Here is a 57267-nt window from a genome sequence, read left to right on the forward strand (position 1 = left end):
AAGATGGAATCGATCCCTGCATCGCTTCTTCAAAGCTCTGCCTGTCAGAAACAGGCTGCCTGCTGAAAAAATAATAGCATCTGACTGCATCTGCAGAGGGGGGAAAAGGAGGTCCGCCGTCCCCGTATAAATAGTGAAGCCATTTGAGAGAGCGCTCACTGTGCTCGCCAAGACCAGGATCATAGGGGGTATAAAGTGTCGTAAGCAGATTTTTTTCTTCCTCCGTTACAGCTTCGCTTAAAATGCCGAAAATCTGGCCTTCATCTGTTTTATACCACTTGTAGCCTTTCTTTTCATGCGAATAGGCAAGAGAAAAGGCATCTTTATAATGGGCTGCTAATTTTTCGATCATAGGCTGTCTTGTCTCCTTTCTCTGCCGGTTGTGTGCTCTCCTTATTATATAAAAAAGAGAGAGCAGGCGATAGCCTAGCTCTCTCTTTTTGCCGGCGGCTCCTCCTGCTCGAGGTCACGGGCTTCTTCAATATTTGCGGAGTGATATCTGCTGTGGACAGAACCGCCTGACAAACCTTCATTAATCATCCGGTCGATATCCAGATAGGCTTTGTCCCGGCCCTCATACTCCGTATCTTTCTGTTCCTCTTTCATGGCTTCGCCTCCTTTTCCCCTATTTTGCGGAGGTGAAGCGTAAATTAACCGTCATAGACATGAAAGAGCATAAGTTCATGAATCTGAGACCTTATCGCCTCTTCATCTTCTGCTGCGGGTGAAGCCTTTTCCCATTCAATTTCCCCGTTTTTATGATAGACCGCATCATAACGGATGCCTTTAAAATAAAAAGAAACCCTCCATCCAGGCAGATTTGCCTGTTTGAAAAGAGGCTTCCATTGGAAGTGTGTAATCATCAGCCATCGCCCCCTTGTACATTTATCTTAATGGAATTCGGGGAGATTGGAAAGCGGTTCCTTTGCTGAGTTCAAAAAAGAGTGCAAGAAGCTGGTCCAGCCTTTTTTTCTGAATAGCTGCTTCATCAAAGGACATCGGTTTGCTGTTCAGTTCGTAGATGACCGGACCTTTCTCTGTCAAACCGATATCGGCAGAAAATTCCCCGATCAGTCCGAAGCTTCTGGAAAGCTCGTTTCCCGCTGTGCTCAAGATGGCCTGCAAGTGATTCAAATCAGCCTTTTCGCTGACAGATTCAAATGGTAGAAGAGTTCCTCCGTATTTCACATGCGTCGTCGGGTGGCTTGGCCCTCCGGATGCACGTACACCAATGCCGGTTATTTCATATTCACCGCGGCTTAAATGAACAAGTGCCCTTAAATCGTATTTTCTGCCCAGGACAGTATCTGAATGAGCTTCTTCCTGGATCAGATACCCTGTTAAAAAGGGATGGCAGGCAGACTTTAAATCTTTATAGCAGCTGTCAGACCCGTCTGCCGACGTGAGCTTATACCCGGATGAATCTTTGCGGATCCGAAATATTCCCTGGCCATGGCTGCTGTCCACCGGCTTTAAATAGGCAGAAGGATAATTGTTCATAAAGGTAAGAATGTCATCAAAAGCTGTTATCTTATAAGTAAGGGGAAGGGATGAAGTAAGTTTCTGCTTCAAAAGACAATAGACATCCCATTTATTGAAGAAAAACGGGTTAAAGACCGGAATCCTTTCAGCTTTCATCCGTGCCATAAACAGACGATATCCAGTCGTCTCCTCTGCTGCACGGTCCGGCAGCCGGTTATAGATGACTCGCGGCAAAGGCAGCTCAACTTTTGCCCACTGCTGGTGCCTGCGGCTGTAGACAAAGCCGCTGACACCCGATTCATGAAAGGAGCTCAATGTCATCACACAGCATAATTCCCCGGCTTTTTGCACTTCATACTGCAGACTTTTAAAGTAGGCACCGTCTCCGTGAAAGACCGCACCGTCTATACCATCTCCTGCAAGAATACCGACAAGCGGCCGCCGTGCTGTCATGTAAATAAAGTCTCCGGCTCCATAATCGCCTTCCGCGTCAAATACTTCGCGTATTGAAGCGACAGCTCAGTTGAAATCCTGTCTGCTTCTCTGAGGTCAGGATGTGAAAAAATCGATCTTCCGGGCTTCGAATTTGCTTCAAACATCCAGACCGCACCGTCAGTATCAATGCCTAGGTCAAATCCGATTTCCCCTATGTGGCCGGAGGTGCCTTTATCAATCTCCACACTTAAATTGAGTGCCGCGTTCTTAAGTGACCGGAAGGCATAGTTCCGTTCAGCTTCAGTCTGGAAAAGCTCTTGGAGCGTCCTGACTGCTCCTCCGTTTTCAAGATGAGTTGTGGCACTTCCTTTGCCTGCTACTTTCGCGGCGATGGCTGTTACTTGAAAACGGCCGCTGCCGTCTTTATTGGTGTGGACACGGAAATCCATTTTCTGCTTGCCTGACTTCAGCAGTTTGATGCGCTGCTGGATGACATACTCGTCAGGATTCCGGTCACCGAAGGAATGGGTAAAAAAGGCATCAAGAGACTGGTATTTCCTCAACATGTTCCTGTCAGTGCCTGAGCGGTACCTGCTGTAGTACTCCTTTTTTTCCGGGTCATAAATAAGCTGAAAGATGCCGCGGCCGAGACTGCCGTTTTTCGGCTTCAAAAAAACACTGCCGCAGCGGACAAGCATAGTGTGAATGTCCGACACGTCCGCACCCGGCAAAGTTTCAGGCAAATAGGCTGATGCCTCGGGACTCGCAACCAGGAGCTTGTGAATGGTCCATTTGTCAAAAAAACCGGGATTAAACCAGGGAATCCCATACTCTAAACTCAGGCGTTTTTTGATCTCCTGTATTGCCCGGTGGTCTTCAATCTGCCTGTTCGGCAGCCGGTCATACACCGCATTCGGCAGGGGAAGCGTTGTCCGCCTCCATCCATCGTCATCAAAGACACAGGCGCTGACTGTGCCCGAAAGCCAGTCAATGGAGTGGCTGCCAAATACATACGCTGCCACGCCTGCAGCCCTTTGTGCAGTCAGAAATTTCGCAAACAGAAGAGAGCGGCTGCCGACCGGCCTTAGGATGGACTCCGTAAAACCAGCTGTGAAAATACCGATAAGAGGACCGAAATAAACAGATTCACCGTGCACAAAAACCTGTGTTTTCTGAAGGGGAAGATGAAGGTGATCAAACAAATCCTTTGATAGTCTGATTTCATGTTTATCATGAAAATCAACCTTGCAGCCGCGTACGGAAGAACCAAATACGGCCTGCTTGATTTCGTCTGCTGCTTCATGCCTGAAAGAAGATGGAAGAGTCAGCATCAAGGAGTCAGTAAAGCTCAGGCTGATCGGGTAACTCATAAAACACCTCCGGATTCATCTTTTTCTCTCCCGGTTTGGCAAAGGAAAAGAGAGTAATCAATAATGGCGCGGGCCGACGGTCTCGGACCGGCTGCCGTCCTGTCATCCTGATGTTTAGAAGGTTTCGTGTTCACTTCAATAATCCAGGGACGTCCTTCCAAATCCACGGCAAGATCAACGCCGAATTCACCGAACAGCCCGCCCGCATACATGCTGAGTGCTTTGGAAATTTCAATGGACAGTTCATTTAACAGCTTGCGGATGTGAAAAGCGTCATCTGAAGCAAATGACTCTTCAAGGATTCGTTTAATCGGGTGCTGCGACCCTCCCCTTGCAAGGTTGGCAACAAACTGATTTTCAGCAGAAACACGGGCGACCGCCGAAGTCACCGCCCACTCCGCCATGTTCCGTTTATGGCAAAGAATCCTGAAATCAAGCGGTCTGTCTTGAAAGGTCAGAAGGCTGATGCCTTCCTGAATGATAAAAGCTTCTTCTTTTATTCTCGGATATAGGCTTTTAAAAAGCTCATCAGCAGATACATAGTGCCTGAGCAGGTGGCCTGAGAAGGTCGAATAATCAAGCTCATAGCCGTCATCGGTCTGTGAAATCCGGAAGATCCTTCTGCCCAGGCTTCCGCTTGCAGGCTTTAAAAAAACGACGGGGAAGAGCCTCACCAGCATTTCAAAAATCCCTTTTGAAGCAAGCAGTTCTGTTCTTGGCAGATGCGGTGCGAGTTCCCCGGCCTGACTTAGAATCTGATGGACTTCCCATTTGTTTAAAAACCGGTCATTGAAATAAGGAACTCTTTCCCGGATGAAATGGGAAGACATCTCCATAAAAACGTCTGACTGCTCAAGAGCGCGCGAGTGAAGGCGGTTGTGAACAGCATCGGGGAAAGGAACGGAGCTTTCCAGCCATTTATCCTGAAAAAGTGTATACCCGCGCATTTCGGATTCTTCAAAGCCTGATAGATCAAACACATAAAAAAGAACACCTTTTTCAAGGCTGCAGGAAGCAAGCTCTCTGCAAAAGCCATCCATTTTACCAAGTGACTGAGGCAGTCCTGCTTTTTCACATTCTGTCAGCACTGCAATGACAGGTCCAAGCTTGACGGTTTTCACTCTGGGGTCATACGTCATGCTGCAGGCAAACGGGTGCATCGGCAGGGCAAGTGCATTCAAAAGCTCCGGATGCACGGAGACGAGGGAATGTTCTTCCCTTATACTTACGAACTGCGCAAAAAGACTATTCCTCCCGCACATCACCCGGACTCTTGCCCCGGAAGGAATGTTCAGCGCTTCGCGTAAAGACCGGCTGATATAAATGCATCTGCCCGGCTGTTCCTTGCGTGCGGCCCTAATCTGAATTTTTTCGGTTATCATACAGAACCCTCATTTGCTCACTTTTCTAACAAGCTCTATAATATTCTTATAGGCAGAAGCTGATAGAAGCATCTTATGAAAAATTACTCAAACGGTGAGATTTTGGAAGGTAGATGAAGATGACAGTATTTGTAACAATTGCATTAATGATCGTGATCGGAGCGGCAATCGGCGGGGTGACGAATCATCTCGCCATCAAAATGCTTTTTAAGCCGCATGAAGCAAAGTACATCTTTGGGAAAAAGGTTCCATTTACTCCAGGTCTCATTCCTAAACGGCGTGATGAGCTGGCAGATCAAATGGGGAAAATGGTTGTGGGGCACCTTCTCACTCCGGACGGCATCAAGCGGAAGATTGCCAATGAAGAGTTTCACCAGACAGTGACGTCATGGACAGCCAAAGAAGCGGAAAAGCTCATTTCCAGCAGCAAAACCGTGACTGAGCTTGCAGCCGATTTTGGCATAAAGGAGCTGGATGACAAGGCGGAAAGACGGCTTAAGGATCTGCTGGGAAAAAAAATAGCAGAAAAAACAGCTCATTATAAAGGTCTTTCCATCAAGGAAGCTCTCCCGGAAACACTTCTTGAGAAAATTCAGCACTCTATTCCGCAGGCCGCTGATTTTATTCTGAAAAAAGGCAGTGATTATTTCCAGAGCGAAGAAGGAAAACAGCGCCTGAGACGGATGATTGATGATTTTCTGGCAGAAAGGGGCATGCTCGGCGGCATGGTCCAGATGTTCCTCGGAAACACAAGTGTATTTGACAAAGTGCAGCCGGAAGTCCTGAAATTTCTCCGCAACGGGGAAACAAAGCGGCTGATTACATCTGTCCTTGAAAAAGAATGGGGAAACATACAGAATTTGAATGTTGGCGAAGCTGCAGAAAAATTCAGGCTCGAAGATCTTGCTGAGGCGGCACATCAGGCCATCCTCAAAGAAATCGGCATTAAAGAGAGGCTGAATGCACCGGTTTCACAATATTTGATGCCTTACTCTGATTGGATACACGAGGACCTGATTCCGAAAATGACGGCAAAAGCCGTTGAGTATCTGCATAACAACCTGGATCACATGCTCGGACAAATGCACCTTCAGGAGATTGTCAGGGAGCAGGTTCAATCCTTTTCAGTTTCAAGGCTTGAAGAAATGGTGCTTGGCATTTCAAGACGCGAATTTACGATGATCACCTATCTTGGCGCACTGCTCGGCGGTCTGATCGGAGCACTTCAGGGAATAATCGTCATGCTGATAAACTAGCGCAATGGGCACGAAATGAAATTCCGGGAATAGTCTGTTATAGTGGTAGGAGCCTGCGTAAAAGGCGAAAAGATGTTAGGAGGACTTTTTATGTCTGCAAATGTATATGATTTAGGCTACAGCCTTGAGAAAGCACTTCGCGAAAGCGATGACTTTAAAACATTAAAAAACCTTTATGATGAAGTGAACTCAGACAGCTCGGCACGCACGCTGTTTGAAAGCTTCAGAGACGTTCAGCTGAACCTTCAGCAAAAGCAAATGTCCGGCCAGGAAATCACACAGGATGAAATCGAACAGGCTCAAAAATCAGTCGCCCTCGTTCAGCAGCACGACAAGATCTCGAAGCTCATGGAAGCAGAGCAGCGCATGAGCATGACGATTGCAGAACTAAACAAAATCATCATGAAGCCGCTTGAAGAGCTTTATGGGAGTCTTGAGCAGTAACAAAAAGAAGATGTGACATACTTATTTAAGTCATTGAAAAAGTCCGAACTGGAGTATAAATAGTTCGGACTTTTTTATGTTAAAGAACTGATATAGCTGGGGAAAAATTATGGCGTCATTCCGCGTAGTGCTGCCACTTTTGCCGGAGAAGGGTTCTTGATTGTGGCGTCATTCCGCGAAGTGCTGCCACTTTTGCCAGTGAAGGGTTCTTGTTTGTGGCGTCATTCCGCGAAGTGCTGCCACTTCTGCCGGAGAAGGGATCTCGATTGTGGCGTCATTCCGCGAAGTGCTGCCACTTTTGCCAGTGAAGGGTTCTTGTTTGTGGCGTCATTCCGCGTAGTGCTGCCACTTTTGCCGGAGAAGGGTTCTTCTTTGTGGCGTCATTCTGTGGCCCAGCCCCATACACGCTTTGAAATTCGAGTTTTCGAAATAAAAGAACTATTTAACCGCTTACATTTTTTCTCGAAAAGCTCTTGTCAAAACGGAAAAAACTTGTAATAATAAATGTAAGCGTTTTTATTATACCTATTCTTTGGTCTGCGGTTATGGGGATGACCAGCAGTGCCGTTTTGCGTTCAGATCCTGCGGGTAACAGGACCTGAAACAATGGGAGAAAATCAAATATCGGGGTTTTAACTTATAGAACAGCTCTGAGGCACATGTCTCAGAGCTGTTTGCGTTTGGGCGACTACGTGGCTCTTTCCTTTTCTGTTATGGCCTATCTGCTTTTCTATCGTTCTATTTCAGTTCTAAAGGACATATTCCTATATTAGAAATCAGACATCAGCTGAAGGGGGATTCACTGTGATCTACCGACTACTGGCATTAAATATTGACGGAACCCTGCTCCGTTCAAACGGCCGTCTTGAACCTTCAACAAGGGAAGCGGTCCAATATGTTCAAAACAAGGGAGTGTATGTGACTCTCGTGACAAGCCGCCATTTTCAGATGGCAAAAAAACTTGCAAAGGTACTGAAGATAAATAACCTGCTGGTCACTCACAGCGGTGCGTTTGTTTCTGATAAAGTGGACAGATCGCTCTATGAAAACAGGATCTCAGAGGAAAAGACCTTTAACCTCGTTCAGGTGCTGGAAACGTTCGACTGCAACGTGCGCATCGTGCACGAACGGTTTTCGCTTGGCAACCGGAAAAAGGTATCTTCTTCTATTTTGGGGAAAACACTGCTGAGTCCGAAAGATCCGCTTTTTTATCCTGTTCAATTCGTCGAATCGCTTGGTGAAAATTTAAGGGATGAACCGCTCGCTGCGCCGAAGCTTGATGTTTATTTCTCAGAGGCGGAGTCATGCCTTGAGGCGGAGAATGTTCTAACCAATGCGTTTGAAGGGATTACAGTAAAAGTGAAGAACCCTTCCATGCTTGAGATAACAGCAAAAGGAGTCTCAAAGGAAAATGGTTTGAGGCTGCTGGGCCAGCATCTCGGCATTGCACAGGAGGAAATGGTTGCAATCGGTGATGCAGAGGACGATATTAACATGATTGAACTGGCAGGTTTGGGCGTCGCGATGGGAAATGCGCCGAATGCCGTTAAGAAAGCAGCGGACTGGATAACAAGAAGCAACGATGACCAGGGAGTTGCCTATATGGTCAAAGAGCATTTCAGAAAACAGCACCGCATTGAATTTTTGGATAAACTGAAGGTGGACCGCTAGGAAACCGCAGCCGGGGAGCTGCGGTTTTTCATTTTTTCCTCCAAAAGCATTTGTAAATTCTATGTTAATCTGTATCCCTTTCAAAAGGATTTTTATAGATTAATAAGAAATACGTAAGAATGCTGAAAAAGGAGGCTCATCATGATAAACAAAGCAGCAGTCCGCAAACCGTTTCTGATGAAAATGTGGGAGCATTACCCGAAGCTCTGGAAAGGGCTGATTGATGCAGGAATCCTGCTGAAATACAAAACGCTTGATATCAGGAAGCTTCCTGATAAAGTGGTCATGCCCTCATCAAACGTTCTGTACGTGGATGCAAAGGAAAACCGGGGAAGAGCCCTATTGATCAGCGGCGGAGTCACGCAAAAAAGACTTCTGTCTTTCTGGGAAGACGCCGTAACAAACATGCAGCCGGATACCGTCATAGACATTGGCGTCAACTACGGAGAATGCATCTTTTCCGTTCCTTATCCAAAGCATGCCAAGATTTACGGGATAGAAGCAAACCGCAATTTGCTTACATATATCCAGAAGTCAAGGGATGCTCATCCAAATTCAGCTCAGATCAGGATCATTCATGCGTTTGCATCAGATAAAGACGGGGAGGAAAAGGAATTTTTCGTTGATAACCACTGGTCTGGAACGTCTTCGGCTTCTTATAAACCTTCCCACAGTATGATTGACCAGGTCTCAGTAAAGGCCATCACGGTTGATTCGCTGTTTAAAAATGACTTGAAAAACAAGACGGTTCTTTTCAAAATTGACGTAGAAGGATACGAAGCGTTTGTGCTGAAAGGCATGAAGCGTCTTTTTGAACAAAGCCGGTGTGTTCTCGGGTTTATTGAGTTCAACAGTGAATACTTCGGGAAATCAGGCGTGGACGTGAAGGAGTTTTTCGCCTATTTGAACCGGTATTTTACAATCTACGTCTATCAGGATAATGATACTTTAGTAAAAATGAAGAATCTCACAATCGATGACTTGTACAGCATGTTTGATTCCCGGTATGTTCATACGGATCTATTGCTTGCAACCAATGAAGAGCTGGCAGATTCCCTTATTTGAGAAAGGGGGCTGCATACAGCTCTTTTCATTTTTTGAGAAGGGATTTCGCGTTATGTTTAGAAATAATAAAGAACCATTATTTTTATTTTAAGCTTAAGTCTCTCGGTCAATTACATCGTTTTGAATGACTAACTAAAGAAAGAAGGGAAAGAGATGAAAGGGGATTTCTTTTCAAACTATGAAAAATTCATTATCGTGCCTCTGGAAGAACAAAATGCAAAGCAGGAATTCACTCCTTCCGACTATCCGTCTCATTATATTCTAACCCTGTCGCTCTATGATGCACTTATTGAAAACTGGAATGAAGCTGCCAAATTTGAAATAGACATTAAAGCCGGTCTTGAGAAGGTATTGGAAGAGTTCAACCGGAAGCATGGAGATCATTATCATCTGCAGGTGCTTGAGCTCGATACTGATAAACCATACTTTGTTCTCGCTTTTTCAAGCAAAATGAAAATCGAGAGCGAAGAAGCAGACAGCAGAATTGCCTATGTGCTTGAAATTCTATTATCCAATCATCTTTATGTGGGCCAAAGCTGGTACAGGCTGATCGGCGACAAAGGAAGAATCAAGCGCCAGCTGTTCAGCTACTCGTTTAAAGAATACTATGTCATGGAATCAGCAGGCGTATAGGACCATTCTTTTGGTGAATCCTCATGGACATGATATTATGTAGTGAGCTGAAAAGGTATAGGAGGATTCACAAAATGGATATTAAATTAATCGCACTGGACATGGACGGCACCCTTCTGAATGAGAAAAAAGAGATTTCAGAAGCAAACCGCAGCGCTATAAAAGCAGCAGAAGAAAAAGGGCTGCACGTCGTGATCAGCACCGGAAGAAGCATGGCGACACTAAGAGACCTTGCTAAATCTCTAAGTCTGAAATCATACCTTGTTACTGTAAACGGAAGCGAAATCTGGGATGAGCACGGTGAACTTGTTCACAGAAGCATTGTGGAAAACGATGCGATCACATGGATGTATGATCTTTCCAAAACACACAAAACCGGATACTGGGCAACAAGCACAGAGCGGGTTTTCTTTAATGAGATGCCAGAAGATCTGACTGCCTACCAGTGGCTGAAGTTCGGCTTTGAGATTGAAGACGACAAAGCCCGCGAGACCATCCTGAAAGAACTTCAGAACAGAGGAGAGTTTGAAATCACAAATTCAAGCCTGACAAATCTCGAAGTCAACACGATGGGCGTGAACAAAGCGCGCGGCATTGAAAAAGTGTGCGGCCTTCTCGGCATCACAATGGAAAATGTCATGGCATGCGGAGACAGCATGAATGACATGGCCATGATTAAAGAGGCGGGACTTGGCATCGCCATGGGCAATGCACAGGATACCGTCAAAGAGGCTGCCGACTGGGTAACATTGTCGAATGATGAAGACGGAGTCGCTGAAGCGATTAAAAAATATGTGCTTTAAAATGGACAGACGGTTTAGCGGCCGTCTGTTTTTCTTTGTTAAGAATCTGATCAAGGCGCTTGCGCTTTTGTTAATAAAATTGACCGCACGCGTCATGTTTTGTACACTAAAAGGAGTTTTGAATCCAATAAAGATAAGGTGAGAGTCTTGCGTTTTTATATAAATGGCATAGAAGATGAACGTCTTCACCGGCCGCTGCAGTTAATATCAAACTTGTTTTACGAAGAAACCGAGCTGTTCTTCGAAGAGGAAGAAGCCGATATCCGTATTGGCTACGAAGTGGAACAGAAAAACGGAAGCGTTTCTGTAAAAGGCGTGCTTTCAGGCCAGGACGGATACAACGGGGAAGCCCGGCATGAAAAAGAACTGTCCGGACAGCTGACGGAAAAAGAGATTTTCAAACAAATCAAGCATACCCTCGTATACGTGCATCTGAATCTTCTTCAGGATTACACAGGAATCATTCAGCAATGGGGAATTCTGACTGGAATCAGGCCGACGAAGCTGCTTCACAAAAAGCTGCGCGAAGGCATGTCAAAAGAAGAAGCACACCGCATGCTGAAAGAAGAATATTTAATTTCGGATGAAAAGATTGCGCTCATGCAGAGGATTGTCGACAGACAGCTGAGTGTTGTTCCCGATCTCTACGACTTATCCAGGGAAGTCAGCATCTACATCGGCATTCCGTTCTGCCCGACGAAATGTGCCTACTGTACGTTTCCAGCCTACGCGATCAACGGAAGACAGGGTTCTGTTGATTCCTTCCTTGGCGGACTGCACTACGAAATCCGCGAAATGGGCAGATGGCTGAAAGAAAAAGGCATTAAAATCACGACTGTTTATTACGGAGGTGGCACTCCGACAAGCATTACCGCAGAAGAAATGGACATGCTTTACGAAGAAATGTACGCCGCATTCCCCGGTGTCGAAAACATACGGGAACTTACCGTTGAAGCGGGCCGTCCGGATACGATAACAGAAGAAAAGCTGGATGTGCTCAACAAATGGAACATCAGCCGCATCAGCATTAATCCCCAGTCCTACATTGATGAAACGCTGAAAGCGATCGGTCGCCATCATACCGTTCAGGAAACCATTGATAAGTTCCATTTAGCAAGAGAAATGGGCATGGACAACATCAACATGGATCTGATAATCGGACTCCCTGGTGAAGGAGTGAAGGAATTTGATTATACTCTTTCAGAAACTGAAAAGCTTATGCCTGAATCACTGACGGTTCACACACTTTCTTTTAAACGGGCCTCAGAAATGACGCGCAACAAACAAAGGTACAAAGTGGCAGACCGCGGAGAAATCGAAGAAATGATGAACCGCGCTGTGCAGTGGACAGATGCTCACGGCTACACGCCATATTACTTGTACCGCCAGAAAAATATCCTGGGCAACCTCGAAAACGTCGGATATGCGCTCGAAGGCCAGGACAGCATCTACAACATCATGATCATGGAAGAACAGCAGACCATTATTGGAATCGGCTGCGGTGCTGCGAGCAAATTCATCCACCCTGAAACAGGCAAAATCACGCAATTTGCGAATCCGAAAGATCCGAAGTCCTACAATGACAGCTTCAAGCATTACACAGAAGAAAAAATCAGGCTTCTTGAAGAAATGTTTGAGTCATGAGACTTTTTGATTTTAAAGGAAATCCTTAAATCACAGCTCCGAATCTAATTAAAATAAGTACACGAATTCACACCGCATTTAGCGGTGTGTGTTTTTTTGCAGCATAATTACTGGAATGTGTTCTGCTTAATACTCAATTACAATCTCTCCTTCGTCCTTTGGAACTTCGAAACTATTCAGGAAACCAGTTAGTATATCCTCTGTTATTGGGAAGGCGGCATTTGCGTCAAAACGGTTGCTTCTCACCTCTAGACGATTAAGTAAATCAGCATGACTCACTTTCAAATAAATCATACACCGTTTACCTCCGGCAGCTTCAATTAGCTGCTTATATTCAACCCTTTCAGCCTTTCTCCAAAAACTGGAGTCAACTACTACTTGTTCCTTATTGTGAATCAGTCTTACTAATTTATTCCGTAACCTTAAATGAGCCTTATTCAGATATTCTCTATATTTTTCAATTGGATAATCAATTCCGTACCGGCCATTGGCAGACCAGACTTCTTCATCTATAGAAAGGCGTACAAAACCCTTATTATCCATTTTTTGAGAGAAGGTCGTTTTTCCAGAACCGGCTAGTCCGCACATTATTACTACTAAAGGGGTAACATGATCTCTCTCACGATAAAGGTAATCTAATGCAGATTTCTCGAACACCTGAAAGCCCCCTTTTTTCATCAGATTCATTAAAATTTTTAAGGTATTCTGTGCTGTATGATTATATTCCTTCTTTCATCGAACTGCCCTTAAACGTGTTATTTACAGGTTTACATCACAGACAGGACGCCAATAAGATTCAGTATCTAAAAAATTTTCAGCTCATCCCCCTAACATCAGACATCTCCTGCCTGAATAGCTTTAAGGAGTGAGAGGAGGCAGGAGATGATTAAACGATTGGGCGGATGTATGCTGATGTTTGCGTTTATGCTAGCCGGGTGTTCGGCCGATCCTGTTCAGGAAGAATTGCTGACGTATGTAAATGATGTGCTTCCTGAGGTCACCGAAAAAGAAGTGTCTGCCATTACAGCCTATGACAGTGTGTCAGGAGATAATTACACAAGTGATGATGTCATGTATTCCGTGATGGTGGATGAAGTATCACCCGTTTACAATTCCTTCATTGCCGACCTGGAAGAAGTAGAAATTGAATCAAAAGAGCTGAAAGTGCTTCATGAGCACTATATCGAAGCAGCCAATATTCAGCATGCAGGATTTATCCTGATAATCGCAGGCCTTGAACAGCAGGATCGCGGAAAAATCATTGAAGCAAACGAAAAACTTGCAGCTGCGCGTAAAATGCTCAGAGAGTACACCGCAGACCTCGAGGCGCTTGCTGAAAAACATGATGTGACGCTTGAGGAAGAGTATTAAAGAAAGCCAAGTTGTTGGTAACGAAGTCGGTTTTTGAGTGCAAAACTAAAAATTACACATCTAAAGGAGAGCCAAATCGTCTTGATTTTGTAACTCCTTTTTCTTGATTTCTCGGCGTTTTTGCCGATAAATCTTCATAATTTGTCATACAAAATGTACCCTAAAATAGATGACAGAACTTTCTGTTCCTCAAATTATGTCATGCGATTTCATATACACTTTAAGGCACTCAATAAAGAAACTGACGTCAGTAGTATGTATGATAAAATGGAAATACCAGTTATTCCGTTAAAGGGCAGGATTGTGGAAGAGTGAGTATTTGTTTCTTTGCAACAATCGGGCCAGATTGTTGAAGATCGCTTAGTAATAAGTTAATAGTTAATATATAGATGTATATATTTCACTTGAACTAAGCCGATCTCATTGTGAACAATGCCGAGAAGAAATGCTTCATGAATATTATAAAGGAATACATGGGAAGATGTATCGACTACAGTCCCTAATAATTAGGGTAGAAGAAAAATGGACCGGGCGTACTTTGTTCGGTTTTTTTTATATTTTTGTAAGATATTTGAGTTTATCGCGTCTTATATGTAAGGAGGTGAGTTGGTGACACAGCTTGAGGATATTTATAATACATACTTTAAAGATGTATTTTTATATGTGTATAGTTTATCTGGTGATAAGCATATCGCTGAAGATATCACTTCGGAAACTTTTATAAAGGCATTAACATCGCTAGACAGTTTCAAAGGGAATAGTGATATCCGTGTTTGGTTATGCCAAATTGCCAAGAACAGTTATTACTCTTATTTGCGTAAGAATAAAAGCTCGGTGGATCTTGAGTCGGTTTCAGAATCAGCTAGTGGAGACAATGTAGAACAAGAAATAGCCATTTCAGAAGCGTCTATGAAGGTACATGAAGTTATCCAGAATTTGAAAGAGCCATACAAAAAGGTCTTTACTCTCCGTGTATTTGGAGAACTGTCATTTAAGCAAATTGGCAAATTGTTTGGAAAAAGTGAAAACTGGGCTTGTGTTACTTATCACCGTGCTAGAGAAAAAATTAAAGCGCGATCGGAGGATTATCGATGAAAATTAGCTGTAATATGATTAGGGATATACTGCCGTTATATGTCGAGGATATGGCAAGTCAAGATACTAGAGATCTAGTTGAAGAACATATAGCTTCTTGTGAGAACTGTAAAAAACGACTTGAAGAAATGAGGACTTTTGAAGAACCGCCAGTAGATACCGATATAGCTCCCTTAAGAAACATACAAAATACATTGCGAAAGAAAAAGCTGCAAACTATTATTCTTTCAGTCATGGTAACATTGGTTTTTGCAGTGGTTACAATCGCTTATCTGACAACCCCAGCATACATCTCTTATAATGAAAATGCGGTTTCAATTATTGAAAAGGATGACGGAACTGTACTTTTGAATTTTAGTGAAGAAGTCTCTGGATTTAATGTAAATCACTATCCAGCAGCAGACAATTCAGGTTATGTCTATGATATAACAACATGGGAAACGATTTGGCAACAGAAAATAAACAAAAACAACCTGGAAAATACGGTCTTAAACCCGAATGGGGAAACGGTCGCTTCGATCTACTATTACAATACCGATGGAAGTGAAAATACTTTAATTTATGGAGATCCAATAACGGATGGTTCTGTCATGACGTTACCTCGGCTTGTTTTAAGCTACTATGTGTTGTTGGCTATAGGATTTTTACTTATTTGTGGAATTGGATTGGTCATATTCCGTAAGAACGAAAAAATAAGAAATGGACTAGAAAAAATGATTCTATTGCCTATCTCGTACCTGTTTGCTCACTTACTTATAAAAGGTCTTCACTCTGCCACTTACCTTGCTGGACGAGACCTTTATGTAATATTACTTGTCACAATTTCTTTATATGTTGCGTTGTTAGCTGGAAGGAACATATTTAAAAAAATACCATTTAAGAAGCCGAAAAGCACTTCATAATAGTAATAGGCTCACCAATCAGCGATTTTTTTCTTGATTTCAGTTCTATATTAATTAATACTTAAAGGTCTCTTGATTGATTCAGATTTCAAAAACATGGCCAAAAGTACTCTTTAAATTGGCCAAAAACTCAAAATTTTACTGACCAGAGGCAAGGATTGGGGTGCTCTTCTGTTCCAGCAATCCTTCTCATCGGTACAATAATATTAAATGCAATCACTGAATAGTAAGATGTTTATTTTCATTTGGAAGATAGATTGTGAAAGGTACATTAAGTAAAGATGAATGTTTGGAAGAAGCAGATACGCCTTTCACTATTTAGTCGAATAGTTAAAGAACCAGAAATAGAAAGATAAGTGACTTTTGGGGGCATTTTATGGGAGAGCAAGAGAAATTAAAGATCTTTGATGATAATAAGAATCTAATAGGTGTAGCTACTCGGAGTGATGTTCACAGGATTGGATATTGGCACGAAGCGTTTCATTGTTGGTTTGTTAGTAATGAACAAGGAATAGATTATATTTATTTACAGCTTCGTAGTAATAATAAAAAAGACTACCCTAACCTATTAGATATAACTGCTGCTGGACATCTACTAGCTGATGAAACATTTGAGGACGGAGTAAGGGAAATTAAAGAAGAAATTGGTATAGATTTAGCTTTTAAGGAGTTAATAAGGTTAGGTGTAATTGATTATTGTGTTGTGCAAGAAGGTTTCATTGATAAAGAATTAGCAAACGTTTTTTTATACAAGTGCGGAAATATCTTTGATGACTTCACACTTCAAGTGGACGAGGTTTCAGGAATAGTAAAAACCAAATTTATTGATTTCGCTCAACTTTGGTCTGGAGAAAAAGGTGAAATCGAAATCAGTGGATTTAAAATAAATGATGTAGGACAAAAGCAAATAATTAAAGAAAGTGTAAACAGAGATAAATTCGTCCCACATCAAGTTATTTTTTACAGAGAAGTTATACAAAAGATTCAGGAACAAATTAGATAAAAACAATATTTTTTCAATTAAAGGGCGCTTATCTGTAATAGGGTAAGTGTCATTTTAAATTAATTAATGTTGAGTTAAACACTAACTTTTGAAATTATTGGTATTGAACATTTAGGCAATTTAATTGAATTAGCTAAAGTGTTTGATAGTAAAGGAATAAAAAAAGTGAGGATCTTATTGTTATGTCTAAAGAGATGTATATAAAAGTTTGTGATTTATTAATGTTTGCTAACTTGTTGGGAGCAAAAAAAGATAAACCAACCGTTGTTATGGATGCTGGGTATGGGGATTATTCAAAAGGGTGAATGCCATAATTTCCGAAATTTCTTTGCTAACAGAAGTTATTGTGAATGATAGAGCAGGTTTATGTAAAAGCGAATCAAGTTCTAATCCTAGGAATAGCAAAGAGATGGTAAAGGAACTGAAAGAACTTTTAGATAAATTAAATATAATTCCTCTATATATACTAGTAGGACACTCTTTCGCCGATGAGCAGTATATTAATTAAACAGTTCATAAAAAATGGTTCGTTTCTTATTGAACGGAGAGAACCATATTGGAGGGGAAAATGAGCACATTTGTTTATATGGTGAGACACGGTGACTCACCAAGGGAAGGCAATGAAAGAACAAGAGGTTTAACCGAAAAAGGGCTTTTGGATGCTCAACGATTGTATGACAAATTGAAAAATATGAAAATTGATGCAGTTATTTCAAGCCCTTACATTCGTTCAATTTTAACTGTCGAAAAATTAGCAAAACAATTAGGACAAGAAGTTTTAATATTTGAAGATTTAAAAGAGAGGATTTTTTCTTCTGAAGACGATCGAATATCTGATAATGAATTGGTTCCACTGTTGGAGAGGTCTTTTTTAGACTCAAATTTCGCTCTAGTCGGAGGAGAATCAAATGTTGATTGTCAAAAAAGGGCTATAAAGGTTTTAAAAAATATATTAGATGTTTTTAGAGATAAAAGAGTAGTAATAGGTTCTCACGGGGCTGTGATGACTTTAATGATGGGATATTTCGATAGTAATTTTGACTTGGATTTTTTACATAGTACATCAAAACCTGATATATATAGAATTGAATTTAATAATCAGGAACTAGTGGGTGTTAAAAGAATATGGAGTTAACGTACTTGTTTTGGCCACTAAGTAACTCTGATAATATTGCTGAAATTTTGTAGCGGTCTCAATAATTACTTGAATGAATCTTTTACAATCGGGGGCGATTGCTGCACATCGTCGCACCGCCGTTTTTAAAATTTCTTTTTTTAAAAGGAATAAAAAGGAGTATAGCAAAGATGCCAATATACAATCAAATAGGAAAGACATATAACACCACCAGAAAAGCGGACCCACGTATTACAGAAATATTGTTGCAAGAACTAGACGTAAAACCATTCTCAACCATATTAGATATAGGTGCAGGTACCGGAAATTACAGCTATGAATTAGCTGGTAAGGGATATGATGTCATCGCTCTTGAGCCATCTGAAATGATGAGGGCTCAGGCTAAAACACATAGGAATTTAAGATGGAAAGAAGGTTTTGCTGAGAATATTCCGTTAGAAGACAACTCAGTGGATGGTATTGTATGTACTCTTGCATCTCATCATTTTCAAGATCTATCACTATCTTTTAGAGAAATGAAAAGGGTAATAAAGGGTGACGGGAAGATTGTCATTTTTACCTTAGACCCTAGATTGTGTCATTCATACTGTTGGTTGTTTGATTACTTTAAGCCTATTTTGGAATCAGCATATCTAATTCATCCTTCTTTGAATAAATTATCTCAATTGCTTGAGCAACAACTGGAACGTCCAGTTAAAATTGTAGATTATCCGCTGCCCTTCGATTTGAAAGATCACTTTTTCTTTAGTGCTTGGAGGAAACCTGAATTATATTTAGATAGAGACTTTCAAAAAGGAACTTCTCCACTTGCCAAAGGTGAAGATGTTAAGGTGTGTTTGGATAAATTAAAAACAGATTTAGAGTGCGGCAGTTGGTATGAGAAATATAAGCACATCTTGGAATTGAAGGAATATGATTGCGGTCATTTCTTTTTAGTAGTTTGAAAAATACCTATGAATACTCTTTTTTATAATTATTTCGCTTTTTTTCTGTATGTAGTAACAATAGAGATATATTATATTGCTATATCAATGCACTATAGCTATACACTCAACAATCGGGGGCGATTGCAGCACAGTGGATCGCCTTTTTTATTAACAAATTAAGCATATCAGGAATTAATCTGTTGATAACATTAGATGGTGCAGTATGTACAAAAATGGGGGTAAAAATGAATATCCGAATAGTGAAAGGTTCAGATTATTATACCTTAGCGCCACTTATAAATGAGTGGTGGGGTGGAAGGAATATGTCTGATATGTTACCAAAATTATTTTTTGACCATTTTAAAAATACAAGTTTTATTGCAGAAAAGAATGGGGAAATTGTAGGCTTTTTAATAGGGTTTCTATCCCAATCTCAACCTAAGGAGTCCTATATTCACTTTGTAGGAGTTCATCCTGAATTTAGAAAACACAATATTGGAACTAAACTATATAATCAATTCTTTAATGTAGTAAAACAAAATGGACGTAACATTGTCCGCTGTGTAACATCTCCTGTTAACAAAGTTTCGATTGCTTATCACACTAAGATGGGATTCGAAATTGAAGAAGGCGATAAAGAAATTGATGGTGTCTACGTTAACACTAATTACGATGGAATAAATCAAGACAGAGTATTATTTATAAAACATCTGGAATAATTATGATTTCTTATTCAACTATTGGGGGCGTTAATTCAAGAATAAACTCATTTTTCATTGAATTCATTAAAAAATGTAGCAGGTTCGTGGAAGAAAGTAATTAAAAACCGCAACGGTAAGAACGGTTTGAGTATAATTTGGCACTTATTTATCACTAATATAGTATTCCATTAAAAAATCTCAGACTGGCAAAAGCCTGAGATTTTTAATAATGGCCTCTTGCAGCATTGAATCCATTATGGTTTGTTTCTAATTACTTTGCGGATCATGAATCAAGGAAACTGTCTCTTTAGCTTTTCGCCTTCTATATATGCTTAGAATCAGTCCTGCTGATATCATTTCCAGCAATAAATGTGAACCTCCATAACTCATGAATGGGACGGAAACACCGGTGAGTGGAGATAAACCGAGATTCGTCAGCAGGCTTAGTATAAACTGAGCTGAAAAGACTGCTGTTAATCCTGTAATAAGCAATTTTCCATAAGGTGAATTCACACTTTTGGCGGTAATCGATATTCTCCAAATGAAAAATATAACCAGGGTTATAGCGGTAATTGCGGCTAACCACCCGAACGAATAGATGATGTACGCCAAGATAAAATCTGTATGGACCTCAGAAATGAAACTTGGGATCACCTTAAGGGCACGTCCTATAAAATAAGCCTCACCTATATTAAGATCTGAATAGGAGCTTACCATGGGGGATATCTGAGAAAGAGACACCACATTCCAGACGGGCCAAATAGAAGCAACAACTGCGAATGTTATCGCTTGCTTAAGGCTGGACCTTGACGTACGCATGATTGCAGCGCATACAATGATGCTTATAATAGTAGCTGCGAAGGCTCCTGTAGTCGCCATTAATGAGATTGGTATTGACATCATACCTATTCCAAGCCAAGACTTTCGATAATCATTCCAATCCCAGGAATGAAAGATTCCAGCAAAGGCAATGACCAAAAGGAATGGAGTGATTTCGGTGAAATTAATAGTGGCAAAGCCTACATTTAAAAATGGCACATCATTAACTCTAACTCCAATGAGAACGGTCAATAAAAGGATGAGGATTGTTGCCGCATAGAAGTGCTTGGAGTATTTCATCAATCTTCTGTAATCAAACATAAAGATGCTTAGCATGAGCACGACACCCAACAAGTAGAAGCCAAGACTTTTATTAAAAACTTTCAGTTCTTGAAGCTCTGTAAAAGCCGAATGGAATTGCAAATAATACATAACCAGCAGCCCGAATAGGGAAGCTGTCAGCACTGGCAGCAAGATTTTCACATCCATTGGGGCTTTATGTGTTTTGTTAAGCTGCTTTCCCAAAACATCTGCACCTCCCATACGTGCCAATGCTTGGTCTATAGCCTCCTCTTCTGAAAGTCCTGTACTCATGGCCTCCTCTTTAAGCGTATGAAGGTGATCGTTAATTTCCAGTTTTATATGGGCATGTACATCCTTATTTTTTATCCTTTTACACAGCTCTCTAATATACATTTCAAACTTAGTATCTAGTCCCATGTGATTTTCTCCCCGCTTAAAACTTCGTCCACAGCATTCTTGAAAACGGACCACTCTTCTTTTTTTTCTTGAATCAATTCTTTGCCCTGGTTATTAATCTTGTAATATTTCCTCTTTCTTTTTCCGGTCCCTTCGCCCCAGTAAGATACAATTAACTCTTTTTCCTCAAGGCTGTGAAGGATGGGATAAATCGTGCCTTCCTTAAAACTAAAAATCCCATTAGACTTCGATTCCAGTTCTTTGATAATTTCATAGCCGTACATAGGTTTAGAATTAAGCAAACTTAAAATAAGAGTAGTGGTACTACCTTTTAACAATTCTTTGCTTATCTTCATAAACAGTCCTCCTCCCAAATACATAGTAAATCTATGTATAGTTATTCTATGTATAATTTATGGTATAAATGAATTCCTGTCAATATACCTTTAAAGAAAAACGTCATGATTTATATAACAAAGATTTCTTAAATAATTGCGCTCAGGCTCCTCTGTCAGAACAAAATCCCTCAAAAAGTCAAACCCGGACTTTTCGAGTGATTTCTTATCTGACTGCCGGAGCAAAACGGGCGCTTCCGCTTTTCTAGGGGATGAAGAGGGCACGGAAGATCCCGCAAGCGAAGCGAGGAAGCTTCAGACACTCCTCGCGGAAAGCAAGTTCCTGGAGCGAAAGGGAACGGGTACAAGGTGCTTTTTCAAATAGTAAGTTAAAGAAGGTGTTACCCAAAACTTACAATCCATTGAAGGAATTTTCAGAAAAGAGAGGAATGTTATTAAAGGGCATACATAGAAGTCACACTTATTTTGAAAACGCTTTCTATTATAAGGAGGAGTTTCCATGTATTCAACGATCGGCCGAGTGTTTGATTTAACTGCTGAAAAGTACCCTTCAAAAGAAGCCATTTACGATGTCCGCAGAGGCATCAGATGGAGCTATTCGGAATGGCAGAAGGAAGTAAACAAGCTTGCCAATGCATTCCTTGATGCCGGCGTAAAAAAAGGAGACAGAATTTCAACCTATCTTTTCAATACAATCGAGCTTGCCACGGCTTACTTTGCAAGTGCGAAGATCGGCGCTGTCATCAATCCGATCAACTTCAGGCTGAAGTCACAGGAAGTCGCCTATATTCTGAATGATGCCAAGCCTGCAATCGTTCTGTTTGAGCGTGCGCTGCAGCCGCAGATTGATGAGATTCATTCGCAGTTCAGCGAAATCTCCTTCTGGTTTACCGACAATGAAGCACCAACTTACGCGGTAAGTTATCACGAACAGGTAAAACACGGGGACAGCCGGCTTGAAGACATGCAGATTACTGAAAATGATCTGTATGCGATCATGTACACAAGCGGGACGACTGGCCGTCCAAAAGGCGTGCTTCACAGACATCGGGATATGATCGAGCAGAACCACGTGTGCATTGCCACCAAAAGACTGACAAAGGACGACAGAGGCCTTGTCGCAGCCCCTATGTTTCACTGTGCTGAGCTGCATTGCTGTTTTCTTCCGAGGGTCCAGGTTGGAGGAAGCAACGTGATTCTTCACCATTTTGAACCGGAGCTTGTGCTGCAGCTCATGGAAGAGGAGAAAATCACCGTTTTCTTCGGTGCGCCGACAATGTGGAATATGATGCTTCAGGAGAAAATCGAAAACTACGACTTGTCTTCACTGAGACTTGGGCTTTACGGTGCAGCCCCTATGGCTCCCGCTCTTGTTAAACTCTGCAAGGAAAAGCTTGGAACAGATCTCATTCAGGCTTACGGTATGACGGAAATGGGACCTGCTGTCACCTTCCTTTCAGAGGATGAGCAGCTGACAAAGGTCGGGTCCGCGGGGAAAGTGTGCTTTGGCCATGAGCTTCGGATTGTAAAGCCAAATGAATCCGGCCCGTCAGAACCCGATGACATTCTGCCTCCAGGCGAGGTCGGCGAAATTATCGTCAAAGGACCGTGCGTGATGGCGGGGTATTTTAATATGCCTGAGGCGACCGAAAAGGCTCTTTATAAAGGCTGGTATCATTCTGGGGATCTCGGATTCCTCGATGGGGACGGTTTTCTTTTTGTAGCCGACAGGGTGGATGACATGATCATCAGCGGCGGTGAAAATGTGTATCCTCGGGAAGTCGAGGATGTTCTGTTCGAACATAAAGGAGTGCTCGATGCAGCTGTTTTAGGTGAACCGCACGAAAAATGGGGCGAGTGCGTGACGGCCTTCATTGTGAGAAAAGAAGCCGGATTAACAGAAGAGGAGCTTGATGAGTTCTGCAGAACAAGCGACAAGCTTGCGCCATATAAACGGCCGCGGAAGTATCATTTTGTGGATGCATTGCCGAGAAACGCAAGCGGAAAAATCCAGAAATTTTTATTAAGGGAAAAACTTGCTGAACAGCCAAGCGCATAAAACAGGGGGATGAACGAAATGGCAGCTTCGTATTTGCAGAAAGAACACCATATTTTCAGGGAATCGCTGAGAAAATTTTTACAGAAAGAAGCGGTCCCGTACTATGATGAGTGGGAAAAAGTGGGGATGATCTCAAGAGAATTATGGATCAAAATGGGGGAGCAGGGATTCCTGTGTCCATGGGCAGATGAAAAATACGGCGGGTCAGGCGTTGATTTTTCCTATTCCGTCATTATTAACGAAGAGCTTGAAAAAGTGGGGTCAAGCTTTATCGGAGTGAGTCTTCACAATGACATTACCGTTCCATACTTCGAGTCGTACGGCTCGGAAGAACTTAAAGACAGGTTCATGCCAACGTGCGTGACTGGAGAGACAATCACAGCCATCGCCATGACAGAGCCGGGGGCGGGGTCTGATCTGTCTGCGGTAAAAACAACCGCTATTAAACACGGAGACTATTATCTTTTAAACGGCGAAAAGACCTTTATTACCAACGGCATTTCATCTGACCTTGTGATTGTCGTCTGCAAGACAGATCCTAAGGCAGTGCCTGCACATAAAGGGATCAGCCTGATTGTAGTGGAGAGGGACACTCCCGGCTTTAAAAGAGGGAGGAAGCTTGAAAAAGTCGGGCTGCATGCCCAGGACACAGCTGAACTTATTTTTGAAGACTGCAAAGTGCCTGCTGCGAATCTATTGGGTGAGGAAGGAATGGGCTTTTACTACTTAATGGAAAAGCTCCAGCAGGAACGCTTGCTTGTGGCAATCGGTGCGCAGACTTCAGCAGAAAGAATGCTCAGCATCGCAAAAGACTACACAAAACAAAGAAAAGCGTTCGGCAAATCAATCAGCGATTTTCAGACCGTGCAGTTCAGGCTCGCTGAAATGGCGACAGAAATTGAAATCGGCCGGACATTTCTTGATTCGGTGATTGAAGATCATCTTGCAGGCAAAAATGCAGTCACGCGCGTTTCCATGGCCAAGTACTGGATTACCGACATGGCCAAAAAGACAGCCGCTGAAGTGATGCAGCTGCACGGGGGCTACGGCTACATGGAAGAGTACGAGATTGCAAGAAGGTTTAGGGACATACCTGTTTCTGCGATTTATGCAGGAACAAATGAAATTATGAAAACCATCATCGTTAAAAATATGGATCTTGCTTAAAAGGCAGAGGAGGAAGCTTCTATGAGCATACAAAAAATTGCCGTCATCGGCTCCGGTCTGATGGGAAGCGGGATTGCCCAGGCATTTGCAGCAGCAGGTAAAACCGTTTATTTGTACGATCTTTCAGAGCAAGTGCTGGGAAAAGCACTTGCCGGCATTGAAAAGAGTCTCTCCCGTTTTGTGAAAGCAGGACACCTGACGGATGATGGGAAATCGCAGGCTCTGGCAAACATTGAAACGTATACGGTGCTTGCAGATGCCGTTAAACAGGCAGAACTTGTTGTAGAAGCTGTTCCTGAAAATCTGGAGCTGAAAAAGAACATTTTTGCCGAGCTTGATGGATGTACCGCTCCCAATGTCATTCTGGCAACAAATACGTCTGAGCTCAGCGTCACAGCAATCGCTGCCGCAACAAAGAGGCCGGACAAAGTCATTGGCATGCACTGGTTCAATCCTGCTCCTGTCATGAAACTGATAGAGATTGTAAGAGGCGTTGATACGTCAGATGAAACAATTGAAGTTATCAGGGAGCTTTCTGCTAAAACAGGGAAAGAAACGGTGCTTGTCAAAGACGCTCAAGGGTTTGTCACGACAAGGGCTCTCTCTGCCCATATGCTCGAGTGCATCCGCATTTATGAGGAAGGAATTGCAAGTGCTGAGGACATTGACAAAGCAGTCAGACTCGGGCTGAATTATCCGATGGGACCGCTTGAGCTTGCCGATCTAGTAGGACTTGATACGATGCTGTTTGTCAGCAACGGCATGGCAGATGCCTACGGTGACCGGTTTCTTCCGCCGCAGCTGCTCAGAAAGCTCGTTGAAGCAGGGCATTACGGACGAAAAACCGGAAAAGGATTCTACACATACGGAGGGGAGAAAAAATGACCAGGGACGTCGTCATCGTTGAAGCCGTAAGAACCGCAGTGGGAAAAAGAAAAGGGGCTCTGCGCGAGACTCACCCTGTTCATCTTGCCGCAGCCGTGCTTGATGAAGTGGTGAAAAGAGCCGGCGTTTCAAAAGATCTGATTGAGGATGTCGTCATGGGCTGTGTATCCCCAATTGCTGAACAGGGGTTCAACATCGGCAGGCTCGCTCTCCTTGATGCGGGATTCCCGGTCAGTGTGCCGGCCGTTCAAATTAACCGGATGTGCGGCTCCGGCCAGCAGGCCATCCATTTTGCATGTCAGGAAATCCGTTCTGGCGATATGGACATCGTCATTGCAGGAGGTGTGGAAAGCATGACAAAGGTGCCGATCTTAAGCGATGGAAATGAGCAGACCATTCCTGAGAGCCTCCATACTAAATATCATTTTGTCCATCAGGGAATTTCCGCTGAAATGATCGCAGAGAAACATGGGATTTCCCGGAGGGAGCTTGATGAATACGCATTAAGAAGTCATCAGCGGGCGCTCGCCGCGATAGAAAAGGGACTCTTCCAATCTGAAATCGTCCCTATGAAAGGCCTGAATAAGGAAGGGGAAGAGACCAACTTCCATCAGGATGAAGGACCGCGGGCGGACACGTCTCTTGAAGCACTTGCCGGCTTGAAAACAGTGTTTAAAGAGGATGGTGCTGTGACGGCCGGAAACGCAAGCCAGATGAGTGACGGGGCAGCTGCTGTTTTGCTTATGGAGGCTGAAAAAGCGAAAGAGCTTGGCCTGAAAGCAAAAGCAAGGATTGTGGCACAGGCAGTAGTCGGATCTGATCCGACCTACATGCTTGAAGGAGTAATTCCTGCTACGCAAAAAGTGCTTCAGAAAAGCGGATTAACTGTGAACGATATCGATCTTTTTGAAATCAATGAAGCGTTCGCGCCTGTTGTACTTGCATGGCAAAAGGAAATTGGAGCGGATCTTGATAAAGTGAACGTAAACGGCGGAGCCATCGCACTCGGACACCCTCTTGGCGCAACGGGCGCCAAACTTATGACGTCTCTGATCCAGGAGCTTCACAGAAGAGATGCAAGGTACGGGCTGCTGACGATCTGCATCGGTCACGGAATGGCAACCGCAACAATCATTGAGCGAATGTAAAGTTATCTGAAAATAATATCAATTCAGTCTGAAACGAGCTATAATAAAGTAGATGGGATTAAATATCAGCAAGGGGGATGAACATGGAAACAGTTACATACGGGGTGCACGGAAGATATGCAACAATTGAAATGAACAGACCGGAAGTTTTGAACGCGATGAACGGGCAAATGCTTGAAGAATTGCTGCAGGCGTTTAAACAGGCGGCAGAAAGTGAAGCAGATGTCGTCATTCTCTCCGGAAGCGGAAGAGGGTTTTCTGCCGGCGGAGATATTAAAACGATGCTGAACTCAATGGATAACGAAGGCTTTTCGCAGGTCATGGATCTGATTTCAGAGGTAGTCACCACATTTCATACCATGCCAAAAGTAACAATCAGCGCCATTCATGGGCCTGCAGCAGGACTCGGCTTCAGCCTTGCCCTTGCAGCTGATTACGTCGTTGCCCATTCAAGCGCGGTCCTTGCCATGAATTTCATCGGCATCGGACTTGTTCCTGACGGCGGCGGACATTACTTTATGAAAAAACGGCTTGGAGAAACAAAAGCCAAACACTTAATCTGGAGCGGCGAAAAGCTGACGGCAGACGCTGCCCTCAATCTTGGCCTTGTTGACCAGGTGACAGATGCGGATCTGCTTGATACAGTAAAGACGCTTGTAGGCGGCATGCTCCAAAGACCGGTCAAAGCAATGGTCGCTTCTAAAAACATTTATTCAGCTGTCGGCAAAGAGGAGCTGCAGCAGATTCTTACACTTGAAAAAGAAACGCAGTACAACATGCGTCAGTCTGAAGATCACAAAGAAGGCATCAAAGCCTTTCTTGAAAAAAGAAAACCCCAGTTTACGGGGAAATAAAAGGCCTCAGCTGGATGTCGGACACAAGTAAAAAATCGCTCATCATTTGAGCGATTTTTTATATTATCTTTCAAAAAGGATTAATTGTCCGCTTGCGGTTGTGCAGCGGTGTGTTTTTTTCAGTGCATCCTTTTCTTCAAGCTTCTGTGTGCCAATTTGCTTTGCTTCATGATCAGTGGCTGCTTCAAAGCTTTCATCCAATAGTTTTTCCCCGTCTTTGCCAAATGCCGTTAAGTAATACAAGCCCATATGATGGCCCCCTTTGCTTGTGATTGATCAGGCTTCTCTTAAGGTATTCTCACTTTTTTCTTTTTTTCCTGCAATAGATGAAACATTTGTATGACACGATACGTACATAAACGGACAGGAGGAATCAGGATGACGTTAAAACTCGAAGGCATTACAAAAAAGTTCGGGACTCATACAGCTGTAAACGACTTGTCGCTTGCCATTCCGGAAAGTGAAATGTTCGGGCTCCTAGGAGCAAACGGCGCAGGCAAAACGACGACTTTCAGGATGATACTTGGCCTTTTAAATCCATCAGAGGGGCAGATTTCATGGGACGGAAAACCAATAGGCTATCATGCGAGCGATTCGATCGGATATCTGCCTGAAGAACGGGGATTGTATCCAAAAGTGAAAGTGCGGGATCAGCTTATTTACCTTGGACGGTTAAAAGGGATGAAAAAGCAGGAAGCTCTTTCCGAAATGGAAAAATGGCTTGAACGATTCAGGATTCCTGAATATGCAGGCAAAAAGGTAGAAGACCTGTCAAAAGGCAACCAGCAGAAAATTCAATTTATAACGGCTGTTCTTCACAGGCCAAAGCTATTGATCCTCGATGAACCGTTCAGCGGTCTGGATCCTGTTAATGTGGAGCTGCTGAAAGAAGCTGTTCTTGATCTGAAAAAACAGGGAACCTCCATCGTTTTCTCAAGCCACAGAATGGAGCATGTAGAGGAACTGTGCCAGCATCTGTGCATCCTTCACAGAGGAAAGCCCGTTGTTCACGGCAACCTGAAGGAAATCAAGCGGTCATTCGGCAAAAAGAATGTCATCATTCACGGTGATTTTGAGATGGATGACCTGCAGCATATGAAAGGCGTGACGAAGTTCAAACAGACGTCAGCAGGTGCAGAGCTTCAAATCACAGGAGAGGAAATATCGCAGGAAATCTTCGCATCCTTATCAGGAAGAGGTTTTGTCCGGAAATTTGAACTGGCAGAACCGTCCCTGAATGATATTTTCATTGAAAAGGCGGGTGCCGTCTATGAATAAGTTCTGGATCATTCTTTTTCATACGTATGTCAGCAAGTTAAAGACAAAATCCTTTTTAATCACAACAGGGATTATCCTCCTGCTGATTGTCGGACTCTCAAACGTGCAATCAGTCATTGAGTTTTTTGACAAGGAAGATCAAGAGGCTGATAAGGTAGCTGTGATTGATCAGACTGAGAGCGATCAGTTATATGGCATTTTTGAACAGAATACGGCTGTCCTTGATAAAAATCTGGAACTTGAAAAAACGGATCAGCCCGAGGAAGAGCTGAAAAAAGCCGTCCTTGATGAAAAGATGGAAGGCTACTTCATTCTGACTCTTGATGGAAACGGTTTTCCGCAAGGTTCCTATTTTGCCAGAAGCATAGCGGACTCAAGCATTGCGGGCACTTTTGAACAGGCCCTGCAGCAGACGAAGCTTGCAGCGGGCACGGCAAATCTTGGCCTGAAGCAGGAGGACCTGAACCAGTTATTTTCACCTGTAGAGGTAAAAAGCACAGCGCTTCTTGATAATGCGAAATCAGAGGAAGAATTAAATCAGGCAAGAGGACTTGTCTATGTTCTTCTCTTCATTATTTATTTCGCTGTCATCCTGTATGCAAGCATGATTGCCATGGAGGTTGCGGTTGAAAAATCATCGAGAGTCATGGAAATTCTGATCAGCAGCGTCTCTCCGGTCAAGCAGATGTTTGCAAAGCTGCTTGGAATCGGGCTGCTCAGCCTGACTCAGTTTGGATTAATCATTCTGGTCGGCTATTTTTCGATGCGGGAAAGTCTTGAAAGCGGAGGACTTGCAGGCGGAGGATTCTTAAGCTTCTCAGATATACCGGCTGCAACTCTTGTATACGCAGTGGTTTTCTTCTTGCTCGGCTATTTTCTTTTTGCCACCCTTGCTGCGTTTCTCGGATCACTCGTTACAAGAATTGAAGATGTTCAGCAAATGATTTCGCCGCTGACGTTCATCATTATGGCAGCCTTTTTCATCGCCATGTTCGGACTTGGCAATCCGGAGGCTGCATTTATTACCATTACTTCATTTATCCCGCTTTTCTCGCCGATGATCATGTTCCTCAGAGTCGGCATGCTCGCGGTTCCTGTCTGGGAAGTGGCGCTGTCAATCGGACTGCTGATTGCCACAATCGCCGCTCTTGCCGTCATTGGTGCAAGAGTATATAAAGGCGGAGTGCTGATGTACGGAAAGTCATCCTCCTTTAAGGATATTAAAAAAGCGATGGAAATTGCGAAGGATTAATAAGGAAGGGAAACCAGAGCCGGATTGGCTCTGGTTTTTTTGTGGGCAGATCGAAAAACTCAGAGGTTGGTAAAACCTACCGAGCTTTTAAGAACCATCAATTCAAAAAAACTTAGAGCTTGGTGGCACTTATCAGGCTTATAAGAACCATCAATCCAAAAAACACGGAGGTTGATGGCACTTATCGAGTTTATAAGAACCATTAAATCAGGGTACTCAGAGGTTGATGGCACTTATCGGGCTTATAAGAATCATCAATCCAAAAAACTCAGAGCTTGGTGGCGCTTATCAGGCTTATAAGAACCATCAAGTCAAGAAAATCAGAGGTTTGTGGCACTTATCGGGCTTATAAGAACCATCAATCCAAAAAACTCAGAGCTTGGTGGCACTTATCGGGCTGATAAGAACAATCAAGTAAAGACTGACTCCCGGAGCAAAACGGCTGATTCCGCATTTCTATCCAGAACGTGCATTCGCTTTTTCTTGATGGTACAATATAGAATAAGAGAAAAGTAAAGGAAGGTTCGAGATGAAGGGGATTCGATTTATTCATGCGGCTGATCTGCATGTGGACAGTCCTTTTTTGGGGATGCGGCAGATCGCAGGTCCGATTTTTGAGAGGCTTAAAGAGAGTACGTTTGCTGCTTTGGACCGTTTAATAAAAGTAGCGATAGAAGAAAATGTGGATTTTATGCTGATTGCCGGTGATTTGTACGACGGGGAGGACCGCAGCCTGAAAGCGCAGCTTAGGCTGAAGAAGGCATTTGAAAAGCTGGATGAATACGGTATTCCCGTTTACGTCATCCACGGAAATCATGATCATTTAAGCGGAAAATGGCTTGATTTAAGCTGGCCTGCAAATGTACATGTCTTTTCGGAAAAACAGGCTGAATGCAAGGTGTTTGAAAAGAATGGAACGATCGTTCATTTGTACGGGCGCAGCTATCCGGAGAGAGCTGTCTATGAAAACATGACTGCAGCTTTTGAAAAGCGGAATGGCGCAGATTTTCATATTGGCCTGCTGCATGGCTCTGTCAGCGGAAATACGGAGCATGATGCGTATGCGCCGTTTACAGCAGGAGATCTGCTCCAGAAAGAATTCGACTACTGGGCGCTCGGGCATATACACAAGCGCATGTCTCTCCGGGAACAGAATCCTCCCATTCTTTATTCAGGCAATGTACAGGGCAGGAACCGAAAGGAGACAGGCGAAAAGGGCTGTTATCTCGTTTCCATGACGGAAGCGGAAACCTCCTATTCGTTTATGCCGCTTCACGATGTGAGGTGGGAGGAGCTTCAGTTTTCAGCAGACGGCAGCTTTCAGGAGATGCTGAACCGCCTGCATCAGGGCCTGGATGACATGAGAAGCAGCAGGGAACCGGTTGTTGTTACCGTACGGTTAACCGGTACAACTGATTTCTATCATGCCCTTCAAGACGAACCGGTCCTCTCTGACATGCTTGAACAGTGGAACGAAGAAGAAAGCGACAGAGAAAATTTTGTATGGATTTCGTCTGTTATCAATGAAACGATGCCAGTTTCAAGCGCAGATACTCTGCAGCTTGATTCTCATTTTCTGAAAGACCTGACAGAGATGATCCGGGAATTTGATCAATTTGATGAGGCCCTGCAGCCGCTCAGACATCATCCGGTTTATAGAAAACACATGCAGGATTTCGGGGAAGAGGAAAAAGAGCAGATCAAAAAAGAAGCAGAAACCCTGATTTTTCAGGAGCTTTTTAAACATAGAAGATTGTGAGGCGGAGGAGCACTTGAAAATCATCCAACTGAACATATACGGATACGGACAGTTTCACCACACTGAAATCATGCTTGATTCTCCGTCTTTTCAAGTCATCTACGGTGAAAATGAAGCGGGGAAATCAACCATCATGTCCTTTATACAGAGCATACTATTTGACTTTCCCCAAAAAGTGCAGCAGGAAAAGAGATATGAGCCTAAGCATGTTAATGCATATGGGGGATCGCTTGTGGCAGATACGGTCCAGCACGGGCGGGTGAAAATTGAGAGGCTGCCGGGAAAAGCAGGCAGCGGTGTCACGGTTTATTTTGAAAATGGCGAAACGGGAGGCGCAGATGTTCTTCAACAGCTGCTGTCCTATTTTGATAAAACTGTGTATCAGTCCATTTACTCCTTTGATATTCATGGTATTCAGCAGGTAAGCAAAGTTGGTGCCGAAGACTTGGGCAAATTTTTATTATCATCAGGACTGCTTGGTACGGACGCTGTTTTGCAGACAGAACTGAGCCTTTCAAAAAAACAGGAGCAGCTGTTTAAGCCAAATGGCAAAAAACCTGAAATCAATGCAGCGCTTGCTGCCCTTAAAGACATCCACACCGAAGTGATGAAGGCAAAACAGCACCTTGAGCCCTACAGTGATCTGTTAAATGAAAAAGAAGCAGCAGAACATTCATTAAGGGAAATCACAGAGAGAAAAAGAGAGCTTGAAGCAGATGCGAAAAGATTTGGCGAAATCGTTGAAGCCCTTCCGCTTTTTCATGAAGAAGCTGCCCTTAAAGTTGAACTCGACAAAGCGCGGAGTCATTTTCCGTCCAATGGCCTGAAGCGCATGGAAGAGCTTGAAGGAAGAGAATCTCCCCTCAGGTCTGAATATATGGCACTGAAAACCATCATCCGCGAACAAACAGAGGCTATCGAACAAGTGCCGGATGATGAGCGTATTCTTGAGTATAAAGAAGAAATCGAACGGCTGCGCGGAGAGTATTCTGCCTGGGAAATGAAGCGTGCTCAGTATGGCCAGATCAGGACGAAACTAGAAGAAACTGAGAGCAGAATACATGAGGAGAAAAAACGGCTGTTTTCCCATGAAATCGACAACCGCACCATTCTTGATTTGAACACAGGTGCAGCAGTGAAAGAAGAAATCAGAGAAATTGTAGGCAAACATCAGCACCTGCAGCAGAAGAAACAACTTCTTGATCAGCAGTTTGAACGGGTGAAGGAAAACCTTGAAGAAAGTGAAAGCAGATTGTCTGACTATGCCGAAGGAATGCTTGAGGAAGAAGAAAGAAGGCAGCTTGAGGAACGGGTACGGGACCTTGAAGACGTGCAGCGGGCAAGTCTTGACAAGAAAAAACTAAGAGAAGAGCACCGCGCGGTACAAACGGACATTCGGAAACAAAAAGATGCCGTGGAAAAAAAGAACAGCCGGCTGAAAGGGCTGGGCGTGTTTTTTGCTCTTATCATCCTTCTTTGCACGGGCTGGCTGCTCTCTGAAGAACTTTGGCTGATTGCGGCTGTGCTCTTAAGCCTTGGCCTTGCAGGTTTCTTCATTTTAATGAAAAACAGCAAATCCGATACGTCTTTCTTAGAGCATCTAGAGAAAAAAGAGAAGGAATTAAAAGAGCAGCTGGATGCGGCGGACAATGACTCTGATACCACCTCAGATATGGAAACGGCAAAGGGAATGCTGTGGAAGGATGAACAAATCAGGCGCTCATACGAACTTGAAGAAGTGGTTTTTAAGCAGAGTGAGCGCGCTTATGACCGTACGGTGTCCAGTTTTGATGACTGGGAAAAGGAATACTATACTGCTGATCAGCAGGCACGGCGCGCATTTGAAGCCCTGCATATGGACAGCTCCTTTTCACCTCTCTCCCTCCCTGACCTCCTGCAGTCGGCTGCAAATCTGCAGAACGATATTCTGGCATTCAGACAGGCAGAAAAGAAAGCAGCAGAGCTTTCAGCTGATCTCACGGCTTATGAAAAAAAGGTCGCTTCCTTGGCACAGTCCTTTGAGATCGAGGGTACTGCTTGCAGCAGCCTTCTTGACGGCCTTTTAAAAGCATTGAAGGATTCTGAAGAAAATAAGCGGATGCGGGAAACGGCTGCTGCAAAAAGAGCAGAAGCGGAAGATAAGCTTAAGAAGATTGATGCCGAGATCGGTCTGCTCGAGGAGAAAAAGAACGAACTTTTATCACTTGCCGGCGCCTGTGATACAGAAGAGTTTTGTGAAAAGGCGAAAGAGGCAGAGCATTTGGCAGCTGTTAAACAGAAGGCATCCTGGATTCAGCAGCAGCTGAAGACAAAGCAGCACCTGCTGGCACATGAACCTCTCGATTTTTCAAAGGACTATACAGCAGAAAAAGCCAGGTGTGAGCAGGAGCTTATTGCTGCAGCAGACACTGAGAACCAGCTTAAAAAGAAGCTTGCTGAGCTGACAGTACACATTAAAAGCATGGAAGAATCAGGGGTGTATTCAGATTTAAAACAAAAGGCCGCGCTCCAAAAAGAAGAAGTGAAGCAGCTTGCCCGTCAATGGGCGGTTCTTGCTGCTGCCAGACATATGCTGAACCAGACGGTAGAGTACAGCCGGTCTGTCAGGCTGCCAAGCTTGCTAGAGCAGGCCGAATCTTTCTTCAGCAGGCTGACGAATGAACGGTATGTGAAAGTTTTTCTCCCTGAAAATGAACAAACCATCACAGTCGAACGAAAAGATGGAACCCGATTTGCAGCGCACGAACTTTCCCAGGCAACAGCAGAGCAGCTCTATATTGGGATCCGGCTGGCGCTCTCATGCCATATCAGTACTTCAGAAGCGATGCCGCTGCTGATTGATGATGGGTTTGTGAATTTTGACAGGGAACGGACAGGCAGGGTGATGGACCTGCTCAGAGAGCTGTCTGAACACCATCAAATTCTATTTTTCACCTGTCAGGAACATTTGTTAAAGCTGTTTCATGAAAGCGAAATTCTGGACCTGGAAAAGAAGAAGAGGGCTGCGGGCCTGTCTCCTCATTCCTGACGCACGGTTTACAGCAGATAAAACAGACTGATTATGCTATACTCAGAATACTGAGTCACTATGGGAGGGACCGCATTATGACGCCAAAAGGCATTAATCATTACGGGGTAGGAGAGCAGGCTGACGTATTCTTGCTTGTTAAAACATCCACTAAAGGCATTGCAAGCAACGGGAAACCGTTTTTAACGCTTATTCTGCAGGATCAATCCGGAGAGATCGAAGCAAAGCTCTGGGATGCAGGTCCTGAGGATGAAGCATCATACAGTTCTCAAAGCATTGTTAAAATATATGGAGACATTCATCATTACCGCGGGCGCAATCAGTTGAAGATCCGCAACATCCGCACAGCATCCGCTGCTGATAACGTGAAAATATCGGATTTTCTTGAAACCGCTCCAGTCGGACAGGAAGAAATGATGGAAAAAGTCACACAGTACATCTTTGAAATGAAAAATCCGAATATCCAGCGCATCACAAGATATCTCATGAAAAAGCATCAGAACGAATTTCTTGAATATCCGGCTGCAACGAAAAACCATCATGAATTTGTATCAGGTCTTGCCTACCATGTCGTGTCCATGCTGGATTTGGCAAAGTCAATCGCAGACCTTTATCCGACCCTGGACAAAGATCTGCTTTATTCAGGTGTCATCCTTCATGACCTAGGAAAAGTTACAGAGCTTTCCGGCCCGATCGGTACGACCTATACGGTAGAAGGAAACCTGATCGGACATATTTCCATCATGGTAAACGAAATCGCAAAAGCAGCAGAGCATCTTGGCATTGAAGGGGAAGAGGTTGTGATCCTTCAGCATCTGGTGCTCAGCCATCACGGAAAAGCGGAGTGGGGAAGCCCTAAACCGCCGCTGATCAAAGAAGCTGAAATTCTTCATTACATCGATAACCTTGATGCAAAAATGAACATGCTTGACCGCGCACTTGAACGCGTAAAACCAGGCGAATACACAGAGCGCGTTTTTGCTCTTGATAACCGGTCGTTTTATAAACCTGCTTTTCATAAGTGATAACAAAGCCCTTTCTCTTTTTAAAGAGGAGGGCTTTTAATTTTTTCAGATAAAGGGATAATCGGCCAGGCTCTCACATATAGTGCAGTAAGAGGCTTGTCAAAGAAAAGGGGGAAAAGGGCATGATCTTGCTGCCATGGTGGGTTTACCTCTGCGTACTTGGGATTTTATACAGCGGCTACATGGCTTTTTCAACAACGAGAAAAGAAAGAATCGTTGAAGAAGCCTATATAGAAAAAGAGGGCAATGTGTACATCGAACGGATGATGAAAGAACGCGAATCGAGGAAAAAGAATGAGGATGAAGAGAACTGAAGATGGTGAAAAAGCAGCCGGGAGTATGTTCCCGGCTGTTTTTTGTGTGTGATGAAATATAGATTTGTGCCCTTCGTGAAGTGTTCCAAGGTGTGAAGGTCACAAAACAGGAAGGAATGTGCCCTTCGTGAGGTGCTCCGTGGTGTGAAGGTCACAAAGCAGGAAGGAATGTGCCCTTCGTGAAGTTTTCCAAGATGCGAAGGTCACAAAACGGGAAGGAATCTGCCCTTCGTTAAGTGTTCCAAGGTGTGAAGGTCACAAAACAGGAAGGAATGTGCCCTTGGTGAAGTGTTCCAAGGTGTGAAGGTCACAAAACAGGAAGGAATGTGCAGTTTCAGGATATGTAAGAACGTGCTTTTAACGACTATACAACCATACGAACTAAAAAAGCCCCGAAGCTTTCACTTCAGGGCATGTATCGATTCTTTATTATTGTCCTTCAGCCGGAGCGGCTTCAGGAGCTTTGAATGTATCTTCGAGGTCTTTGTCTTTCACTTTTACATCAGCTTCTTTCAGGGCTTTGTCAAGAGCTCCCTGAACAGCATCTGGCTGGCCTACTTTTTGTTTCTTCACGTCAGCTTCAAGCTGCTTTTTCATTTCTTCGTAAGGTTTTACTGTTTCGGTTACTTTGATGATGTGGTAGCCGAATTCAGATTTGACCGGCGCGCTTACTTCTCCTTCTTTAAGAGCGAAAGCTGCTTTTTCGAACTCAGGAACCATTTGTCCTTCGCCAAACCAGCCTAAGTCGCCGCCGTTTTGTCCTGAAGGATCTTTAGATGCTTCTTTTGCAAGATCTTCAAACTTTTCGCCTTTATCAAGACGTGATTTGATTTCTTTTGCCGTTTTTTCGTCTTCAACAAGGATGTGGCTTGCTTTTACTTTGCCTTTAAGTGTTTCGTAGTATTGCTTTGTGTCTTCGTCCGTTACTTTTACTTCTTTTTCAGCTGCTTTTTTGCGGAGCAGGTCCACTTTTACCATATCTTTAACAGTCTTTTCGCCTTGCTGCTGAATGACTGCTTCAAATTGAGGGCCGTATTGCTGCTTTAAGTTGTCGATTTCTTGATCTACTTCTTTGTCCGTTACTTTGTAGTCTTCACTTAGTACTTTTTCGTGGACAAGCTCTGTGAGAACATCTTTTCCAAAGCGGTCTTTCATTGCTTCGTAAAATTCATCCTTCGTTACGTTGCCTGCTTTTGTTTCAGCGATGACTTCTGAGCCGCCATCATTGTTACTGCATGCGCCAAGTGCTAAAACACTGGATGCTGCTAATGCGAGAGCAAATCTTTTCATCTGATACAACTCCTGATTCTGTTTTTAGTAAGGATAATTTCGCCTTTTCTGCTGATTTATGTCTGAAAACAAGTATGTACAATGCAAAACGGCAGGGCGAAATATCCCTTAAGGCAGCGGACTGCCTAATTATTGGAACACTATACCACATTGTGCCATGAACTAAAAAGTTTTGCAATAGGACCAGGGTAATCAGGGCATTCGTCTAGGTCAAATCTGCAAAACGTCCATATGATGTATGGAACACCGATAAGGGAGGTTTTATTATGGGATATGGATATTCAAACGGTTTTGCATTGCTGGTGGTTCTGTTCATTTTATTGATCATTATTGGTGCTTCTTATCTTTACTAGGTAGCGAAGGGCTAAAAATTTTCAAACAAAAGACAGTGGCCTATTCGCTGTAAAGTGATCATGCATAGTATATCTTACCGACGTATAAAGGAGGTGTCATTATGGGAGGATACGCTGGAGGTGGCTTCGCGTTAATCGTAGTTCTGTTCATCTTGTTGATCATTGTTGGTGCTGCTTGGCTGTAAGCCAAAACTAAAATAGCTGACAGATAATCTGTCAGCTATCATTGTATAAGCTGTATGCGTCAGTTTGCATACAGCTTTTTAAGTGTTAAGGATGTACATAATTTTGCACTTTGTTGTCTAGCTTCACCGCCCAACTCCTCTGCCAGAACAAAATCCCCCAAACAGTCATAAACCGGACTTTTCGTGTGATTTCTTATCTGCCTTTCGGAGCTAAACCGGGCGCTTACGCTTTTCTGATTGAAATCTAAGTAAACAAGATTTCTATGTAAGATGAAACCAATAAGATGGTGATCAGGACATTGATTGTCCGGAATACTTTTGTTTGTCGGTCTTCAGGAATCTCTCTTACCAGGCAGAGTGCGCTGGTTAATTTATTGATATAGAATAAGATGAACACTGCAAACAAAATGAAAAAAGCTATCATATGAGATTCCCCCTCTCCTCACTGATACATATAAGATTACCAAAAATCGAGTGAAAAAGATAGCAATGACTCCTAATAAATAGCAAAAGAAAAGCATCTCAGTATTGAGCTGCTTTTCTTAACCGGGGTCAAGCCTATCCTATTCGGCAATGCTCCCTGTTATGCTCTTATTTTTGGAAGAGGATTTCAAAGCTCTCGTCCGCTTCTTCAATGTAGCAGGCCTTTGGAGCCTTTAGCAGATGATTCATGTAAATAAAGTCTGTTATGCAAATGCCGGTGTGAAAGGCGATTCCCAGACTGAAATAATGCAGGTAAGAAGGGAATGCGATCAAGCCTGCAGCAAGAGCTGAGTTCACAAGCACAATTGGCGCTGCAAGAGACAGCAGCATCATCGTTTTTGATACATTGCAGTTTGTTTTTAAATAGATAACCGGCAGTATATAGGATTGAACCCTGCATTTCAGTGATACGCGGTATCCGGCCATCCAAAGCGGCAGGGCATGCAGCAGCTTGTGGCATGGTACAACGCAAAAAGCAAACAAAAGAAGCAGGAGAAAGTGATCTGCTTTAAGATGGATGTATGGGAAAACGACCATTAATGGCAGATAGATGCCGATAAACGTAGTCATCATGATGAATGCAGCTAATATAGACAATCTATGGAATCCATAATCTTTTGAAAGATTAATGGTTTTCCAGCAGTTCATTAAAATCACCGTCCGAAAATCATGTCTGTGACATAATTGGTATTGAAAAAAGGGAGCTCAGTCCGGCTCCGTTACATACTTTACGATGCCTGAACAGAAATTGCAATATGAAATTTCGGATGAAAACGGTTAAAATGAAAAATAGGAATCTTTTACAAAAGATGAGCCTACCTAAATGAGGCGGAATGATTTAAAATATAGGAACGAATCAGAAGGAAAGAAGTGAACGGGAGTGGAATCGTTTGAAAAACGCATGGCCAATTTGGAGTATTATCAAAAGATGCTGATTAAGATGGCTGATGCTGAAAAATATCCCTTTTATGTATCGGTTATGAAGGCGGGACTTTCAGCAGAGGAAATTGAAGAGATCCACCGTATATGCAGAGAACTCGAAGATATGCTTGCAGAACAAAAAGAGCAAGGGCTTCTGAATTACGAAAGCCTTCTTACTCTTTTTGCGGGTCAGCTGAATTATAAGCTTTCTGTCGATGACACCATTATTCACCTGCATAAACAGGGGCTTTATGAGCCGCTGATGGGTGAATTCAGAAACATTATTCGGAAATAGCCGGAACAGTTTCAGCTTCTGGGTCTGCAAGCTTTTTCAGCTTCCGGTTTTCCTCAACAAATTCCTTTTCGATGTTCGTAAAGGAATGCTCGAAGATCTCCATAAAATCGTCCCCGTAAATGTTTCGAATGATGCACATCATTTCCATAATCTCAGGGAATTTTCCGTATAAGTTTTGAAGGGGCAGGGCTCCTTTAAAAACGGCATTTCTGCTTGGATCATAATCTTCAAGCAGCTTCAGAAGAATTTCTTCTCCCTGCTCTGTCAGCTGAATGTACGTATTCCGTTTGTCATTCTGCTTTTTGGAAAACTCAAGATAGCCTCTTTCTTCAAGCTTTTTTGAAAAGTTAAAGGCTGTTGAAACATGCATGACCCCGAATTTGGCAATTTCAGAGATTGAAGCGCCCTTTAAATGATAGGCAATCCATAAAATATGGTGCTCATTTATATTTAAGTCATAGGGCTTTATCCATTGCTGCCAGTCTTTTTCGATGGATTTCCACAAAGCTTTGCTCAGCTGAGCGATTCTCTGGCTGAATAACAAGGCTTCTTTAATGGAATAATCCTGTTCGTTTCGTTTCATCCCCAGTCACCTACTTTTTCTCTTTTACTCTTATATTCTATTATGCCAATAAAATAAAGATTAATAAAGATTAAATTTACAAAATTTTTAAATAAATTGTGAAAAAGCCGGAAAAGCGTTGTTTTACTCACATAAAAAAAAGAGCGGCCTGTGAGAAAATCTGCCGCTCTTATTTCATAATTGGTTTGTCTACAAAAACAATCTATTTGTTCAGTGTTTGCTCAAGCTCTTTTATTTTTTCTTCAATCTGGCTGATTTCTTTCTGAAGCTCTGCTTTATGCGGCTCAATTTCCTCCTGCCAGGTCTGAATCGATTTCTGCAGATCAGCCGTTACATCCTTTAGTACGACAGCGCTTTCTTGAGCGGTCTTTACAACCGATTCTTTCAGGGAGATGCTGTCATCTTTCAGCTGTATGAGAATGGATTCGAGTTTTTGTTTGTTTTGCTTTAACTGAGTCCGCAGGTCTCTGCCGGAAGAAGGTGCTGTCAGGATGGTCGCAAGTCCTCCGATTACGCCTCCTACAAGCAGGCCTGTCATTAAAGATTTTCCATTTGCCATAAGTATCACTCCAGTTTTTTTGTTATGTACATATAGACTCTAAGGAAGTCATTCCTTATTAAATACCCTCTGTTAAGGGAGATAAACGCTTGTTTTACTCATAGCATATGCCGTTTTTGCATAGGTATGAGTAGGGACATGAAAGGGGAGGGGGAAGAGTGGCAGGAGTTATTTTTCTGTTTTTTGCCGTCAGTTTGCTTCTGTTTACCGGATCGTTTCACTATCTGAAATTGGCTCAGCAGTCCGCTTCCTATCCGCCTAAGCATATTGTTCATCAAAAAGCAGCAGTCCTTGCAGGCGGAGGAGCCATTGCGCTTTTAATTGGGATCTTATTTTATACCGTATAAGTTTTAAAAAAACCCGACCGTTTAGGATCGGGTTTTCGTTTAGTTAAGTGCAATTTTTGAACGTTTAAGGATTGTCTGCACAATCGGGTATATAAAGACCATGGCCACAGTGTTCATCGCAACAGCAGGAAGAACAACTGCGAGAAATAATGCTGTAAATCCAGCTCCGCCAGGCAGACCTACAATAAAAAAGGCTGCTGTCAGGAAAACCGTTCCGGATACGAGTGTGCCGACAGCTGTCAAGACGCCCGCTCCTGCTACAGTTGAAGCATATTTCTTAATCATCAGTACAAGCAAGTAGAAAACAAAGGCTGTTACAATCTTGTCAATCACATTCGGAAGCAATCCCCCGGGGAAGCTGGTTGTCAGGCCCGAAAGGACACCTGTTACTGCTCCAAGCAGGAAAACGTTGCGGATGTGCGGGAAAAGCAGAATGCCTAAAAACATCATCGTCAGCATCATATCAGGCTTCATGCCTCCGAAGATCGGCGGAATAATACCGTGAAGCGCCAAACCCATTGCGACAAATAAAGATAACACCACTAAAACTCTTGTATTCATTTCTCAACTCTCCTCAGTCTAAGCTCTTTTTTTTGGCCTCCCCAATAATGACCTCTGTCTTATTGCGGGAGAACTTAAAAACAGTATAACAGGTATTTCTTCCCTTGTAAAAAAGATTATCTGTGTTTTTTCTGGAATTCCGTCATGAATTCTGCAAGCGCTTCGCAGGCTTCAAGCGGTACGGCGTTATAAGCGGAAGCACGGCATCCTCCAATGGAGCGGTGGCCGTTTAAACCGGAAAATCCTCTTTCTTTTGATTCCTTAAGAAACGCTTTTGTTAATTCTTCATTTTCCAAAGTAAACGTAATGTTCATGTTCGAGCGGCTTTCTTTTTTCGCATGGCCCCTATAAAATCCTCCGCTTTTGTCAATGCATGAATAGATAATTTGCGCTTTACGCTCGTTCAGCTCTTCAATGGCTGCAAGGCCGCCTTGTTCTTTCATCCACTCAAGCACTAATGAAAGCATGTAAATGGCAAAAGTGGGAGGTGTATTATAAAGCGAATTCTGCTTCGAGTGAGTCGCATATTTCAAAATGGAAGGGATCTCCTGATTGGCATTCTCAAGCATCTCTTTTTTCACGATCACAACTGTGACGCCTGAAGGACCGAGGTTTTTCTGCGCTCCTGCATAGATAAGGGAAAATTGGCTGACATCGATTTTCCTGCTCATAATGTCGCTTGACATATCAGCTACTAAAGGAAGTTTTGTTTTAGGAAAGCTCTTCCATTGTGTGCCGTAAATCGTATTATTGGATGTAAGGTGGACATAGCTTCCTTCAGAAGGATCTTCAAATTCTTCAGGCACAAAGGTATAACGGTCGTCTTTTGAAGAGCCGATAACAGCTGTTTCTCCCAGCTTTTCCGCTTCTGCCAGGGCCTTTTCAGACCAGACGCCGCTCATCACAAAGTGAGCAGGTGAACCGCTTTTTAAAAAATTCATCGGAATCATCGCAAATTGAAGGCTCGCTCCGCCCTGCAGAAACAGAACTTCGTATTCTTCAGGAATGTCCATTAGCTCCCGCATCAGTTGGGAAGCTTTGTTATGTACATCTTCATACGGTTTGCTCCTGTGGCTGAGTTCCATGACCGACATGCCTGTACCTTTAAAATCAATAAGTTCGCTTTGGGCTTTTTCCAGAACTGCAAGCGGGATGGCAGCAGGTCCGGCATTAAAATTGTGCGTTCGTTTCATGAAAAATGTCACTCCTCACTTTGTCGCGGTGCATGATTAAAAAATCTATTTTTATATCCTAACATGAAATGAGAAAACGGAGTCGGAATTTTTAAAAAATATTTCAGGGCATGAAAAAACCCGCTTCGTAAGCGGGTATTATAGAAGACCTTCCTGAATAGTAGAAGCAATTTGCTTCAAGTCATCAGGCGTATAATCTTCCGTATGGGTTTTCCAGACCGCTCCAAAACCGTCGCCTTTTCCGTAGCGCGGAATCAGATGAATGTGATAGTGAAAAACGGACTGTCCGGCTTTTTCGCCGTTGTTGTTCAGGATGTTCATGCCAACAGGCTGAAACTGCTCTTTAATGGCATTTGCAATTTTAGGAACGGTTTCAAAAACATTGCGGGCAATATCAGGTGTTAATTCATAAATGTTTTCCTTATGTACTTTCGGAATGACCAAAGTATGGCCTTTTGTAACCTGGCTGATGTCGAGAAACGCAACAACATGTTCATTTTCAAAAACTTTTGCACTAGGAATTTCCCCGTTTACGATCTTGCAGAAAATACATCCGCTCATTCCATTCATCCTTTCGTGGGTACGGTTTGCTTATCCATATAGTACCATAGCTGGCTGCGCGGATTCAAAAAAAGAGAGGGGATTCTAAATTGCTTTTGCCGCACAAACTCTGGTGGGAGAAGAGAGGAAAGTGTTCTAAAAAGGGTTTAGCAACATTAACCCTGGTTGGAGAAGAGGGGAAAGTGTTCTATAGAGTGTTTAGCTGCACAAACTCAGGCTGAAGAATGGAGGAAAGTGTTCTAAAAAAAGTTAAGCCGCACAAACCCTGGCTGGAGAAGATAGGAAAGTGTTCTAAAAAGGGTTTAGCAACATTAACCCTGGTTGGAGAAGAGAGGAAAGTGTTCTAAAAAGGGTTTAGAAACATTAACCCTGGCTGGAGAAGAGAGGAAAGTGTTCTGAAAAGGGTTTAGCAACATTAACCCTGGTTGGAGAAGAGAGGAAAATGTTTTAAAAAGGGTTTAGGACAAAAAAAGAAACAGGATGATCGCAATGATCACCCTGCTCTGCAGAGGAGGAAGAGCCGGCGCAGCTTAATGGCAAGACTCGCAGATCTCTTTGTCATCTCCCTCATTTGCTTGGAAATGAAGGAAAAAAAGAGTGAATTTGTTAAACATGGTTCAAAGCAACCATCTCCCAGTTAAGAGTATCATTAATGAGTCTTAACTAATCAATAACTGTCTTTGACGAACACCTCATTCAGAAAATGAATTTATACAGAGCATCTATTACTGAAAGTAACGGCCCGCAAACACCTCATCTCGAAATGGAAATATTCATGATGTTAACTAGCTCATGGATTCCTTCACTAAACTGTCTTTAACAAACACCTCATTTGAATGAATGTCTGTGACAGCTCCTCACCTCTACATCCATTATGATGTCCAGGTAAATCACAATTATGCATGCGAAATTAGCAAAATGTCCGGCGGATTTGGTAAGATAAAAGAAAACGGCGAAGGGACGAAACGATGAGCTTATTACAAGTAAACCAGCTAACGGGAGGCTACACGCGAAACCCCGTTTTAAAAGATATATCGTTTGAAATTGACAAGCATTCCATTGTCGGATTGATTGGGTTAAACGGTGCCGGAAAGAGCACGACGATCCGTCATGTGATCGGGCTGATGGAACCTCATAAAGGGGAGATCTCCATCAATGGCATTTCGTTTCAGGATGAGCCTGAGGCTTACCGCAGCCAGTTTTCCTTTATTCCTGAAACCCCGATTCTATATGAAGAATTAACCCTTTACGAACATCTTGAACTGACGGCCATGGCATATGGATTAAGCCGCGAGACATTCAAAAAACGTCTTGATCCGCTCCTTAAGGAATTCAGAATGGAAAAAAGGCTGAAATGGTTTCCAAGCCACTTTTCTAAAGGGATGAAGCAAAAAGTCATGATTATGTGTGCTTTTTTAGTTGAGCCTGAACTGTACATCATTGACGAACCGTTTGTAGGCTTAGATCCTCTTGCCATCAATGCGCTTCTTGAAATGATGAACAAGGCTAAACAGGAAGGAGCCGGCATTCTGATGTCAACGCACATCCTGGCTACTGCAGAAAGATACTGTGATTCCTTCATCATTTTACATAACGGCAAAATCCGTGCAAAAGGCACCCTTTCAGAGCTTCAGGATGAATTCGGGATGAAGGGTGCATCGCTTGATGACTTATATATTCAGCTGACAAAGGAAGATCAGCAATGAAAAATCTCGACCAGATATGGAAAACCCGGCTTGAGGCTCATGTAAAAGAAGTGCAGTCTTATACTAAATATATGTTTAATGACCATCTCATTTTTGTACTGGTTTTTTTAGGGGCAGGAGGGGCGCTGTCCTATCAGGAATGGCTTAAAACCATGCCGGAAAATTTTCCGGCCCTGCTGATTTTGACCGTTGTGTTTGCACTGATTATCACAGCTTCCAGCGTCCGAACGCTGTTGAAGGAAGCAGATCTCGTTTTTTTACTGCCGCTTGAAGTGAAAATGGCGGACTACTTCAGAAAAGCGACGGTTTACAGCTTTTTCAGCCAGCTGTACATCTTTTTTATTGCAGCGATTGTATTCGCTCCGATGATTTTCCGGGCAGAAAATTTTACAGGAACAGACTACCTGTTCATGTGCCTGCTGATTCTTCTTGCAAAAGCATGGAATTTGCTGATGAGTTTCAGAATATCTTTTTATACTGAACAGTCTGCAAAAGCAGCTGATCTTGCCGTTCGTTTTGCTTTGAATGCAGCAGCCGTCTATTTCATCCTGTCTAAAGCTTATTTATATGCGATCGTTGTCTTTGCGGTCATGGCCGTTCTCTATCTGTATTTTAAAAAAGCAACAGCTGCAAAGGGCATCAAATGGGAAGCGCTTATTGACCGCGAGCTTGAGAAGAAGCAATCCTTTTACCGGATTGCCAACCTCTTTACAGATGTGCCGAAGCTTAAGAAAAAGGCCAAGCGGAGAAAGATGCTTGACGGCCTGCTTACGCTGATTAAATACAAACAGGAAAACATGTATGCCTACCTTTATACACGCGCCTTTTTAAGGTCGGGTGACTTTCTGGGCATCTTTTTGAGGCTGACTGTCATCGGAAGCATCATTCTGTTTATCATTCCGACGAATCAGTTCAGTGTCCTTGCGATTGCTATTTTAATCCTGTACTTAACAGGCATCCAGATTCTCGGTTTGTATAAGCATTTTGATATGCTGTCGCTGCCGGACCTGTATCCCGTCAACAGGCAGCATAAAAAAGGGAAGTTCCTGAAACTTCTCTTCAGCATCGTTTTATTCCAGCATCTCATTCTGACGGTGGTGTCACTGGTTTCCGGTAAATGGATGCCTTCCATTATCCTTTTAGGAGCGGGCATCGCGTTTGCTTACCTTTTTGTATATCTGTATGTAAAACCGAGGCTGGCTAAAATGGATGCCAGCGTATATTAAAGCAAAGGCAGCTGATAAACATGCTGTATGAAAAGCAGCTTGAAGAAGATCTTTTCCAATGGAAAAAGAAACTGCTTAGAAAGTCTTCCAGGTTAGAACGTTTTTCGAAAAAAACACAAACGAAAATAAACGCGCATATTCCTGAAAAAATACACACCATTATTACAGAAAGCATTAAGAAAATGGTTGGAGCAACACTTGCCGGATCTAATCTGACAACGTCCGAAAAAAAGCTTGAAGGCATCTCGTTTGAAGAGCGGGAAAATAAGGTGCGCCAAACCATCTCAGCCTATCAGAAGGCGGCGGCTGTCGAGGGAGCGGGGACAGGTGCAGGCGGTCTGCTTGCTTCTGCAGCTGATTTCCCTTTGCTGCTGGGGATTAAAATGAAGTGTCTGTTTGAAATTGCCACACTTTATGGATATAACCCAAAGCAGGTTGAAGAGAGGATCTTTCTGCTTTATATTTTCCAGCTTGCCTATTCAAGCGATGATCACCGCAGAAAAACATTCGATCTGATTGAGAATTGGGAAGAGCGGAAGGAAACGGTTAAGGAAATCGACTGGCAAACCTTCCAGCAGGAATACAGAGATCACATTGACCTTGTCAAACTGCTGCAGGTCATGCCCGGAATCGGCGCCGTTGTCGGAGGAGTTGCCAATTATCATCTTGTGAGGCACCTCGGGGAGACTGCCATGAATTGCTACAGACTGAGAAGGCTCGGCACAATCTAATGGATTGTGCTTTTTTTTATGGAATAGCAGGGCATTCGGTCTTTCGCCGAACACGGTTTTGGGAATATAAAAAAACGGCGCCGAAGCACCGTTTCATCTGCTTTATTTCCCAGCCGCCACAGGAGCGTGTTCTGCCTGATATTGAAGGATGGCAAGGCTGAAGGTTTTGGCAGCAATCAGCATCGCTTTTTCATCGATATCAAATTTTGGATGGTGATGCGGATAGGCTGTATCTGAATAGGTCGGCTTTGCGCCTGTGAAGAAGAAGGTTCCTTTTACGTGCTGAAGGAAGTAGGCAAAGTCTTCGCCGCCCATTTGCATCGGGCTTTCTTCTACAACCCCCACGCCAGGGACGTTTCCTGCGAGGTTTGCCAGGAATTCTGTTTCCTCGCGGTGGTTCACAACGGCAGGATAGCCTCTGTCAAAAGTATACTTATAGGCAGCATCATATAGGTCACAGGAAGCTTTCACCGTCCGTTCAATTTCCTGCTCGATCTGAGTGCGGATTTCTTCATTAAACGTTCTGACCGTTCCGATTAATTCAGCCGAATCGGCAATAACGTTAAATGGATTTTCAGCGATAAATGAACCGACAGAAACGACGGCTGATTCTACAGGATCGACTTTCCGGCTCACGATTTGCTGGAGGTTCAGCACGAGCTGGGAGCCAATGACAACAGCGTCCTTCGTTTTTTGCGGCTGTGCTCCGTGTCCGCCTTTTCCCTGCACCTTAATCTGGAAACGGTCTGCAGCTGCCATAATCGGTCCTGTCCGGTACTGAATTTTACCTGCAGGCTCGCTTGCCCATAGATGGGTGCCGAAAATGACATCGACGCCATCGAGGCATCCATCCTCAATCATCGCTTTTGCACCGCCTGGAGCGTACTCCTCTGCATGCTGGTGAATAAACACCACATTTCCTTCAAGATTCTCTTTGTGCTTGTGCAGCACTTTTGCCAAAACGAGCAGTGTCGCTGTATGGCCGTCATGTCCGCAGGCATGGGTGACACCGGGAACCGTCGACTTGTAGGGTACATCCTTTTCATCCTGAATCGGCAGGGCATCAAAGTCTGCGCGGAGGGCAATTGTTTTCCCAGGCAGTCCGCCTTTTACCACCGCTACAACGCCGTTTCCTCCCACTCCGGTTCTGGGCTCAATGCCGAGCTTCTGGTAATATTCTGCTATGTAGGCTGCTGTCTTGAATTCCATAAACGAAACCTCGGGATGCATATGAAGGTAGCGTCTGATTTCAACCATTTCCTCATAGGCTGCATCGAGTTCTGAACAAATCTCCTGAAACAAATCACTTCATCCTTTCTTTTTAAAAAATATATATTCGCCAAATGATTCATAAGATAAAATAAATTCTGATATTAGGTCAATTTTAGGGAAGTTGTTTGAAAATTACAAGATTAAAATCTGAAAGGTGTGAAAAGGTGAAAAAGATTTCGATTATGGGAGGATGTCTTCTGGCAGCTCTCATTCTGTACGGACTTATCCACACGGCTTTTATAAAACCTGCAGATGACGTAGCCTCGCAATTTGCACAATACATCCAGCAGTCAGAAGGCATTCTTGCTTTTTTTGAGGGAATAGGCTATCTTGCTTCAAAGCCTGGAATCATCAGTCTGCTTGCAATAGCTATTGTTGTTCTTTCTCTTTTATTCAGACATTATCTTCAATCGCTCATGATTGGTTTGGCGGTGTACCTTGGAGATGTTTTAAACAAATTTCTAAAAAGCGTGACGGCAAGAGAACGTCCGCCAGAGCCCCTTCATCTTGAAGAGGGGTTCAGCTTTCCAAGCGGCCATGCCATGGTAGGCGTCATCTTTTATGGTCTTTTTGCCTATATGATTATGGAAAAAATCAAGTCTCCTGCTCTTAAAAAAGGGATTTGGGGAGCGGTTGTTCTGCTAATGGCCTTGATTGGGATCAGCCGCGTCATCACCAATTCGCATTATGTCACAGATGTGATTGGCGGGTACTTCATCGGCCTCGTATTTCTTCTTGGGACCATTCTTATTTATGAATGGGCAAAGAATCTGCTTGCTGCTGCAAAAAAGAAAAAAGGCGACGTTTCTGCTTAAAAAAACAGGTATTCTCTTAATGAGAGTGCCTGTTTTTTTTCCTTTTATAATTCTTTTACTCTTTTAAATTACGAAACTTTTTATGGATAAATTTGGTTGTTGTATTTATACTAAATTTATTGGAATGAAAAGAAGTACAGCAAGTAATGGGGGACTAGATGAAAAAAATATTTAATGCCATGCTTAGTATAAGTTTTGTGTTCTATTTATTAGCATTAATTTCTCTCTTATTTTTAGGTTCAAGAGGCTATTGGACAGATGTGTCATTGATAGAATACATAAAGAATTCTTCAAATTTTGTTCCTTTAAAAACGATCAATACATATGTTCATGCGATTTTTGACGGAAGTATGAATATGGATACACCAATAAAAAACCTGTTTGGAAATTTTATTATGTTTTTACCGATGGGTATCTATCTGCCCTACTTTATAAAAAGAATGAACAAGGTAAGTGTTTTTTCAATTTCGATGATGATCTTGCTATTAGTTATTGAAGGAATACAAGTAGCTGCAAAAAGGGGGATTTTCGATATTGATGACTTCATTCTTAATATGTCAGGTGCTTTAATTGGATATTTCATCTGGAAAAGCAAAGTTGTTCAAACATTATTTACCCAAAGCTCTAAGAATTCACTATCCGCATAGCCGGATTCGGCAGCGATATATAATGGCAAAGAATTTCAGGGTTGATCTTAATCACTTAGATTAACCCTGTTTTTGCTGTTTTCTTTTCATGTAAACAAGTGTGTTAACGGAAAATGAAAGATGGGTAAAGGTACAGGGAGGAATTGTGTCATTTCCAAGGAAATAGTGTCGCAATTTAGGCATGAAAAACTCCTCCATACATAGGTCGGAGGAGCGGTTCTTTTAGTGTTCTTTTACAACCTGATAGGTCGTCACGTAAGAAGGTCTCGGGAAAATCGGCTTTTGATCCACGCCCTCGCTTGTTCCGCGCTTTTTATGGGCTTTTGCGTAGGACTGGGACTGCTGCCAGTTTTTAAACGATTCTTCTTTATCCCATAGAGTTAAGATGACGTATGTGTCATCTTGAACAGGTCTCAGGACGCGGATGGCCGCAAATCCCGGTTCGTTTTCGATCATGCGGGCACGTTCTTTGAAGCGCTGTTCAAAAAGCGGTCTGCCTTCGTCTGTGACAGGAATATTGTTCAAAACGGCATAGCTGCCGGTCTTGAAATCTCCCACTCCATCAAGCACTTCGTATTTTTTAGGCTCTTTAAAAAGGGAATCTGATTCGCTTTCATGAAGAAGGATGCCCTTATCCTCATTCTGCATCAGCAGCATGTTTTCATCTGTGTGTTCTGCTGCGGTTTTTGCCAAGTATTCCGGAGTTCCAAATGTGACATAAAAGTTCATTTTACATACACCTCTTTTTGTTTCATTATAACAATGACTGGACAAAGAAGGCTATTATGAGCCTCTGCTTACATATTCAACCCTTTTTTTAACAATACTAAACATGTATAAATCTACGGAACGCAGGTGACAGCATGCGAAAAAAAGTCATTCTTTCTGCTCTGGCAGCTCTGCTGACAGCTATTATTGCTCTGGCAGTTTATCTCCTCATCCTTGTCATTGGAGATTATTCCATTGATGAAAAAAAGCTTGTGATGGATTCTACGACTACACTTGTTGATCCTGAAGGCAGCAAGGTGGCGGAACTGTATTTGCAGAACCGGGAGCCTGTCTCGGTCAAAGACATTCCCGTTCATGTCCGCGAAGCGTTTATAGCTGTTGAGGATAAACGGTTTTACGAACATAACGGAATAGATTTAAAAGCCATTTCAAGGGCTTTGTACAGGGATTTTCTTGCCGGCGGGAAAGTGGAGGGCGGAAGCACCATTACCCAGCAGCTTGCAAAAAACACATTTTTGACTTCTGAAAAATCTGTGCTCAGGAAAGTCAAAGAAGCCGCCATTGCCATGAGCCTTGAGAATAAATACAGCAAAAGCAAGCTACTTGAGCTGTATTTAAATCAGGTTTATTTTGGCCACGGTGCATACGGTATCCAGAGTGCTTCGCTTTACTATTTTAATAAAGAAGTGAAGGATCTGACGGTTGAAGAAGGAGCGATGCTGGCAGGAATTCCAAAAGCACCTTCCAATTATTCTCCTGTCCTTCATCCGGATAGAAGCAAAGAACGGAGGGACACAATCCTTTCTTTAATGGGTGATCAGGGTTATCTGACGGCTGAGGAAGTTGTCAGATCACAGGGGAGAACGCTCGGCCTTTCGATTTCTGAGGAATCTGAGACTCCATGGCTTATCTCATATATCGACATGGTAATGGATGAAGCAGAAGAAAGATACAACCTCTCAAATGAAGAACTGATGCGGGGTGGATATACAGTCACAGTGCCGCTTGATGCAGGCATGCAAAAGACCGCCTACGAACTGTTCCAGAAAGATGCGTATTTTCCAGGAACGACAAAAGGCGCAGAGGGAGCATTTGTCCTGATTGACAACAAGACCGGCGGTGTGAAGGCTGCCATTGGCGGCCGAAACTACGTGCAAAAAGGGTATAACCGCGTAACGACAAAGCGTCAGCCCGGGTCTACGTTCAAGCCGATTGCCGTTTATGCTCCTGCCATGGAGGAAGAAGAATTCGGTCCATACTCCCTGCTTGAAGACAAGCCCGTCTCATATGATGGCTATCAGCCAAAAAATAACGACCGCAAGTATGATGAAGAGGTTACGATGTACGATGCGATTACAGCCTCCAAAAATGCTCCGGCTGTGTGGACATTAAATGAAATGGGTGTCTCAACCAGCAAGAAGTATTTGGAAAAATCCGGCCTGCCCATCGAGGACAACGGCCTCTCCATTGCGCTTGGCGGACTTAAAAACGGTGTAACCCCTCTTCAGATGGCAAACGCGTACAGAGCTTTTGCGCAATACGGTGTATACAGTGAGCCGTATTTTATCCAAAAGATTACAGACCGAGATGCTAAAGAAGTTTCGGCACCAGAGCACCTAAAGAAGCGGATTTTTTCCGCACAGACCGCCTGGAACATGACGAGAATGCTTGAGGAGGTAGTAAACGAAGGGACAGCAAGCATCGGAACTTATGACGGTGTACTTGCAGGAAAAACAGGCACAACTTCATTTACCGATGTAGATGGTGCTGTAAAGGATGCATGGTTTGTCGGATATACTCCGTCTGTATCCGGAGCTCTCTGGATGGGATATGACCGCACGGACAGCAAACAGTACCTAAAGCAGGGCAGCTCCTATCCTACACGTCTTTTCAAAGAAATCCTGAGTGAGTCCGGCAAAGACCTGAAAACGGCATTCCAGATGCCTGACGGCGTTGAAGATCTTGAAGAGCCGATCAGACTGAAGAATCTGGGTGAAGTAAAGGCAGGGTATACGTTTAAAGCGCTTGGCCTTTTCACCGTGACATTGAAATGGGATGCGCAGAAGGATGACCGCGTCATCTACAGAATCTATGAGACAAGCGGGAGCAAAGACAAGCTCGTAGGGTTCGTTAAGGGTGAGGATTCGTATGAGATTCCTTATTCCAATCTCTTTTCAAACGCAGAGTATAAAGTCGTTCCGTACAACGAGCAGACAGACCAGGAAGGCGAAGGGTCAGATCCTGTCAAACCCGAGCTTTTTACATCAGGTCTATGAGCAGCATGCAGATTCCGCATGCTGCTTGATTACGTCAATTTTTTGACATTTAATTGTGAAATCTATACAACAAGGTGTGAAACAGTTATAGTGTAAGAAGCAAAAACATAGGGAAGGCGCGGTTTGCCTGCGCAGCGCTGTTTCTATTTGGGGAACAGCTTACATAGAAAGGTGGATTTGAGGATTTATGACGGATTTGCAGTTTAATGATACATTCCTTAAGGCGTGCAGAGGGGAAAAAACAGATCACGTTCCGGTATGGTATATGAGACAGGCAGGTCGTTCGCAGCCTGAATACCGTGCGATTAAAGAGAAATACAGTCTGTTTGAAATCACGCATCAGCCTGAGCTGTGTGCCTATGTGACCAGATTGCCGGTGGAGCAGTACGGCGTAGATGCAGCGATTTTATATAAGGATATCATGACACCGCTTCCATCAATAGGGGTAGATGTTGAAATCAAGTCCGGCATCGGACCGGTCATTGACAATCCGATCCGCTCTTTCGCAGATGTTGAAAAGCTTGGAGAAATTGATCCTGAAAGCGATATTCCATACGTGCTTGATACGATCAAGCTTCTGACGCAGGAGCAGCTGAACGTGCCGCTGATCGGATTTGCGGGAGCTCCCTTCACGATGGCAAGCTACATGATCGAGGGCGGACCGTCAAAAAGCTACAATAAAACAAAAGCATTTATGTATGCAGAGCCAAAGGCATGGTTTGCTTTAATGGACAAGCTTGCAGAAATGACGATTGTCTACTTAAAGGCTCAAATTAAGGCCGGGGCAAAAGCGTTTCAAATTTTCGATTCGTGGGTAGGAGCGTTAAATGAAGCAGACTACCGCTATTATATAAAACCTGTCATGGAGCGCATTTTTTCCGCAATGAAGGAAGAAAATGTGCCAATGATCATGTTCGGAGTAGGGGCAAGCCATCTTGCACGCGACTGGCATGACCTTCCGCTTGACGTTGTCGGACTGGACTGGAGACTTCAGGTCGATAAGGCAAGAGAAATGGGTCTGACGAAGACGCTTATGGGGAACCTTGATCCGGCTATTCTTCTTGCACCATGGAACGTCATTGAAGAGCGCGCCAAGCATATTCTTGACCAGGGAATGAAGCAGGACGGCTATATTTTCAACCTCGGACACGGTGTTTTCCCGTCTGTTAATCCGGACGTTTTAAAAAGACTGACCGCTTTCATTCATGACTATACAAAAAATGCCAAGAGTGCGCGGAGCATCTAATTTGGAATCCTGACCTCAGGAATGGCAAAATAAGAATCAGAACGAATCCAAAAGAGGTGTATGAAAATGACAAAGAAAACAATGGGTCTTCTTGTAATGGCATATGGAACGCCATATAAAGAAGAAGACATTGAACGCTATTACACACATATCAGACACGGCCGCACGCCTGCTCCTGAGATGCTGCAGGATTTAAAAGACCGCTACGAGGCAATCGGCGGCATTTCGCCGCTCGCTAAAATTACGCTTGATCAGGCCAAATCACTGGAAGAGCATTTAAATGCCGTTCAGGACGAAGTTGAATTCAAAATGTACCTTGGACTGAAGCACATCGAACCATTCGTTGAAGACGCGGTGAAACAAATGAAAGAAGACGGCATTGAAGAAGCTGTCAGCATTGTTCTAGCGCCACACTTCTCAACATTCAGCGTCAAGTCCTACAATGGACGGGCAAAGCAGGAAGCCGAAAATCTCGGCGGACCGGCTATTACGTCTGTTGAAAGCTGGTACCAAGAGCCTAAGTTTATAGATTACTGGGCGAAGAAAGTAAAAGAAACCTATGCGCAGATGACAGAAGACGAACGCGAAAAGGCTGTTCTGATCGTCTCTGCCCACAGCCTTCCTGAAAAAATTATCGCTGCAGGCGATCCATACCCTGAACAGCTGCAGGAGACGGCAGACCTAATTGCAAAAGCAGCCGGCATCACGAATTATGAGACTGGATGGCAGAGTGCAGGCAATACGCCTGAGCCATGGCTTGGACCTGATGTTCAGGATCTGACAAGAGCCCTTTTTGAACAGAAAGGGTACCGGACATTCGTATACATTCCAGTTGGATTTGTAGCAGATCACCTTGAGGTTCTGTATGACAACGACTATGAATGCAAAATTATTACAGATGAACTGGGTGCAAATTATTACCGACCTGAAATGCCGAATGCAAAGAAAGAGTTTATTGACTGTCTTTCAACCGTCGTTCTTAAAGAACTCGGCATGAAAAAGTAGAAATGAAGCGGAGTTTCAGCAAGTGAAGCTCCGCTCAAATATGTGATGCACAAAAGTAAACAAAAAAGAAGGCGATAAACAATGACTGGCAAAAAGAAAAAAGTTGTCATCATTGGCGGGGGAATCACAGGATTATCCGCGGCATTTTACATGCAAAAAGAAATACGCGAACAAAACCTGCAGGCTGAGACGGTTCTTATTGAATCAAGTCCCCGGCTTGGCGGAAAAATTCAGACGGTTCATAAGGACGGCTTTATTATCGAACGCGGGCCGGATTCTTTTCTTGAGCGAAAAACAAGCGGACCTCAGTTTGTAAAAGACGTAGGACTGGGTTCAGAGCTTGTCAATAACGCAACGGGGAGATCATACGTACTTGTAGGAGACCGGCTTCATCCGATTCCGGCCGGTGCTGTTATGGGCATCCCCACACAAATTATGCCGTTTGTCACAACAGGCCTTTTTTCCGTTCTTGGAAAAGCACGGGCTGCAGGCGACTTTATCATGCCTGCCGGCAGAGAGCAGGGCGACCAGTCATTGGGTCACTTTTTCAGAAGGCGCCTTGGAAATGAAGTGGTTGAGAATCTGATTGAACCGCTGCTTTCAGGGATTTATGCCGGAGATATAGACAAGCTGAGCCTCCTGTCGACCTTCCCGCAATTCCATAAAGTAGAGCAGGATCACAGAAGCCTCATACTGGGAATGAAAAAAGGGCTTCCTGCATCAAACCAAAAGCATGAGCCTTCCAGAAAGAAAGGCATTTTCCAGACCGTCAAAGGCGGACTTCAAAGCTTGGTCGACGCTGCCGAAAGTAAGCTGACAGATACGCGGATACTAAAAGGAATCAAAGTTGAGGCCATTGAAAAATCAGGTGCCCAGTATTCCTTAAAGCTAAGCAGCGGCGAGAGGATGGAAGCTGACGCTTTAATTGTGACCACGCCTCATCAGCACACTGCAGGCATGCTTCCGGACAAGGAAAACTTTCAGTACATGCAGGAAATGCCTTCTACTTCTGTTGCAACAGTAGCCATGGCTTTCCCCGAGGATGCTGTCTCGATTGAAGGAAACGGCACGGGATTTGTCATTTCCAGAAACGGCGATTATACCATCACAGCCTGCACCTGGACCCACCGCAAGTGGCCGCATACCGTTCCAAAAGGAAAAGCGCTTATCCGTGCATACGTAGGAAAAGCAGGTGACCAGGCCATTGTTGAACAGCCGGATCACGAAATCATTTCAGCTGTCCTGGAAGATTTGAATAAAATCATGAAATTGGATCAAAAACCTGAATTCACCGTCGTTTCAAGATGGAAACAGGCCATGCCCCAATACAACGTGGGCCACCAGGAAGAAGTCCACAAAATGAAAGAAAAAATCATGAACAACTATCCCGGCATGTTCCTGGCCGGTGCCTCCTATGCAGGAGTAGGCATCCCCGACTGCATCGACCAGGGAAAATCAGCCGTCTCGCACGCATTGGATTATTTGAAAAAGGCAACTCTTTAAAAAGGGTTGTTTTTTTATATGCACTATTACTGGATCAGCTCAATCAAGGAGAAAAACGTGGATAAAGAAATTATTATAGAAGAATACAGCATGAATTGGTCGAGGCAATTCGAACAAGAAAAGAAAAAGCTTAACGATATTCTAAGGGACAGGGTTCAATCCATTGAACATATAGGAAGTACAGCCGTTGAGGGCCTTGGAGCCAAACCTGTCATAGATATTGCTGCTGGAGTAAATAATCTGGAGACAGTTAGTGAATTTATCAAACCTTTAAAACAATTAGAGTATGAATTTGTTTACCATAAAGAGTTTCCAGAACGACGTTTTTTTAGAAAAGGCCGGCGGAGAGCAGGTACACACCACTTGCACTTTTATGAATTTGAAGGAGAGCACTGGAATAATCAGCTTTTGTTTAGAAATTACTTAAGGGGAAATCCTGATGATGCAAGAAAATATTATTACCTTAAAATGTACCTGGCAGAAAAGTACCGATTTGACAGAGTTGCTTATACGGAGAATAAAGCTTCTTTTATCCAAAATATATTGCAAAAAGCGAGGCCCTCAGAGATATAGCAAAGCACAAAACTCCAGTGGACTGCAGCGGAGGGCACTTGACTCCTGCGGGAAATAGAGGGCACTGAAGATCCCGCAAGCGCAGCGAGGAAGCTTCAGGCACTCCCCGCGGAAAGCAAGTGACCGGAGCGGAAGGGAACGGGTATAATTTCTAACACATGAAGCATGAAAATATTGACTCGAATTTCTCTGTAACAGCAGTTGCTTCTTTAAAAAATGTATGATATATTTCTTTTTGTACTAAAT

The 57267-nt window shown here is 43.4% G+C and carries 60 protein-coding genes (1 of these 60 running past the window's edge); 40 read left to right on the forward strand and 20 right to left on the reverse strand.

What is annotated here, in order from left to right:
* From AZ46_RS20235 to AZ46_RS20260, 6 genes are all read right to left on the reverse strand, one after another.
* Positions 1 to 352: the 5' portion of a PucR family transcriptional regulator gene (locus AZ46_RS20235; protein ID WP_029283614.1), read on the reverse strand. Its footprint begins 533 nt before the window's first position; the window shows 352 of its 885 coding nt (coding positions 1-352); its start codon is at positions 350 to 352; its stop codon lies off the left edge, out of view.
* Between the two features lie 74 nt (positions 353 to 426).
* Positions 427 to 606, reverse strand: a complete 180-nt coding sequence (locus tag AZ46_RS20240) for a hypothetical protein (protein ID WP_029283616.1) — start codon at positions 604 to 606, stop codon at positions 427 to 429.
* 44 nt (positions 607 to 650) lie between these two features.
* Positions 651 to 863, reverse strand: coding sequence for a YheE family protein (locus tag AZ46_RS20245; RefSeq protein ID WP_029283618.1), 213 nt, complete (start codon positions 861 to 863; stop codon positions 651 to 653).
* A 22-nt stretch (positions 864 to 885) separates the two neighbouring features.
* Complete coding sequence (locus AZ46_RS20250; RefSeq protein ID WP_029283620.1) at positions 886 to 1935, reverse strand: YheC/YheD family endospore coat-associated protein; 1050 nt, start codon at positions 1933 to 1935, stop codon at positions 886 to 888.
* Positions 1932 to 3287: a YheC/YheD family endospore coat-associated protein gene (locus tag AZ46_RS20255; protein ID WP_029283622.1), complete on the reverse strand. Its 1356-nt coding sequence runs from the start codon at positions 3285 to 3287 to the stop codon at positions 1932 to 1934. The genes AZ46_RS20250 and AZ46_RS20255 overlap by 4 nt, the downstream gene beginning before the upstream one ends.
* Positions 3284 to 4669 (reverse strand): YheC/YheD family endospore coat-associated protein, encoded by a 1386-nt coding sequence (locus AZ46_RS20260; protein WP_051865808.1) that lies wholly within the window; start codon positions 4667 to 4669, stop codon positions 3284 to 3286. The genes AZ46_RS20255 and AZ46_RS20260 overlap by 4 nt, the downstream gene beginning before the upstream one ends.
* A gap of 119 nt (positions 4670 to 4788) precedes the next feature.
* On the opposite strand from AZ46_RS20260, the gene AZ46_RS20265 reads away from it, so the two are divergent.
* From AZ46_RS20265 to AZ46_RS20295, 7 genes are all read left to right on the forward strand, one after another.
* Complete coding sequence (locus AZ46_RS20265; protein WP_029283625.1) at positions 4789 to 5925, forward strand: DUF445 domain-containing protein; 1137 nt, start codon at positions 4789 to 4791, stop codon at positions 5923 to 5925.
* Between the two features lie 90 nt (positions 5926 to 6015).
* Complete coding sequence (locus AZ46_RS20270) at positions 6016 to 6369, forward strand: YlbF/YmcA family competence regulator (protein ID WP_029283627.1); 354 nt, start codon at positions 6016 to 6018, stop codon at positions 6367 to 6369.
* Between the two features lie 804 nt (positions 6370 to 7173).
* Positions 7174 to 8040, forward strand: coding sequence for a Cof-type HAD-IIB family hydrolase (locus AZ46_RS20275; protein ID WP_029283629.1), 867 nt, complete (start codon positions 7174 to 7176; stop codon positions 8038 to 8040).
* Between the two features lie 141 nt (positions 8041 to 8181).
* Positions 8182 to 9105, forward strand: a complete 924-nt coding sequence (locus AZ46_RS20280; RefSeq protein ID WP_029283631.1) for an FkbM family methyltransferase — start codon at positions 8182 to 8184, stop codon at positions 9103 to 9105.
* Positions 9106 to 9258: 153 nt separating this feature from the next.
* Entirely contained in the window at positions 9259 to 9738 is a 480-nt protein-coding gene (locus tag AZ46_RS20285; protein WP_029283633.1) for a hypothetical protein, read from the forward strand.
* A 74-nt stretch (positions 9739 to 9812) separates the two neighbouring features.
* Positions 9813 to 10541 (forward strand): Cof-type HAD-IIB family hydrolase, encoded by a 729-nt coding sequence (locus AZ46_RS20290; RefSeq protein ID WP_029283635.1) that lies wholly within the window; start codon positions 9813 to 9815, stop codon positions 10539 to 10541.
* A 147-nt stretch (positions 10542 to 10688) separates the two neighbouring features.
* On the forward strand, positions 10689 to 12185 hold the full coding sequence (locus AZ46_RS20295; protein ID WP_029283637.1) for a coproporphyrinogen III oxidase: 1497 nt from the start codon (positions 10689 to 10691) through the stop codon (positions 12183 to 12185).
* Between the two features lie 126 nt (positions 12186 to 12311).
* Here the strand turns inward: AZ46_RS20295 and AZ46_RS20300 are convergent, their stop codons facing one another.
* On the reverse strand, positions 12312 to 12842 hold the full coding sequence (locus AZ46_RS20300) for a P-loop nucleotide/nucleoside kinase family protein (protein ID WP_029283639.1): 531 nt from the start codon (positions 12840 to 12842) through the stop codon (positions 12312 to 12314).
* Between the two features lie 225 nt (positions 12843 to 13067).
* Here AZ46_RS20300 and AZ46_RS20305 point away from each other — a divergent pair, with 225 nt between their 5' ends.
* The 8 genes from AZ46_RS20305 to AZ46_RS20340 all read left to right on the forward strand — a co-directional run bounded on the left by AZ46_RS20305 (position 13068) and on the right by AZ46_RS20340 (position 19336).
* Positions 13068 to 13556, forward strand: a complete 489-nt coding sequence (locus AZ46_RS20305) for a hypothetical protein (RefSeq protein WP_029283641.1) — start codon at positions 13068 to 13070, stop codon at positions 13554 to 13556.
* A gap of 609 nt (positions 13557 to 14165) precedes the next feature.
* On the forward strand, positions 14166 to 14651 hold the full coding sequence (locus AZ46_RS20310; protein WP_029283642.1) for an RNA polymerase sigma factor: 486 nt from the start codon (positions 14166 to 14168) through the stop codon (positions 14649 to 14651).
* Positions 14648 to 15553 carry a zf-HC2 domain-containing protein gene (locus AZ46_RS20315; RefSeq protein WP_029283644.1) on the forward strand — a complete coding sequence of 302 codons (906 nt, stop codon included), beginning with the start codon at positions 14648 to 14650 and terminating at the stop codon, positions 15551 to 15553. Before AZ46_RS20310 ends, AZ46_RS20315 begins: the two co-directional genes overlap by 4 nt.
* A gap of 376 nt (positions 15554 to 15929) precedes the next feature.
* Positions 15930 to 16556: an NUDIX hydrolase gene (locus AZ46_RS20320; protein WP_029283646.1), complete on the forward strand. Its 627-nt coding sequence runs from the start codon at positions 15930 to 15932 to the stop codon at positions 16554 to 16556.
* 182 nt (positions 16557 to 16738) lie between these two features.
* Positions 16739 to 16861 carry a hypothetical protein gene (locus AZ46_RS22475; RefSeq protein WP_267881670.1) on the forward strand — a complete coding sequence of 41 codons (123 nt, stop codon included), beginning with the start codon at positions 16739 to 16741 and terminating at the stop codon, positions 16859 to 16861.
* Between the two features lie 263 nt (positions 16862 to 17124).
* Entirely contained in the window at positions 17125 to 17691 is a 567-nt protein-coding gene (locus tag AZ46_RS20330; protein WP_029283648.1) for a histidine phosphatase family protein, read from the forward strand.
* Positions 17692 to 17861: 170 nt separating this feature from the next.
* Entirely contained in the window at positions 17862 to 18635 is a 774-nt protein-coding gene (locus AZ46_RS20335) for a class I SAM-dependent methyltransferase (protein WP_029283650.1), read from the forward strand.
* Positions 18636 to 18862: 227 nt separating this feature from the next.
* A complete protein-coding gene (locus AZ46_RS20340; protein WP_029283652.1) occupies positions 18863 to 19336 on the forward strand; it encodes a GNAT family N-acetyltransferase in 474 nt (157 codons plus the stop codon).
* Positions 19337 to 19585: 249 nt separating this feature from the next.
* Here the strand turns inward: AZ46_RS20340 and AZ46_RS20345 are convergent, their stop codons facing one another.
* Together AZ46_RS20345 and AZ46_RS20350 are read right to left on the reverse strand one after the other, a co-directional pair.
* Positions 19586 to 20857: an FtsW/RodA/SpoVE family cell cycle protein gene (locus AZ46_RS20345; protein WP_029283654.1), complete on the reverse strand. Its 1272-nt coding sequence runs from the start codon at positions 20855 to 20857 to the stop codon at positions 19586 to 19588.
* Positions 20848 to 21192 carry a PadR family transcriptional regulator gene (locus tag AZ46_RS20350; RefSeq protein WP_029283656.1) on the reverse strand — a complete coding sequence of 115 codons (345 nt, stop codon included), beginning with the start codon at positions 21190 to 21192 and terminating at the stop codon, positions 20848 to 20850. Before AZ46_RS20350 ends, AZ46_RS20345 begins: the two co-directional genes overlap by 10 nt.
* 499 nt (positions 21193 to 21691) lie before the next feature.
* Between AZ46_RS20350 and AZ46_RS20355 the strand changes: the two genes are divergently transcribed.
* The 5 genes from AZ46_RS20355 to AZ46_RS20375 all read left to right on the forward strand — a co-directional run bounded on the left by AZ46_RS20355 (position 21692) and on the right by AZ46_RS20375 (position 27305).
* Positions 21692 to 23251, forward strand: a complete 1560-nt coding sequence (locus tag AZ46_RS20355; RefSeq protein WP_029283658.1) for a fatty acid--CoA ligase — start codon at positions 21692 to 21694, stop codon at positions 23249 to 23251.
* A gap of 18 nt (positions 23252 to 23269) precedes the next feature.
* Positions 23270 to 24418 carry an acyl-CoA dehydrogenase family protein gene (locus AZ46_RS20360; RefSeq protein ID WP_029283660.1) on the forward strand — a complete coding sequence of 383 codons (1149 nt, stop codon included), beginning with the start codon at positions 23270 to 23272 and terminating at the stop codon, positions 24416 to 24418.
* A gap of 21 nt (positions 24419 to 24439) precedes the next feature.
* Positions 24440 to 25303 (forward strand): 3-hydroxyacyl-CoA dehydrogenase family protein, encoded by an 864-nt coding sequence (locus AZ46_RS20365; RefSeq protein ID WP_029283661.1) that lies wholly within the window; start codon positions 24440 to 24442, stop codon positions 25301 to 25303.
* Positions 25300 to 26451, forward strand: a complete 1152-nt coding sequence (locus tag AZ46_RS20370) for a thiolase family protein (RefSeq protein ID WP_029283663.1) — start codon at positions 25300 to 25302, stop codon at positions 26449 to 26451. The genes AZ46_RS20365 and AZ46_RS20370 overlap by 4 nt, the downstream gene beginning before the upstream one ends.
* Positions 26452 to 26528: 77 nt before the next feature.
* Entirely contained in the window at positions 26529 to 27305 is a 777-nt protein-coding gene (locus AZ46_RS20375) for an enoyl-CoA hydratase (RefSeq protein ID WP_029283665.1), read from the forward strand.
* Between the two features lie 63 nt (positions 27306 to 27368).
* Here AZ46_RS20375 and AZ46_RS20380 read toward each other — a convergent pair whose 3' ends face one another.
* Positions 27369 to 27554 carry a YhzD family protein gene (locus AZ46_RS20380; RefSeq protein ID WP_029283667.1) on the reverse strand — a complete coding sequence of 62 codons (186 nt, stop codon included), beginning with the start codon at positions 27552 to 27554 and terminating at the stop codon, positions 27369 to 27371.
* Between the two features lie 129 nt (positions 27555 to 27683).
* Between AZ46_RS20380 and AZ46_RS20385 the strand changes: the two genes are divergently transcribed.
* The 6 genes from AZ46_RS20385 (at position 27684) to AZ46_RS20410 (ending at position 35961) form a co-directional block, all read left to right on the forward strand.
* Positions 27684 to 28583 (forward strand): ABC transporter ATP-binding protein, encoded by a 900-nt coding sequence (locus AZ46_RS20385; RefSeq protein WP_029283669.1) that lies wholly within the window; start codon positions 27684 to 27686, stop codon positions 28581 to 28583.
* Positions 28576 to 29835, forward strand: a complete 1260-nt coding sequence (locus AZ46_RS20390; protein ID WP_029283671.1) for an ABC transporter permease — start codon at positions 28576 to 28578, stop codon at positions 29833 to 29835. Before AZ46_RS20385 ends, AZ46_RS20390 begins: the two co-directional genes overlap by 8 nt.
* A gap of 529 nt (positions 29836 to 30364) precedes the next feature.
* A complete protein-coding gene (locus tag AZ46_RS20395; RefSeq protein ID WP_035319512.1) occupies positions 30365 to 31594 on the forward strand; it encodes a metallophosphoesterase family protein in 1230 nt (409 codons plus the stop codon).
* A gap of 13 nt (positions 31595 to 31607) precedes the next feature.
* Positions 31608 to 34622 carry an ATP-binding protein gene (locus tag AZ46_RS20400; protein ID WP_029283675.1) on the forward strand — a complete coding sequence of 1005 codons (3015 nt, stop codon included), beginning with the start codon at positions 31608 to 31610 and terminating at the stop codon, positions 34620 to 34622.
* A 77-nt stretch (positions 34623 to 34699) separates the two neighbouring features.
* Entirely contained in the window at positions 34700 to 35647 is a 948-nt protein-coding gene (yhaM, locus tag AZ46_RS20405) for a 3'-5' exoribonuclease YhaM (RefSeq protein ID WP_029283677.1), read from the forward strand.
* A gap of 122 nt (positions 35648 to 35769) precedes the next feature.
* Complete coding sequence (locus AZ46_RS20410; RefSeq protein ID WP_029283679.1) at positions 35770 to 35961, forward strand: sporulation YhaL family protein; 192 nt, start codon at positions 35770 to 35772, stop codon at positions 35959 to 35961.
* A gap of 429 nt (positions 35962 to 36390) precedes the next feature.
* Here the strand turns inward: AZ46_RS20410 and AZ46_RS20415 are convergent, their stop codons facing one another.
* Positions 36391 to 37251 carry a peptidylprolyl isomerase gene (locus AZ46_RS20415; protein WP_029283681.1) on the reverse strand — a complete coding sequence of 287 codons (861 nt, stop codon included), beginning with the start codon at positions 37249 to 37251 and terminating at the stop codon, positions 36391 to 36393.
* 266 nt (positions 37252 to 37517) lie between these two features.
* Here AZ46_RS20415 and AZ46_RS21650 point away from each other — a divergent pair, with 266 nt between their 5' ends.
* Both AZ46_RS21650 and AZ46_RS20425 read left to right on the forward strand, forming a co-directional pair.
* Complete coding sequence (locus AZ46_RS21650; RefSeq protein ID WP_035207754.1) at positions 37518 to 37604, forward strand: YjcZ family sporulation protein; 87 nt, start codon at positions 37518 to 37520, stop codon at positions 37602 to 37604.
* A 101-nt stretch (positions 37605 to 37705) separates the two neighbouring features.
* Positions 37706 to 37789 (forward strand): YjcZ family sporulation protein, encoded by an 84-nt coding sequence (locus tag AZ46_RS20425; RefSeq protein WP_035319514.1) that lies wholly within the window; start codon positions 37706 to 37708, stop codon positions 37787 to 37789.
* 244 nt (positions 37790 to 38033) lie between these two features.
* On the opposite strand, the gene AZ46_RS20430 is transcribed toward AZ46_RS20425, so the two are convergent.
* Positions 38034 to 38213, reverse strand: a complete 180-nt coding sequence (locus AZ46_RS20430) for a hypothetical protein (RefSeq protein ID WP_029283683.1) — start codon at positions 38211 to 38213, stop codon at positions 38034 to 38036.
* 167 nt (positions 38214 to 38380) lie between these two features.
* The gene (locus AZ46_RS20435) at positions 38381 to 38920 is read right to left on the reverse strand and encodes a DUF3267 domain-containing protein (protein WP_029283684.1); all 540 of its coding nucleotides are present in this window, start codon (positions 38918 to 38920) and stop codon (positions 38381 to 38383) included.
* 232 nt (positions 38921 to 39152) lie between these two features.
* On the opposite strand from AZ46_RS20435, the gene AZ46_RS20440 reads away from it, so the two are divergent.
* Positions 39153 to 39488 (forward strand): DUF1878 family protein, encoded by a 336-nt coding sequence (locus AZ46_RS20440; RefSeq protein WP_029283687.1) that lies wholly within the window; start codon positions 39153 to 39155, stop codon positions 39486 to 39488.
* Here AZ46_RS20440 and AZ46_RS20445 read toward each other — a convergent pair.
* The gene (locus tag AZ46_RS20445; protein ID WP_029283689.1) at positions 39475 to 40071 is read right to left on the reverse strand and encodes an HTH-type transcriptional regulator Hpr; all 597 of its coding nucleotides are present in this window, start codon (positions 40069 to 40071) and stop codon (positions 39475 to 39477) included. The genes AZ46_RS20440 and AZ46_RS20445 overlap by 14 nt on opposite strands.
* A 202-nt stretch (positions 40072 to 40273) precedes the next feature.
* Positions 40274 to 40630: a YtxH domain-containing protein gene (locus AZ46_RS20450; protein ID WP_029283691.1), complete on the reverse strand. Its 357-nt coding sequence runs from the start codon at positions 40628 to 40630 to the stop codon at positions 40274 to 40276.
* 158 nt (positions 40631 to 40788) lie between these two features.
* Between AZ46_RS20450 and AZ46_RS20455 the strand changes: the two genes are divergently transcribed.
* Positions 40789 to 40977 carry a hypothetical protein gene (locus tag AZ46_RS20455; protein WP_029283693.1) on the forward strand — a complete coding sequence of 63 codons (189 nt, stop codon included), beginning with the start codon at positions 40789 to 40791 and terminating at the stop codon, positions 40975 to 40977.
* 39 nt (positions 40978 to 41016) lie between these two features.
* Here AZ46_RS20455 and AZ46_RS20460 read toward each other — a convergent pair whose 3' ends face one another.
* The 3 genes from AZ46_RS20460 to AZ46_RS20470 form a co-directional block, all read right to left on the reverse strand.
* Entirely contained in the window at positions 41017 to 41538 is a 522-nt protein-coding gene (locus AZ46_RS20460; RefSeq protein WP_029283695.1) for a tryptophan transporter, read from the reverse strand.
* A gap of 116 nt (positions 41539 to 41654) precedes the next feature.
* A complete protein-coding gene (gene serC, locus AZ46_RS20465) occupies positions 41655 to 42731 on the reverse strand; it encodes a 3-phosphoserine/phosphohydroxythreonine transaminase (RefSeq protein WP_029283696.1) in 1077 nt (358 codons plus the stop codon).
* A gap of 138 nt (positions 42732 to 42869) precedes the next feature.
* Positions 42870 to 43292, reverse strand: coding sequence for an HIT family protein (locus tag AZ46_RS20470; protein WP_029283698.1), 423 nt, complete (start codon positions 43290 to 43292; stop codon positions 42870 to 42872).
* A 968-nt stretch (positions 43293 to 44260) separates the two neighbouring features.
* Between AZ46_RS20470 and AZ46_RS20475 the strand changes: the two genes are divergently transcribed.
* From AZ46_RS20475 to AZ46_RS20485, 3 genes are read left to right on the forward strand one after another with little or no spacing between them, the layout of a single operon-like run.
* On the forward strand, positions 44261 to 44998 hold the full coding sequence (locus tag AZ46_RS20475) for an ABC transporter ATP-binding protein (protein ID WP_029283700.1): 738 nt from the start codon (positions 44261 to 44263) through the stop codon (positions 44996 to 44998).
* On the forward strand, positions 44995 to 46224 hold the full coding sequence (locus AZ46_RS20480) for an ABC transporter permease (RefSeq protein WP_029283701.1): 1230 nt from the start codon (positions 44995 to 44997) through the stop codon (positions 46222 to 46224). The genes AZ46_RS20475 and AZ46_RS20480 overlap by 4 nt, the downstream gene beginning before the upstream one ends.
* A 23-nt stretch (positions 46225 to 46247) precedes the next feature.
* On the forward strand, positions 46248 to 46955 hold the full coding sequence (locus tag AZ46_RS20485) for an EcsC family protein (protein WP_035319540.1): 708 nt from the start codon (positions 46248 to 46250) through the stop codon (positions 46953 to 46955).
* 102 nt (positions 46956 to 47057) lie between these two features.
* On the opposite strand, the gene AZ46_RS20490 is transcribed toward AZ46_RS20485, so the two are convergent.
* Positions 47058 to 48257 (reverse strand): M20 family metallopeptidase, encoded by a 1200-nt coding sequence (locus AZ46_RS20490; protein WP_029283705.1) that lies wholly within the window; start codon positions 48255 to 48257, stop codon positions 47058 to 47060.
* A gap of 134 nt (positions 48258 to 48391) precedes the next feature.
* On the opposite strand from AZ46_RS20490, the gene AZ46_RS21120 reads away from it, so the two are divergent.
* Together AZ46_RS21120 and AZ46_RS20500 are read left to right on the forward strand one after the other, a co-directional pair.
* Positions 48392 to 49042 carry a phosphatase PAP2 family protein gene (locus AZ46_RS21120; protein ID WP_152554788.1) on the forward strand — a complete coding sequence of 217 codons (651 nt, stop codon included), beginning with the start codon at positions 48392 to 48394 and terminating at the stop codon, positions 49040 to 49042.
* A 158-nt stretch (positions 49043 to 49200) separates the two neighbouring features.
* A complete protein-coding gene (locus AZ46_RS20500; protein ID WP_029283709.1) occupies positions 49201 to 49689 on the forward strand; it encodes a VanZ family protein in 489 nt (162 codons plus the stop codon).
* A 222-nt stretch (positions 49690 to 49911) separates the two neighbouring features.
* On the opposite strand, the gene AZ46_RS20505 is transcribed toward AZ46_RS20500, so the two are convergent.
* Positions 49912 to 50418, reverse strand: coding sequence for an antibiotic biosynthesis monooxygenase family protein (locus tag AZ46_RS20505; RefSeq protein ID WP_029283710.1), 507 nt, complete (start codon positions 50416 to 50418; stop codon positions 49912 to 49914).
* Positions 50419 to 50552: 134 nt separating this feature from the next.
* Between AZ46_RS20505 and AZ46_RS20510 the strand changes: the two genes are divergently transcribed.
* From AZ46_RS20510 to AZ46_RS20530, 5 genes are all read left to right on the forward strand, one after another.
* Entirely contained in the window at positions 50553 to 52694 is a 2142-nt protein-coding gene (locus AZ46_RS20510; protein WP_029283712.1) for a transglycosylase domain-containing protein, read from the forward strand.
* A 187-nt stretch (positions 52695 to 52881) separates the two neighbouring features.
* Positions 52882 to 53940, forward strand: coding sequence for a uroporphyrinogen decarboxylase (hemE, locus tag AZ46_RS20515; protein ID WP_029283714.1), 1059 nt, complete (start codon positions 52882 to 52884; stop codon positions 53938 to 53940).
* A gap of 66 nt (positions 53941 to 54006) precedes the next feature.
* Complete coding sequence (gene hemH, locus AZ46_RS20520) at positions 54007 to 54945, forward strand: ferrochelatase (protein ID WP_029283716.1); 939 nt, start codon at positions 54007 to 54009, stop codon at positions 54943 to 54945.
* 81 nt (positions 54946 to 55026) lie between these two features.
* Positions 55027 to 56448, forward strand: coding sequence for a protoporphyrinogen oxidase (gene hemY / locus AZ46_RS20525; RefSeq protein ID WP_029283718.1), 1422 nt, complete (start codon positions 55027 to 55029; stop codon positions 56446 to 56448).
* Positions 56449 to 56505: 57 nt separating this feature from the next.
* Positions 56506 to 57021, forward strand: a complete 516-nt coding sequence (locus tag AZ46_RS20530; RefSeq protein WP_029283719.1) for a GrpB family protein — start codon at positions 56506 to 56508, stop codon at positions 57019 to 57021.
* Positions 57022 to 57267: the final 246 nt, after the last annotated feature.

The organism is Metabacillus indicus LMG 22858, from assembly GCF_000708755.2.
Lineage (GTDB): Bacteria > Bacillota > Bacilli > Bacillales > Bacillaceae > Bacillus_P > Bacillus_P indicus.

Bases quoted from the DNA above. Each gene is read 5' to 3' on its own strand.
- AZ46_RS20260 (WP_051865808.1), bottom strand. From the start codon at position 4,669: ATGATAACCGAAAAAATTCAGATTAGGGCCGCACGCAAGGAACAGCCG.
- AZ46_RS20480 (WP_029283701.1), top strand. From the start codon at position 44,995: ATGAAAAATCTCGACCAGATATGGAAAACCCGGCTTGAGGCTCATGTA.
- AZ46_RS20505 (WP_029283710.1), bottom strand. From the start codon at position 50,418: ATGAACTTTTATGTCACATTTGGAACTCCGGAATACTTGGCAAAAACC.
- AZ46_RS20305 (WP_029283641.1), top strand. From the start codon at position 13,068: ATGATTAAACGATTGGGCGGATGTATGCTGATGTTTGCGTTTATGCTA.
- AZ46_RS20360 (WP_029283660.1), top strand. From the start codon at position 23,270: ATGGCAGCTTCGTATTTGCAGAAAGAACACCATATTTTCAGGGAATCG.
- AZ46_RS20240 (WP_029283616.1), bottom strand. From the start codon at position 606: ATGAAAGAGGAACAGAAAGATACGGAGTATGAGGGCCGGGACAAAGCC.
- AZ46_RS20330 (WP_029283648.1), top strand. From the start codon at position 17,125: ATGAGCACATTTGTTTATATGGTGAGACACGGTGACTCACCAAGGGAA.
- yhaM (WP_029283677.1), top strand. From the start codon at position 34,700: ATGACGCCAAAAGGCATTAATCATTACGGGGTAGGAGAGCAGGCTGAC.
- hemE (WP_029283714.1), top strand. From the start codon at position 52,882: ATGACGGATTTGCAGTTTAATGATACATTCCTTAAGGCGTGCAGAGGG.
- AZ46_RS20415 (WP_029283681.1), bottom strand. From the start codon at position 37,251: ATGAAAAGATTTGCTCTCGCATTAGCAGCATCCAGTGTTTTAGCACTT.
- AZ46_RS20460 (WP_029283695.1), bottom strand. From the start codon at position 41,538: ATGAATACAAGAGTTTTAGTGGTGTTATCTTTATTTGTCGCAATGGGT.
- AZ46_RS20355 (WP_029283658.1), top strand. From the start codon at position 21,692: ATGTATTCAACGATCGGCCGAGTGTTTGATTTAACTGCTGAAAAGTAC.
- AZ46_RS20255 (WP_029283622.1), bottom strand. From the start codon at position 3,287: ATGAGTTACCCGATCAGCCTGAGCTTTACTGACTCCTTGATGCTGACT.
- AZ46_RS22475 (WP_267881670.1), top strand. From the start codon at position 16,739: ATGTCTAAAGAGATGTATATAAAAGTTTGTGATTTATTAATGTTTGCT.
- AZ46_RS20270 (WP_029283627.1), top strand. From the start codon at position 6,016: ATGTCTGCAAATGTATATGATTTAGGCTACAGCCTTGAGAAAGCACTT.
- AZ46_RS20475 (WP_029283700.1), top strand. From the start codon at position 44,261: ATGAGCTTATTACAAGTAAACCAGCTAACGGGAGGCTACACGCGAAAC.
- AZ46_RS20380 (WP_029283667.1), bottom strand. From the start codon at position 27,554: ATGGGCTTGTATTACTTAACGGCATTTGGCAAAGACGGGGAAAAACTA.
- AZ46_RS20340 (WP_029283652.1), top strand. From the start codon at position 18,863: ATGAATATCCGAATAGTGAAAGGTTCAGATTATTATACCTTAGCGCCA.
- AZ46_RS20390 (WP_029283671.1), top strand. From the start codon at position 28,576: ATGAATAAGTTCTGGATCATTCTTTTTCATACGTATGTCAGCAAGTTA.
- AZ46_RS20345 (WP_029283654.1), bottom strand. From the start codon at position 20,857: ATGGGACTAGATACTAAGTTTGAAATGTATATTAGAGAGCTGTGTAAA.
- AZ46_RS20385 (WP_029283669.1), top strand. From the start codon at position 27,684: ATGACGTTAAAACTCGAAGGCATTACAAAAAAGTTCGGGACTCATACA.
- AZ46_RS20245 (WP_029283618.1), bottom strand. From the start codon at position 863: ATGATTACACACTTCCAATGGAAGCCTCTTTTCAAACAGGCAAATCTG.
- AZ46_RS20510 (WP_029283712.1), top strand. From the start codon at position 50,553: ATGCGAAAAAAAGTCATTCTTTCTGCTCTGGCAGCTCTGCTGACAGCT.
- AZ46_RS20470 (WP_029283698.1), bottom strand. From the start codon at position 43,292: ATGAGCGGATGTATTTTCTGCAAGATCGTAAACGGGGAAATTCCTAGT.
- hemH (WP_029283716.1), top strand. From the start codon at position 54,007: ATGACAAAGAAAACAATGGGTCTTCTTGTAATGGCATATGGAACGCCA.
- AZ46_RS20435 (WP_029283684.1), bottom strand. From the start codon at position 38,920: ATGAACTGCTGGAAAACCATTAATCTTTCAAAAGATTATGGATTCCAT.
- AZ46_RS20315 (WP_029283644.1), top strand. From the start codon at position 14,648: ATGAAAATTAGCTGTAATATGATTAGGGATATACTGCCGTTATATGTC.
- hemY (WP_029283718.1), top strand. From the start codon at position 55,027: ATGACTGGCAAAAAGAAAAAAGTTGTCATCATTGGCGGGGGAATCACA.
- AZ46_RS20265 (WP_029283625.1), top strand. From the start codon at position 4,789: ATGACAGTATTTGTAACAATTGCATTAATGATCGTGATCGGAGCGGCA.
- AZ46_RS20445 (WP_029283689.1), bottom strand. From the start codon at position 40,071: ATGAAACGAAACGAACAGGATTATTCCATTAAAGAAGCCTTGTTATTC.
- AZ46_RS20395 (WP_035319512.1), top strand. From the start codon at position 30,365: ATGAAGGGGATTCGATTTATTCATGCGGCTGATCTGCATGTGGACAGT.
- AZ46_RS21650 (WP_035207754.1), top strand. From the start codon at position 37,518: ATGGGATATGGATATTCAAACGGTTTTGCATTGCTGGTGGTTCTGTTC.
- AZ46_RS20370 (WP_029283663.1), top strand. From the start codon at position 25,300: ATGACCAGGGACGTCGTCATCGTTGAAGCCGTAAGAACCGCAGTGGGA.
- AZ46_RS20250 (WP_029283620.1), bottom strand. From the start codon at position 1,935: ATGACAGCACGGCGGCCGCTTGTCGGTATTCTTGCAGGAGATGGTATA.
- AZ46_RS20280 (WP_029283631.1), top strand. From the start codon at position 8,182: ATGATAAACAAAGCAGCAGTCCGCAAACCGTTTCTGATGAAAATGTGG.
- AZ46_RS20375 (WP_029283665.1), top strand. From the start codon at position 26,529: ATGAACATGGAAACAGTTACATACGGGGTGCACGGAAGATATGCAACA.
- AZ46_RS20320 (WP_029283646.1), top strand. From the start codon at position 15,930: ATGGGAGAGCAAGAGAAATTAAAGATCTTTGATGATAATAAGAATCTA.
- serC (WP_029283696.1), bottom strand. From the start codon at position 42,731: ATGAAACGAACGCACAATTTTAATGCCGGACCTGCTGCCATCCCGCTT.
- AZ46_RS20335 (WP_029283650.1), top strand. From the start codon at position 17,862: ATGCCAATATACAATCAAATAGGAAAGACATATAACACCACCAGAAAA.
- AZ46_RS20290 (WP_029283635.1), top strand. From the start codon at position 9,813: ATGGATATTAAATTAATCGCACTGGACATGGACGGCACCCTTCTGAAT.
- AZ46_RS20425 (WP_035319514.1), top strand. From the start codon at position 37,706: ATGGGAGGATACGCTGGAGGTGGCTTCGCGTTAATCGTAGTTCTGTTC.
- AZ46_RS20365 (WP_029283661.1), top strand. From the start codon at position 24,440: ATGAGCATACAAAAAATTGCCGTCATCGGCTCCGGTCTGATGGGAAGC.
- AZ46_RS20500 (WP_029283709.1), top strand. From the start codon at position 49,201: ATGAAAAAAATATTTAATGCCATGCTTAGTATAAGTTTTGTGTTCTAT.
- AZ46_RS20350 (WP_029283656.1), bottom strand. From the start codon at position 21,192: ATGAAGATAAGCAAAGAATTGTTAAAAGGTAGTACCACTACTCTTATT.
- AZ46_RS20450 (WP_029283691.1), bottom strand. From the start codon at position 40,630: ATGGCAAATGGAAAATCTTTAATGACAGGCCTGCTTGTAGGAGGCGTA.
- AZ46_RS20285 (WP_029283633.1), top strand. From the start codon at position 9,259: ATGAAAGGGGATTTCTTTTCAAACTATGAAAAATTCATTATCGTGCCT.
- AZ46_RS20410 (WP_029283679.1), top strand. From the start codon at position 35,770: ATGATCTTGCTGCCATGGTGGGTTTACCTCTGCGTACTTGGGATTTTA.
- AZ46_RS20430 (WP_029283683.1), bottom strand. From the start codon at position 38,213: ATGATAGCTTTTTTCATTTTGTTTGCAGTGTTCATCTTATTCTATATC.